This is a genomic window from Aeromonas sp. S41-2, assembly GCF_027705845.1.
GTDB classification, from domain to species: Bacteria; Pseudomonadota; Gammaproteobacteria; order Enterobacterales; family Aeromonadaceae; genus Aeromonas; species Aeromonas hydrophila.
In genome coordinates this window covers 1-41628 of the sequence record NZ_JAPDCG010000017.1, presented here as the reverse complement: position 1 = coordinate 41628, position 41628 = coordinate 1, and the positions used below count along the sequence as shown (strand labels likewise).

Sequence of the window (41628 nt, the reverse complement as noted above, 5' to 3'; positions counted from 1 at the left end):
AAGGCCATCCGCAAGTACTTCCCGAAAGCCTGGATCCTGGCCATCACCACCAACAAGAAGACCGCTGCCCAGCTGGTACTGACCAAGGGTGTGGTTGCTCACGTGGTTGACAGCATCGCCTCCACCGACGATTTCTATCGCATCGGCAAAGAAGCAGCGCTGGCCAGCGGCATGGGTCTGAAGGGTGACGTGGTTGTCATGGTCTCCGGTGCCCTGGTACCGAGCGGCACCACCAACACCGCTTCTGTTCACGTTCTTTAATCGGAACTGAACAAGCTGAAAACGGCGCCTGCGGGCGCCGTTTTTTTTATCTGCCCCCCTGCTGCCCATTCTTGCCCGGTGTTAGAATCCACGCGGATTTAATCCAAGTGGGAAATCTCCCAAATATCGCGTAATAACCCGGAAGTTTTATGCTCTCAACACGCTTCAAAAGAGCCTCGGCCACCCTGTTGCCGCTGCTCTGCTTACTCGTCAGCCTCTGCGCCCCGCAGGCCATGGCGCAGGATGTGCCCTCACGTGCCAGTGTGCAGCGGGCACTCGATGCCCTTGGCAAGTCTGATACCCTCACCGTCAGCCAGCAGGCCGACCAGAAATTCCTGACCGACACCCTCACCCTGCTCGACAGCATCGAGAAGGAGAAGAGCAAGGCCAAGAGCCAGAGCGAGCGCATCCGCTCCCTGCCGGCCGAGCTCAGGGACATCAGCGCCAAGCTCGATGCCCTGACCCAGAACAAGAGTGCCGAGCAGATCAAGAGTGAATACGCCAGCATGAGCCTGAGCGAGCTGGAGAGTCGCCAGCCCGACGTCATGGCCAACATGCAGGATGCCCAGGAAGCCCTCGGCACCATCGGCAGCCAGATCACCAGCCTGCAAACCCTGCCGGAGCGGGCCCAGGCCCTGATGAGCCGCGCCTATCAGCGCAGCCAGGAGATCCGTACCCGCCTCAACGCCGGTGACGGGGTGAGCGGCGCCGAGAAGATGAAGCTGGGCGCCGAGCTGGCCTTGCAGGAGCTGCAACTGGCCAACCTGCAACAGCAGCTGGACAACCGCACCAGCATGCAGGATCTCGCCGTCAAGCAGCGCGACTACCAGAGCGCCCGCCTCGCGAGCGAAGAGCAGAAACTGCAGTTGCTGCAAGAGCAGAGCAGTGCCAAGCGCCTCGGTGACACCGAAAAGACCGCCGAGCAGACCGGCGAGCTGGTCGCCGCGGATGACAACCCGCTGGTACAAAAAGAGCAGGAGCTCAACCATCAGCTCAGCCAGCAACTGGTCAGCGCCACCACCAACCTCAACTCGCTGGTGCAGAAGAACCTGCAGGCCAAGAGCTGGCTGGAGCGCGGCACCCAGACCGAGCGCAACCTCAACGAACAGGTGCAGATGCTCAAGGGCAACCTGCTGCTGTCACGCATTCTCTACCAGCTCTACCAGCAGCTGGAGTCGTCGCCCTCCACGCTGGTGAAGAACCTGGAAGAGCAGATCGCCGATCTGCACCTGGCCCAGTTCGAGCTGAGCCAGCAGCGCGACCAGCTGTTCCAGAAGACCCAGTATCTGGACAACCTGATCGCCAGCAGCAGCGAGCCGGTGAGCGAGGAGGACAAAGCCAGCCTCTCCAAGCTGCTCGACACCCGCATCAGCCTGCTCGACCAGCTCAACCGCCAGCTGGATGCCCAGCTGACCAACGCCATCAGCCTGCAGCTGACCCAGCAGCAGCTGGCGCGGATCTACTCCTCCATCGAATTTACCCTGCAGCAGCACATCTTCTGGGTGAGCAGCAACAAGCCCATCGACGGCAAGTGGTTCATCAGCTGGCCGGCCCAGGCCTACAAGCAGGCCTCCGACTGGGTGCTGAAACCGGACTGGAGCGGCTGGGGTGAAACCTTGCTACCCATCACCCTGCTCGCCTTCCCGCTGCTGCTGGTGGGCGGTCTGCTGATCTGGAAGCGCCCGGCGCTGGTGGAGCGGCAGAAGAAGATCACCAAGGATCTGGGACGTTTTCGCCAGGACAGCCAGTGGCACACCCCGCGTGCCCTGCTGTTTACCGTGCTGCAGCGCCTGCCGGGCAGCCTGTTCATCCTGGCTGCCGGCCTGCTGCTGACTGACTGTGGTCTGCTCAGCTCCAGGCTGATTTTCCAGATCACCCTCAACCTGGCGCTCGGTTACCTGGTGTTCAGCGTCTATCTGGCGGTGATGCGGCCGGGCGGCATTGCCGAGACCCATTTCCGCATGCCGAAAGCCGAGCTGCAGGCCAAGCGCACCAGCATGCGCTACCTGTGGGTGCCCTTGCTGCCACTCATCATGCTGTCGACCAAGGCGGTAGTAGAACCCTCGTCGCTGGGCAATGACGTGGTGGGTCAGGCGCTGACCCTGGCCCTGCTGGGGCTGGCCGCCTACCTGGTGTTCCCCATCTCCCGCGCCCGCATCAAGGGCGAGGCGAGCATGCAGCAGTCCATCACCGCCATCGCCCTGGCGCTGGCACCGGTGGCGCTGATAGTGCTGGTGGGACTGGGCTACTACTACACCGCCCTCAAGCTGACCGGCCGGCTGATCGAATCCTTCTACCTCATCATCATCTGGAGCCTGGTCTACCGTACCGCCCTGCGCGGGCTGGAGCTGGCGGCCCGCCGTCTGGCCTATCGCCGTGCGGTGGCAAAGCGCGAACACAAAGCCCAGGAGGATGCGGAAGGGGGTGAGTCCATCGAAGAGCAGCCCATGGATCTGGAGGATGTCAGCCAGCAGTCCCTGCGTCTGACCCGCACCGTGCTGCTGCTGGTGTTCGGTGTCGCCTTCTACTGGCTCTGGTCCGATCTGGTGGCGGTATTCTCCTACCTCGACAGCATGGTGCTCTGGCACCGCACTGAAGGGACAGGGGCCAATGCCGTGCTCTTCCCGATCAGCCTGAGCGACGTGCTGATAGGCTTCCTGCTGCTAGGCGGCGCCTGGTCGCTGGCCCGCAACCTGCCGGGTCTGCTGGAGGTGCTGGTGCTCTCCAAGCTGAACCTGGCCCAGGGCACGGCCTACGCCATCACCACCATGCTCAACTATGTGCTGATCGGGGTCGGCTCGCTGACTGCCCTCTCCATGATGGGGGTGCAGTGGGACAAGCTGCAGTGGGTCGCCGGTGGTCTGTCGGTCGGTATCGGTTTCGGCATGAAGGAGATCCTCTCCAACTTCGTCTCCGGCATCATCATCCTGTTCGAGCGTCCGGTGCGGATCGGTGACACCGTCACCATAGGTTCCTTCTCCGGCACCGTCTCGCGGATCCGTATTCGCGCCACCACCCTGACCGACTTCGACCGCAAGGAGGTGATCATCCCCAACCAGCAGCTGATGACCGAGCGGCTGATCAACTGGTCGCTGAGCGACACCGTCACCCGCGTCATCGTGCGGGTAGGGGTGGCCTACGGTTCGGATCTGGAGCTGACCCGTACCCTGCTGAAACAGGCGGCGGACGACAACAGCCGCGTCTTGAAAGACCCGGCCCCCATCGTCTACTTCCTCACCTTCGGCCCCAGCACCCTGGATCACGAGCTGCGTTTCTTCGTGAGCGAGCTCGGCGATCGCAACCCGGCGGTGGACGAGCTGAACCGCAAGATAGACCAGCTGTTCCGCGAAAACGGCATCGAGATCGCGTTCAACCAGATGGACGTCTACATCAAAAACATGAAGGATGAAGAGCAGAAGGTGGAGTCCGACTCCGCCCAGCCTCCCGCCCTGCCGGGTGCCCAGCCCGTCTAAGGCAGCACGCCATGCCAATAGAAGGCCCCGCAAGGGGCCTTTTTTATGGTCGGCCGCCGGCCACCCAATCTGGTTTTGTGACGTGTCGGCCAGAATGGGACACCGTTTGCCGCTAGCCTGAAGCGCTTACCTCCCCCAGTGAGGGGTCTGCCCATCCGGGCCGGCCGCGATACACTGAGGGGCCCCCCCCACATTTGCCAAGGTGCGCCAATGAGTTCCCAACCCTCTCTGCTCTCTTTTCTCGGCTCTCCCCTGCTCGGGGTGGCCGCCACCTATGTCGACCCCGCCAGCAAGGAGACCGGCGTCTACATCTGCGGGGTCGAGATCCAGGCCGGCGACGAACTGCTGCTGAGCTTTTCCAAGGGGCATCAGCTGGCGGTGGGGGAGAAGATCACCCTGCATCTGGACAACCGCACCGGGGTCGACGAGTACGATGCCTCCTTGAGCGTCCATCGAGTCTCATACAAGGGGGTGATAACGCGCACCGCCCCGGACAAGGTGCAGGTCACCCCGCTGCAGTTCGAGCTCTGGTACGGCAACCGGGTGGTCTATGGCTTCGCCCGGCCGGACTATCAGCATCCCGCCGATGAACGCCCCGCCCGCGAGCTGCCGGTCACCCCGCTCACCGGCCTGCCGGTGCCTGACCTGCGCGAAGTGGAGAACAAGATCGGGGTGCTGGTGACCCGGGCCCAGTCCCAGCCGCACACCACAGTGCTGGCGTTTCTCTCCTCCGATGAGGACGACATCTTCTTCATCACCTTCCCCGAGACCTTCAAGTCACAATTGCTCAAGCGCGACGGGCGCTGCCACTTCGCCATCGACTCGCGGGCGGTGTTCACCTACACCCGCGCAATCGAGTGGAACTACACCATCATCGCCGCCGATGCCTACCAGATCCCGCAGGATCACCCGCTGTTCGAGCCCATCCGCGCCGCCTTCGTGCAGAAGAATCCGTGGGAAGTGGGCTTCTTCAGCCACCCGCAGGTGGAGCTCTACCACCTCAAGGCCCGTCAGGTGGTCTGCCCGGGGCGGGCAAAAGAGTAGGCCAGAACGGGCCCGAAAGAGGATAAGATGACCGCCGTTGCCCATGACAAGGAGTAGAGAGCAGATGCAGCAGGTCGTTTATGTGGCGAGCCCCGCCAGCCAGCAGATCCACGTGTTCGCCCTGGCCGGGAGCGGGGACCTCGCGTTATTGCAGGTGGTCGACACCCCGGGCCAGGTCCAGCCGCTGGTGATCAGCCCGGACGGGCACTGGCTCCATGCCGCCGTGCGGCCCGATTTTGCGCTCATCAGCTACCGGATTGGCGTGGATGGCCGGCTCAGCGAGCCGAGCTCGGCGCCGCTGGCGGGCAGCGCCTCCCACACCGCCATCTCGGCCGACGGCCGCTTCCTGCTGGCGGCCTCCTATGCCTTCAATCATGTCACCGTCTCCGCCATCGGTAGCGCCGGTCGGGCAGCGCCACCCCACCAGCAGCTCGACGGCTTGCAGGCCGCCCACTCGGTCACCCTGCTGGCCACCGATGGCCAGGGCGAGCAGGAGGTGCTGGTCGCCTGCCTCAAGGAGGACCGTATCCGCCGCTTTGTGCTCTGCCGGGAGGGTCGGCTGCGCCCCCATCCGCTGGGGGATCTGCAAACCGCCAGCGGCGCCGGTCCGCGCCATCTGGCGCTGCACCCAAGCAATGGCGATCTCTATTGCCTGAACGAGCTCGACTGCACCATCAACCGCTACCGGCGCAGCGCCGACGGCGAAATCAGACTCTGCCAGAGCCTGGAGATGCTGCCCGCCGGTTATCAGGGGGAGTACTGGGGCGCGGATCTGCACGTGACGCCGGATGGGCGCTTTCTCTACAGCAGCGAGCGGGCCAGCAGCCTGCTGACCCAGTTCGCGATTGCGCCGGATGGCGAGCTCGGGGTGGTCGGCCACTTCCCCACCGAAACCATGCCGCGCGGCTTTGCCATCGACGGGCAGGGCCGCTGGCTGCTGGCGGCAGGGCAAGCCTCCCACCAGCTGGCGCTGCACCGCATCGATCCGGCCAGCGGCGCCCTGACCCTGCAGGCACGCCAGCCGGTGGGCGAAGGGGCCATGTGGGTGCGGATATTGACGTTGGCGCCCTGAGTCCTTAGCACTCGCATCCACAAAACAGAGAGGCCACCCTGGGGTGGCCTCTCTTTAATCCTCTCAATGCAAATCAACGCAGGCACTTAATCCTTGGCGCTCTCCATGGCACCCTCTTCGGAGTGCTGGGGCAGGATGAGGTTGAGCAGGATGGCGGCCACCGAGGCCAGACCCACACCCGCCAGGGCGAAGTCACCGATCTTCATCTCCAGCGCACCGACACCCACGGTCAGGGTCACAGCCACGATGGCGATGTTGCGCGACAGCCCCAGATCCACCTTGGACTCCACCAGGGTCTTGAGACCGATGGCGGCGATGGATCCGAACAGCAGCAGCATGATACCGCCCATCACCGGCATCGGGATGGAGGTGAGCAGGGCGTTGAACTTGCCGAAGAAGGCCAGAATGATGGCGAACACCGCGGCCCAGGTCATGGTGACCGGGTTGAAGTTGCGAGTGATCATCACGGCGCCGGTCACTTCGGCATAGGTGGTGACGGGGGGGCCACCGATGAAGCCGGCGAAGCAGACGCCGATGCCGTCACCGGCCAGGGTACGGTGCAGACCCGGGTTCTTGGTGTAATCCTTGCCCGTCACACCCCCGATGGCCAGCACGCCGCCGATGTGTTCGATACAGGGGGCGATGGCCACCGGCAGCATGAACAGCGCCGCTGCCCAGTTGATCTCGGGGGTCACGAAGTGGGGCAGCGCCAACCAGGGGGCATTCACCATGCCATCGAAGCTCACCTGCCCCATCAGCACGGCGGCCACATAACCGGCGATGACGCCAGAGAGGATGGGGATGAGCTTGATCCAGCCCTTGCAGAACACCGCCGCAATCAGGGTCACCGCCAGCGAGATGCCGGCCAGGGTCAGCGCAACCGAGGCTGGCACGACCTGCTCACCGCCGGCACGGCCCATCGCCATGTTGCAGGCTACCTGGGCGACCGACAGACCGATCACCATGATCACCGGACCAATCACCACCGGCGGCAGCAGCTTGTGCACGAAACCCATCCCACGCACGCGAATGAGCGCGGCCAGGATGAAGTACATGAAACCGGCGGCAAACAGGCCGAACATGGTGGAGGGCAGGCCCCAGGTCTGGGTGGCGTAAATGATGGGGGCGATGAAGGCAAAGCTGGAACCGAGGAAAATCGGGACCTGGCGGCGGGTGCAGAGCTGGAACAGCAGGGTGCCCACACCGGCGCCAAGCAGGGCCATGGAGGGGTTCAGTCCGGTGAGCAGGGGCACCAGAACCATGGCACCGAAGGCGACAAACAGGATTTGCAGCCCGGCGACACTTTGCTTGACTAAGGAAAACATGGATGTCCTTAATTTTTTGATAACTGACAGGGATATTTGACACTTTTCAGTTATCACAAGACTTTTTCAAGGCACTGAATGAGCCATTCGGCGTCATTTGTTGCCTCTTACTGCTTGGGGAGGGCATGAAACTGGCTTTTTAGGCGGGATTCGTTGCTACAAGCATCGAGGAAGCGATTTTACGCACTTTTATCGCCGGCGCCAATCGTTTTTCCACGCTGTTTTGTTGTCAGGTGTTGCCCCTGCCCCGCCACCGGCCCCCTCTATACTTGATGGCGTGAACCCAGCCGGACAAGGAGTCCCCCATGTCACTGCCCGCTTTCAAGCCCAGCCAGCGTCGACTGCTGGTGGGCTCGGCCATCGCCCTGGCCCTGTTTGCCACCCCGCTCAACTATGACTTCAGCCACCATCAATGGCAGCTGAATCAGGCCTATGCCAAGTCCTGTTTCGTGGCAGGCACCTGCATCCTGATGGCCGACGGGGAGGAGCGCCCTATCGAGACCCTGCAGATCGGTGAACGGGTGCGGGATCAATATGGCCACAGCAACCGGATCCTGGCGATCGAGAGGGTGCTGCTGGGAGAGCGCCGGCTGTACGGGCTCAACCGGCTGGCCCCCTTCTTCACCGCCGAACACCCCTTGCTGACCACCCGCGGCTGGGCAGCCATCGCCCCGGCCATGACCCGCACCGAAAACCCGACCCTCGCCGTGCTGCCGCTCTTTACCGGCATGCATCTGCTGGGTTGGTCGGAGCACGGCAGCGCAGGCAACCTGGCGCTGGCCCCTCACCCCACCCCGCTACTGGTGGAGTCCCTCTGCTGGCTGGATGCCCCGCCCACCACCGCACTGTTCAACCTGATCCTGGATGGCAGCCACAGCTATGTCGCCAATGGGCTGATCGTTCACAACAAGGATGGCGATGGCAGTGGCGGCGGCAGTGGAAACGGTGGAGGAGGAAGCAGCGGCGGTAGCGGTAGTGGAGGTGGAGGTGGAGGTGGAGGTGGAGGCAGCGACAGCGATGGCGGCGGCAGCAGCGGTAGCGGCAGTGACAGCGATGGCGGCGGCAGCAGCGGTAGCGGCAGTGACAGCGATGGCGGCGGCAGCAGTGGTGGAGGCAGTGACAACGATGGCGGTGGAAGCAGCCACGATGGCGGCAGCGACAGCAGCCATGGTGGTGACGACCACGGCGGTGGGGAACATGCCGGCGGCGAGCAGCATGCCGGTGGTGAGCAGCATGGCGGAGGGGACCGCCACGCCGGCGGCGATCGTCATGGTGGCGGGCGTGGCCTCGGCAACGGCCTCGATGACAACGGGGTAGATGCCGTCGACGCCAATGGCAACGAGATCAGGGGCGACGGCACGATAGACGATCGCGGCCAGACCCTGACCGATGCGCAGGAGCAAGCGCTGATCCAGCAAGGGTTCAACAGCAAGGTGCAACCATGAGCCGTTATCTGCTGATCTGCCTGGCGCTGTGGTTGTCCGCCTGTGCCACCCAGCCAGCCGCCCCGCTCTATCACCAGATGGACAAGCAGGACGTGGCGCTGGCCAATCAGGCACTGGCCGAGGCGCTGCAAACCCGCCCCAAGGGCCAGAGCCTCACCTGGTTCAACCCAGCCAACCGCCACTCGGGCAGCGTCACGCCACTGCGCACCTTCCGCCACCCCAACGGCCTCTGGTGCCGCGACTACCGCGAGCAGCTCTATATAGGCCAGGCCAGTCAGCAGTGGCAGGACACCGCCTGCCGCAGCAAGGCGGGCCACTGGCTGCCGCTGCGCAGCTGACAGCTCAGGTAACAAAAAAGGAGGGTGGCCATGGCCACCCTTCTTCTATTGCAACTGCAAGCTTGCAGCCATCATACCCGGCGATAGGGCAGATAGACCGGCTCCCACATGTGGTTGAGGATGTGCTGCTGCAGATCCTGACCGATCAGCGGATGGGAAGGATCCCGCCGCACTATGTCCTTGAGCACCGCCGTCGCCACGTGCACCGAGATGTTGCGCAGCTCGCGAATGCGCGGATAGACGGCCCCCTTGGCCAGGTCCACCTCGCTCACGCACTCCGCCAGCGCAAAGGCGGCAGTGGTGAAGATGTCCGGCGTGATCTCGCGGATCTGGCTGACGATGGCCGCCAGACCCACCCCCGGGAAGATGAAGACGTTGTTGCCCTGACCGACCCGGAACTCCTGCCCCTCGTAGTGCACATCCTTGAACGGACTGCCGGTGGCGACGATGGCCTTGCCCTTGCTCCAGCGATAGATGTCCTCCGGCAGCGCCTCGCAGTTGGCGGTCGGGTTGGAGAGCGGGAACACCATGGGGCGCGCGCAGTGTTTTTGCATCAGCTGCACGTGCTCCTCCTTGAAGGCGCCACCCGAGCCGCTGGTGCCGAGCAGCACGGTTATCGGCACGTGGCGCAGCACGTCGGTCAGGTTGGCCTTGCCGGGCACCTCGGTGTCCCAGCCGGCCAGCAGCAGGCCCGGCTTGGCGTAGCGGCGCTTGTACTCGTCGAGCCCCTCGCGGTTGTCACACACCAGCCCCTGGGTATCCAGGATGTAGATGCGATCGCGGGCCGCCTGCGGATCCAGCCCTTCGCGGATCATGCCCGCGCAGATCTGATCCGCCACCCCCACCCCGCCGGCACCGGCGCCATAGACCAGGTAGTTCTGCTGGCCCAGGGTCTCGCCCTTGACCTTGACCGCCCCTATGATGCCCGCCAGCACCACGGCACCTGTGCCCTGGATGTCGTCGTTGAACGACGGCAGGGACTGCTGATAGCGGGAGAGGTTGTTGAAGGCGTTGGACTTGCTGAAATCCTCCCACTGCAGCACGGCGTTCGGGAAGTGGCGCTTGACCCCGGCCACGAACTTGTCGATGAAGTCGTCGTACTCCTTGCCGCGAATGCGCTTGTGGGGCTGACCCAGGTACATGGGATCATCCAGCAGCGCCTGATTGTCGGTGCCCACATCCAGCGCGATGGGCAGGCAGCAGGCGGGGTGAATGCCCGCGGCCAGGGTATAGAGGGAGAGCTTGCCGATGGGAATGCCCATGCCGCCCACCCCCTGGTCACCGATCCCCAGGATCCCCTGGCTGTCGGTCACGACGATGATGCGCACCGATTTGGCATCCAGCTGACGGGCCAGGGAGCCCATGTCATCGACGTTCTTCGGGGTGATGTAGAGGCCGCGTGCCTTCTGGTAGCGGTGGCTGAACTCCTGACACGCCTTGCCCACGGTCGGGGTGTAGATGATGGGGGTCATCTCCTCCACATGGCGCGCCAGCAGGGCGTAGAACAGGGTCTCGTTGCGATCCTGCAATGCCCGCAGGTTCTGATACTTCTCGATGTCGCTGCAGGCGCTCAGAAAGCCCTGATAGACCCGATCCAGCTGGGCTTCGAAGGTTTGCACCTGGGGAGGCAACAGGCCGTCGAGCTCGAAGTCGGCGCGCTCCTGTTCGGTAAAGGCGGTGCCCTTGTTGAGATTGCGATCGTTGAGCAGATCGGTGCCAGTCAGTGCAACGGGGCGAAAATCTTGTCCCTGTGCATCTTTCCACAGCAGATATTGTCCGGTAGCCATAGTCATTCTCTTTGATTTACGTGAAATTGCCGTTCGGCAGGAGAGCAAGACTCATAATGAAATCAATCATATGACGTTTGCCTGTTTAGTTTTGTGAGCTTGGGCATACCCTGCGGCCAAAATCCGCGCCGAGGCGGATGATGGTCTCATACCGGCCACGCGCCACAGAGAGTGGCCAACTATGCTCAACAGCAGGCCACCGGCAGGGAGAGGTTCCCGGGGGCAGGAGAGAACACACAGATGAGTGAAATCCTGATCGTCGATGACATGGCATCCAACCGCTACATCTTGCGCAGTCTGCTGGAAGAGGCGGGTTACCGGGTGCGGGAGGCCACCGACGGCCTGCAGGCGGTGGATGCCGCCACCGAGTTTCCCCCCGATCTGGTGCTGATGGACATCAACATGCCGGTGATGGACGGTTACGAGGCGTGCCGCCGCATCAAGCAGCTGCCGGGCCAGTGGTGCCTGCCGGTGCTCTTCATCAGCACCAACAGCGGGATCGGGGCGCTCGAGCAGGCCTTTCAGGCCGGCGGCTGCGACTATGTCTCCAAGCCGTTCCACCAGCTCGAGGTGCTGGCCCGGGTGCAGAACCAGCTGCGCCTCAAGGAGCTGGGGCGCCAGCAGGCCAAGGTGCAGCTCTACCAGAGCCTGTTTCAGCTCACCGCCGGCATCGCCCACGAGATCAACACCCCCATCGGCATCGGCATCACCGCCTCCAGCCTCATTCATGGCGCCGGCGATCTGCTGGCCAGCGCGGTGCAAAACGGCATGCTGGGGCAGCGCCTGCTCCAGCAGCAGCTCACCGACATCAAGGAGGGCACCGAGCTGGTGGAGTCCAGCCTGCGCCGGGTCGCCCTGCTGGTGACCCGCTTCAAGGAGCTGACCCGGGATCAGACCGAGCTACCCGCCACCCCCTTCGCCGTGCAGAAGAGCCTGCGCAAGCTGCTGCAGGCCTTCACCCCCGAGTTTCTCATCGCCAGGGTCAACGCCGAGCTGGGCGGCGAGGAGGCCACCCTGACCGCCCCCGAGTCGCTGTTTCTCGACCTGGTGCAGGAGCTCATCAAGAACAGCATGGAGCACGCCTTCCAGGGGCCGGGGGAGCACCGCCTCTCCCTGCAGGTGGAACGCGCCGGCAGCGAGCTGCTGCTGATCTACCGGGACAACGGCCCCGGCATGGCGCCCGAACAGCTGGCCCACCTGTTCGAGCCCTTCTTCACCACCCTGCGCGGTGACGCCCGCCACTGCGGGCTGAGTGCCTGTCGCATCCACAACCTGGTGGAGAACAACCTGCACGGTCAGCTTGCCGTCACCAGCCCGCCCGGCGAGGGGCTCTGCTACCGCATCCGGCTGCCGCTGCAGCCGCCGCTCTGAGCGGCAGACACAACAAAGGGGCGCCGCAGCGCCCCTTCTCTTTCATCCTGATGTCGCGGTCAGCCTCAGCCTGACTTGCCTGCCTTGGGCTCGTCGAGCTGGTACTTCACCTCTTCATACCAGAGATCGTGGTGCTCCTTGGCCCAGGTCTCGTCCACCTCGCCGCTGATCATCCCCTCCAGCGCCCCTTCCAGCTGGAACAGGCCCATGTAGATATGGAAGATGAAGCCGCAGATGAGGATGAGGGCGCCGACGATATGGATGAAGCTGGCCCACTCCATCTGGCGGCGCAGCTGGCCGAAGATGGGGAAGTCCAGAAACAGCCCGGTCGCCACCACGATGCCGCCAAACCAGATCAGCAGCCAGAAGATCGCCTTCTCGCCACCGTTGGAGAAGCCCGCCGAGGGGTGACTCCCCTTGTGGGGCCCCAGCATGCCGCCAGCCTTCATAAACCACTGCACATCCACCATGTTGACGATGTTGTGGCGAAACCACTTGATGAGCACGCCCATCAGGCAGAGGAAGAAGAGCGGCCCCACGTAGTTGTGGAACACCTTGGCGAACCAGATCCAGTTCTCCCACACCCCGATGCTCACCACCGGCTTGATGAAGTGCTTGCCGTAGATGATGGCCAGCCCCGACCCGGACAGGGTCAGGAACATGCCCGCCGTGGTCCAGTGCAGCGCCCGATCCAGCCGGCTCCAGCGCTTGAGCTTGCGCCCGGTGCGCGGTTTGGAGAGCTTGGTCGGCCCCACCGCCCAGTACATCAGGCCACACATGGCGAGCGACCCGAAGATGGCGATGGCACCGAGCGGCGACACCCACTTGGTCTTCACCTCGAACCAGAGCTGGCCCGGCACCGAGATGAGCACCCCGTGCTCCGGCGAGCGGGAGGTGGTCACCCCCTCCTGCCCGTCCTTCACCGCCCGCCAGTAGTCGGCGCCGGCAAAGCCGACCGCCTCTTTCTCGGCGTCGGCGAAGCTGGCGGTACTCACCAGCAGCAGGGCGGCAAACAGGGCCATTAGCCAGGTTTTCATGCCGCCCCTCCCTTGCCCGCCTTGCTGGCGTCGTAAAACAGCTCTTCACCGCTACCCCAGCCCGCTTCCTTGGCGCCGCGATAGGCGACCCGCTCGCGGAAGATGTCGGAGATGACCTGCGCGTCCCCCGCCAGCAGCGCCTTGGTGGAGCAGAGCTCGGCACACATGGGCAGCTTGCCCTCGGCGATGCGGTTGGCACCATACTTCTGGCGCTCCGCCTCGCTGTGATCCTCTTCCGGGCCGCCGGCACAGAAGGTGCACTTGTCCATCTTGCCCCGATCGCCAAAGGCGGCGGTCTTCGGGAACTGGGGCGCCCCGAACGGGCAGGCAAACAGGCAGTAGCCGCAACCGATGCAGAGATCCTTGTTGTGCAGCACGATGCCGTCGTCGGTGTGATAGAAGCAGTCGGCCGGGCAGACCGCCATGCAGGGGGCGTCGGTGCAGTGCATGCAGGCGACCGAGATGGAGGTCTCCCCCGGCAGGCCGTCGTTGAGGGTCACCACCCGGCGGCGCTGGATGCCCCACTCGAGGGCATCGTCGTTCTCGTTCTTGCACGCCGTCACACAGCCGTTGCACTCGATGCAGCGCTTGGTGTCACACATGAATTTCATTCTGGCCATGAGATCAGGCTCCTACTTGGCGAAAACGGCACAGGGTGACCTTGGTCTCCTGCATCTGGGTAACCGGGTCATAGCCATAGGTGGTGACTATGTTGACCGACTCTCCCAGCACATAGGGGTCTGACCCTTCCGGATATTTGGCGCGCAGATCCTGGCCCTCGAAGTGACCGCCGAAGTGGAACGGCATAAAGGCGAGCCCAGGTTTGACCCGCGGGGTCACCAGCGCCTTCACTTTCACTCTGCCTCCTTCCGGCCCCTCCACCCACACGTCCTGACCGTCGCGCACGCCGACGTCGTTGGCATCCGCCGGGTTCATCTCGACGAACATCTCCTGCTGCAGCTCGGCCAGCCAGGGGTTGGAGCGGGTCTCGTCACCTCCCCCCTCGTACTCCACCAGACGGCCGGAGGTGAGGATGATCGGGAACTCCTTGCTGACGTCCTTCTCCTGTACCGAGGCGTACTGGGTCGGCAGGCGCCACAGGCTCTTGGCGTCCGGCCAGGTGGCGTAGTCGGCCAGCAGATCCCGGCGCGGGGTGTAGAGCGGTTCGCGGTGCTTGGGCACCTGATCCGGGAAGGTCCACACCACGCAGCGCGCCTTGGCGTTGCCGTAGGGGACGAAGCCATGCTTGATGGCCACCCGCTGGATGCCGCCGGAGAGATCGGTCTTCCAGTTCTTGCCCTCGGCCTCTTTCTTCTCGGCTTCGGTCAGCTCATCCCACCAGCCGAGCTGTTTCAGCAGGTCGGCAGTGATCTCGGGATAGCCGTCTTCCACTTCGCTTCCCTTCGGCCAGGAGTCTTCGGCCAGCAGCGAGACGCCCTGATACTCGATGCCGAAGCGGGCGCGGAAACCGCCGCCCCCTTCCGACACCGGAATGCTGGTGTCATAGAGGATATGGCTGCCGGGGTGCTTCATCTCCGGGGTGCCCCAGCAGGGCCAGGGCAGACCGTACACTTCGCCGCTGACCGGGCCGCCCTCGGCCTTGAGGTTGGTCTTGTGGAAGGTGTGCCAGTTCTGCTGGTGCGCCTTGAGCCGCTCCGGGCTCTGGCCGGTGTAGCCCACGCTCCACATGCCGCGGTTGTATTCGCGGGTGATGTCTTCCAAGAGCGGCTCGTTGTTCTCCACCTTGATGTGCTTGAACAACTCATCGGCAAAGCCGAGCTTCTTGCTCAAGAGATACATGATCTCGTGGTCCACCTTGGATTCGAACAGCGGCTCGACCACCTTGTCGCGCCACTGCATGGAGCGGTTGGTGGCGGTGACGGAACCATAGGTCTCGAACTGGGTGGTGGCCGGCAGCAGGTAGACGCCGTCGGTGCGATCGTTCATGACGGCGGCGACCGTGGGGTACGGGTCGACAATCACCATCATGTCGAGCTTTTGCATCGCCTTCTTCATCTCGGGGCCGCGGGTCTGGGAGTTGACCGCATGGCCCCAGTAGAACATGGCGCGAATATTGGAGCCCTGCTCGATGAGATCGGCGTTCTCCAGCACCCCGTCCACCCAGCGGGAGACCGGAATGCCGTTGTTGTTCATCGGCAGCTTGCCGTTGTAGGCCTTGTTGTCAAAACGCGCCTTGATCCACTCGTAATCGACGTCCCACACACGGGCCCAGTGCTTCCAGGAGCCCTCTTCCAGCCCGTAGTAGCCGGGCAGAGAGTCGGAGGTGACGCCAAAGTCGGTGGCGCCCTGCACGTTGTCGTGACCACGGAAGATGTTGGTGCCCGCCCCGCTCTTGCCCACGTTGCCGAGGGCCAGTTCGAGGATGCAGTAAGCGCGGGTATTGTTGTTGCCGGTGGTGTGCTGGGTACCGCCCATGCACCAGACCACGCAGCCGGGGCGGTTGTCGGCCAGCAGCTTGGCGGCGCCATGAACCTGCTGTTCGTTGAGGCCGGTCACCCGCTCCACTTCGGCCGGGGTCCAGCGTGCCACCTCTTTTTGCACCTCGTCCATGCCGTAGACGCGGGTGCGGATGAACTCCTTGTCTTCCCAGCCGTTCTTGAAGATGTGCCAGAGCATGCCCCAGATAAAGGCGACGTCGGTGCCCGGACGCAGGGAGAGGTACATGTCTGCCTTGGCGGCGGTGCGGGTACGACGCGGGTCGACCACCAGGATCTTGCAGCCGTTGCGCTCTTTCGCCAGCAGGATGTGCTGCATGGCGACCGGGTGGGCCTCTGCCGGGTTGGAGCCGATGAACATGATCGACTTGCTGTTGTGCATGTCGTTCAGGCTGTTGGTCATGGCGCCGTAGCCCCAGGTGTTGGCGACCCCGGCCACCGTGGTGGAGTGGCAGATCCGCGCCTGGTGATCCACGTTGTTGGTGCCCCACAGGGACGCCATCTTGCGAAACAGGTAGGCCTGCTCGTTGGAGTGCTTGGCAGAGCCGAGCCAGTAGACGCTGTCGGGGCCGGACTCCTTGCGAAGGCGCAGCACTTCATTGCCCACCTCTTCGATGGCCTGATCCCAGCTGATGCGCTGCCACTTGCCACCCACCAGCTTCATCGGGTACTTGAGGCGACGCTCGCCGTGACCGTGCTCACGCAGGGCCGCCCCCTTGGCGCAGTGACCGCCGAGGTTGAAGGGGTGATCAAACGCCGGCTCCTGACCGGTCCAGACGCCGTTCTGTACCTCGGCATAGACGCCGCAGCCCACCGAGCAGTGGGAGCAGATGGTGCGCTTCACTTCGACCGGCACGTCGGCCGCCACGGTTTTGGCCTCGGCCCGCTGCATCATGGCAGGGGCCAGCCAGCCGGCGGCCACGGCGCCACCGGCCACCAGACCCGAGTTGACCATAAAGGCGCGACGGGTCAGCCCCTGACCGCGAGCGGCCCCATTGCTTTGCAAGCTGCCCTGCTCGCCCGCCTGGGGCTGCTCGGCACGTTTCGTCAGTTTCATGAGTTCTCCTTCACTGAGTCGGCTCAGTCGGTGCCGCGCAGGGTGCGATAAAAGTCGTGAACGTGGGGGGTCTCCCGATAGCCCTTGTCGGGCTCGGTGTCGTGGGTCAGTACCTCCTTGCCCACCACCCGGCCAGTGGCACCGGCCAGCACGCCTATGGTGGCAACCACCCCCACCCCCTTGATCAGATTGCGGCGGGACGGGTCTTTCAGCTGTTCATCGCTCATCTTTCTGTGACCTCTGTTGTTATGGTCGGCTGCGGTGAGCCGGTTTTGCTATGAGTGGGTGGCGCAGCGTCATGGCTGCGTCACCACCGGGCTGCCAAAGGGCAGGCGCAATTCGTTTTCCAGCTTGAAGAAATCTTCGGCAAGGGCCCCGACCGCCCGGTAGAAGCAGCCCCCTTTCGCCTGTTGCTGATCACGGCAGCAGGCCAGTACCCAGGGGGCAAGGTGGCGTTCATAGAAGCGGTTGCGATCCGGGTGCTGCTCGGCAATCAATACCGCCATCACCTCGCACAGGGCGGCCAGGTGATCTTCCGGCTCGCACACCCCGCTCTGGCGCTCGAAGCCGAGCGACTGCAGATCTGCGCGCAGTACCGCCAGTGGCAGCTCCATCAGGGAGCCGGTGAGATACCAGGAGGCAAACGGCACGATCTCCCCGCGCCCCAGCCCGATAAAGAGATCCTGATACTCCTCGGCAAGCTCAGTCTCGTGGTGGCTGCTGGCCGCCAGCTGCACCAGCCCCAACCCTCTGGCAAAGGGGCCGGGCATGGCTTGCAGGCCTTGCAGCCAGGCGAGCTGTTCGCCACGGGGGGCGGCGCGCCAGAGACTCGCCAGCAGGGCGTACATGTCGGCGCTATTGCGATCCAGGTCGGTCATTGCCGGCGCCTCCGGGTAGTCATTGCGTTGTTCAGTCATCACTGGCCCCTCACACCTTGAGCTGGGAGACGGGATCCGCCGCCAGCGCCGCAAACACATCCTTGACCCGGCAGTCCTCGCACATCAGCAGCCGCTGGGCGGCTTCATTCTGAAAGTGGGAGTGACCGGCCAGTTTTTGCTGGATGCGGCGAATAAGGGAGGCCGGCGCAAACGGCTTGCCACAGCGAATGCAGCAGGCGGCCTCTTCAGCTTTGAGGCTCTGCACGGCGCGGCGCGCCTCGGGCACGGGTTGCAGGCGGGGCGCAAGCACGATGGCCTGCTCGGGGCACGCCTTTTCACACATGCCGCACTGGATGCAATCCTGCTCGATAAAGTTGAGGCCGGGCGTGTGGCCCACCGCATGCAGGGCGCGGCTCGGGCAGACCGCTACGCAGCCCATGCAGAGGGTGCAGTCAGCGTCTTTGAGCTCCACGCTGCCGTAAGGGGCGCCGTGGGGCACCGTCAGCGGCTCGCGGCCGCCATTGTTGGCTTGCCAAAGCGCATCGAAGGCGGCGAACAGGTTCTCCCGCTTGTCTCCTTTGAGCGGCTTCTCCAGCAGGGCTGCGGCTGGCTCACCGGAGATCGGCTTATCTTGTTCGGCATCCGGGTTAAACAGGGCGATGCGATCTGCTGTGAGACCTGCGCCGGCCAGCAGCACGGCGGCGCTCGCCAGCTCCCGCTCGACCAGCGCGCGGACGTTTGTGGGGGCATCGTCACCGAGCGCAATGCGCACCGCACTGGCGCCATAGGCAAGGGCAGCGAACCAGCTCTCGATACCCAAGCTCGCGCTCTCCTCCACCCAGACCGGCAGCCAGTTGGCGGGCAAACGGGTAAGTTCCGTTTCCACCCATTCCCGCTCGCTTTCACCGGCGATCAGCAGTTGCGGCGCGTCGCCCCCCGCCTCCCGGTAGTGCTTGAGCAGACGCAGCAGATAGTCGCCGCTGGTATTGGCATCGGGCTGGTGATAGGCAATCGCCCCGGTCGGGCAAGCCGAGGCGCAGCTACCAAAGCCCTGACAGAGATGGGGATCGATCTGGATGCGACCATTGACGGGCTTGAGGGCATCGGTCGGGCAGACATCGAGGCAGCGGCTGCAACCGGGTACGCCGCGGGCGGTAAAGGCACAGGCCTCGGGGTCGAGGCGAAAATAGCGCGGCTTGTCGAAGATGCCGGTCAGCGCACAAAGTTCGGCGAGCCGTTCGGCCAGGTCAGCGTCATCAAAGAGATGCAGATATCCCACCGGCGGACGCTCCAGCGCAAAGAGCGGGGCGCGGCCCAGATCGGCCACCAGATCAAAACGCGGTTCGCTACCCACCGTCGCTTGTTGTGGAAAACAGAGCGCAGCCAGATTAACCCGATCCCCCTGCCCGTTGAGGCCGGTAAGCTGGAACTGCCCCAGATACCCTGTCAGGCTCGGCTCGCGCAGGGTCAGGGCCGCGAGGGATGCGGTGGCATCGAAAATGGCTTCGAGATCCGCCGCCTCGGCGTCATGGACCGCTTCGGTCACCAGTAGAGTCGGCTTCACCCCGGCGGGCAGCAGGCTGGCGGCGCGGCGAATGCGATCTTCCGGGCCGACCAGCAGCAGGCGCCCCTGACTCTGGTAAGAGACAGTGGCCGGGATCAGGTTGTCGGTCTTGACCGTATGCTGCAGGGCATAGGCGCGAGCGCGCGCGTTATGCTCGGCCGCCCCCGCCCCGTGGGCCAGATTTGGGCTCAGATTTGGCAATGTTTGTTCAGTGCTCACATACACTCCTGCGCGCGCCACCTCATGGGATGGGCGCTTGTTGGTAAGCCGAGAGAGCAAGAGGCGAGCCAACTCCCCCGGAAAAAAAGTGACTGACAGGGAGTCAGGATCCTGAAGGTTCCATTCCATCACCTTTGGTTGGGACATTTTGTCCATCAGAGGAAACCAAAATGTCCCGAACATCGGTGTGGGTTTGAGAATGGTTATCAGCCAGCGCGGGCGGCTCGGCGGCAGGTTCGCTGACAAGCGCCACCGGTTCAGCGGATCCGCTGGCCGGATTGACCGATTCGCTGTCCGGGGCGGTAACCTGATCCACCAGCCAGTTGCGCAGGCCGGCGGTCAGGGCCGCGGGCAGCAATTCGGGCTGGCTGAAATCTTGGGTGTAGTCGTCGAGCCCATCCGGCTTGTGGCTGCGAAACATGGCCCGCAGCGCCTCCCTGTCGGGGAGTTTGGCCTTGCCCGGCTGGGCCGTTTTCAGCAGCGGTTCGCCACTCTCGGCCCCTTCAACGGCAAGGGGTTCACAGCTCCCCTTGTCAGTGCTGACTACGGGGCTATCTAGCGCAGTATCTGGAGTTTCAGCTTCGCCACTGCCTTCGATGGGGGTCGCAAGCGCCTCAGGAGTGACCTCTTCTCGTGGCTGCAATGCCTGATGCTTGCGCGCCTCACTCTTGCGAGACGACCAGCGTTTGAGGAACTCACTCATGGGCGCTGTTTCCGCTATCGCTGCCACGCTCGCGGCCATCGGGGCCGGTGGCTTTAACGGCGCCACAGCTGGCTTGATCTACCGTATCGACACCGAGCTGATCCTGCGCCCGTCCCTTGCCCTTCTTGCCCTTGCGGCGGGCCTCCAGCAGCTCGCCGTGACGACCGATAAAGGCCTCCACCCAGGCTTGCAGCGCTTCGGGCAGCGGGCAGGAGAGCACCTGCCGATCGCCATCCATATAGGCGGCGGCCACGGTCTGACTCAGGGTGAGGCCATCGGCCACAAAGCCATTGTCCACGCGGCTTCCGGTGACAAAGAGGCGGGGCGAGCCGGAGCTCAGATTGAAGCGATAATCCCCCCGCTCATCGCGAAACAGGGTAAGGGGCAAGGCGCCGGCAGCCTCGGGCTCGGCGGGATGGAGCGCCGCAATCTCGAAACGGCGGCTCTGCCAGCGGCCAACCTGGCTGTCGATGGCCTTTAACTCCAGCTGCAGCCAGCGCTGCGGGGAGAGAATATTGGTTGTGTCTTGCACTTGTCGCGGCTCCCATCAGAAGGTCTCTGCCGGGCTGCCCTCCCCCGTGATCCACCCCGGTCGGGTCGGATCAGAGCAGGAGATTCATGGCAGCCACGGCCATCAATGGGATAAGACTTAGCAAGAGTGGGGCCAAGGCCGGTCTGGTGGCCACTTGGGGCTTTAATGCTAGTTGGGGCATCGTGCGGGATATGGGTAGACGCGGGCGTAGGCTGGTGCAGAGCGCAGCGAAGCCCAACAGACGGCGTAAAACCCATCAACCAGTGCTGAAGAGAGAGGCTGGCAATAATCAAATAACGCCTAATTATCCGATTATTGCCTTAATAAGAATGTTTGCGGTAAACGTTGGGCTTCACTTCGTTCAGCACCAACCTACGATTTAGTCCGACATAATAAATTAAAGATTACTATTAATATCCGGGTCATAATCTTTATTGCTGATTATCCGTGAGTATATTGCATCCTGAACAGCTTTCCCTGCACCATCAGCACTAGGATAAATCGTCGCCGCATTAATACCAACTTTCAAGCAGAGGCGATATAAACTCAAAGCTTCGGTTACCGGCAGAGTTAACTTTAATAGTGGTGTTTTTGGTAACCTTGAAAATTCATATTCAAGGCCAGATATTTCGAAATCACCACCTCGATGACCAGAATGAGGATGAACAGTAAACAAACCTGACTGAGCGGACACGTGATTTGACGTGCTACCAGGAACTTGCACCACCTTAACATTCTGATAATGGCCTACTCTTTCCGTATTAAATACCCATATAGCTAGTTTGCTATTATCTTTCCAATTTACATGATTAGCCATGGCACTAGAAACAGCGAAATATACTGCTACATATGGTTGTTTTGTCCAATCAAGCAAACGAGTTGGAACCCCGTGATGCTGTGCTAAAGCCATTAATTCTATGAGTTCATGATTTGGCCAAAGTTCGGGCCTAATATAGTATCGGTCTTGTACTTGAGAACTTAAAATTTCACGACGAAATTTCATAGAATCATTCGGGATGCGAACTCCAATGCTATCACAGTATTTAGAAAATTCCTCTAGCAGACAAATCTCTGTAAACACCAATTCATCAGCTGTACATCTTCTACCCATAAACTTCAATAATGGATTTAGATTTTCATTACGCAACAATGATGGAATAAGAGACCATTCGGCATCAGCTTGACCACGATAAACAATATTTGATGGTTCATCGAAAAATGATTTGGTCGGGCTCAAGGCTTCCCATAGGTCACTTGCAGTAAAATAATTAATTTCTTCGAATGCGGGGAACGACATCAATTTATCCTGTATCATGATAGCTTCATGTTTTATAGACTGACTCACCACTACTAACCAAAGAAACATGAGTATATGAGCCATCCATATACTCATGCGCTTACAATAATTTGTCCAGCCAAGTTTATACACTCAACCAATAAAATCTATTATGTCGCCAGCCTTCAATCAAACCCTTGTAGGGTAAGATTATGCCTGCAGTAGAAAGAGAGTACTGCCTAAATATTTTTTGGAACAAAACTTGCTGTATCCCTCCCCTTAGATCCCGGCAACCGGTCGCGAGGGGCCCATGACACCGACCTTTATCAAAAGCAATGCAGCAGCCCAGCTCACCATGGCCGTCGAGGTGATGGATGAGCAGGGCACGCTGCAAACCCGCCAAATCGCCTGTGAGCGGCCACTGACGGTCTACCTCAACTGGAAGGAAATCGTAACCCTGATGACGCTGGGGGCTCGCCCCGAGGCGCTGGTACTGGGTTATCTCAAAAATCAGGGCTTTATCGAGGATATTGCGGCCATCGAGTCGGTAATCGTCGACTGGGAGAGCGAGGCCGCCGCCGTGGTAAGCAGCCAGCAGGCCGCCGATCTCGACAAATCCTTGGAGAAGAAGACGGTCACCTCCGGCTGCGGTCAGGGCACCATGTATGGCAGCGTGATGAAGAAGCTCGAAGGGGTGGTCTTGGCAGCACCTGAGCTTAAACAGAGCACCCTCTACGCCCTGCTCAAGGCGCTGTCGGCCCATAACGAAACCTACAAGATGGCGGGTGCCGTGCATGGCTGCGCCATCTGTCGCGGCAGCGAAATCCTCTCCTTTGTCGAGGATGTGGGGCGCCACAATGCGGTGGATACCCTGGCGGGCGAGCTCTGGATGCGCGGCGAGTGTGGCAGCGACAAGATCTTCTACACCACCGGGCGACTCACCTCGGAGATGGTGATCAAGGTGGCGCAGATGGGCATTCCGGTGCTGCTGTCGCGCTCCGGCGTCACCCAGATGGGGCTGGATCTCGCCCGTCAGCTCGGCATCACCATGATTGCTCGCGCCAAGGGGCGCCACTTCGAGGTATTCAGCGGCCACGACCAGCTGGTGCTGGACGAGAAGCCGCCAGTGCTGGCACCCAGTTCGGCCGGTCGCGGGATGCGGGATTAAGCCATGAACGAGTTGATGAGTACCCAGCAGATCGCGCTGTATCTCGATCAGACCAGCCAGAGGGTCAAACGCAAGCCATGAACGAGTTTATGAACGTGAAACAGGTGGCGGAATACCTCGATCTCAACGAGAAGAAGGTCTACCAGCTCGCCAACGAGGCGCGCATCCCCGCCACCAAGGCGACCGGCAAGTGGCTGTTTCCCCGCTCCCTGCTCGATCGCTGGCTGCTCGGCAGTTGCCACGAGGGGGTGATGAACGATCGCCTGCTGCTGGCGGGCTCAGACGACGTGCTGCTCCACTACGCCAGCAGCCGGCTAGCCCAGCAGCTCGGCACCCAGGCTCTGGTGGGCTACACCCCGTGCGGCACAAGGCAGGGGCTGGCGATGCTGGCGCGCGGCCATGTGGATTTGTGCGCCATCCACTGGGGGCAGGCCGAGGAGGCCCACCTGCGCCATCCGGCGCTGGTGCAGCAATATCAGGGCCACCGGCAATGGGTGATCGTTCATGGATTTCGGCGGGTGCAGGGGCTGGTGCTGCGCCGGGGCTTGCAACCGAAAGAGGCGAGACAGGCGCTCGACTGGCGCTGGGCCATGCGCCAGGAGGGGGCCGGCAGCCAGCGCGCCCTGCAGGAGTGGCTGCAAACCCAGGGGGAGTCGCTGACCCGGCTGGAGCGCACTATCGAGGTCAACAGCGAGCGGGAGCTGGCCGCCGCCATCAGCCGCGGCGATGCCGATGTCGGGCCCGGCGCCCAGAGCACCGCCACCGAGTTCGGCCTCGATTTCATGCCGCTCTCCCAGGAGTGCTTCGATCTGGTGATGCCGCAGGGGGTCTTCTTTCGCACCCTGCTGCAGCAGCTGATCGGCTGGCTGCAATCCCCCGAGGGGCGCGAGCTGGCGGCCCGCCTCGGCGGCTATGACCTGACCCAGAGCGGCAAGCTGGTGTGGAGTCCGCAGTAAGTATCCCCTCACTCGCCCGTAAAAAAGCCCGCCAGTATTGGCGGGCTTTTTTGTGCCTCACTCTGAAGCTCGACAGTTACCCCTCCCCATTGAGGGCATTGCGCCCCCTTCAAGTTCGACGGGCTTTTTTGTGGCTGGCGTGGTTAAGACGGGTGGTCGCCACCAGCATCACGCCCCTCGGCATTGAGGGCGATGCGCCACCCCTCCAGCCGGTCGCGCTCGCCGCCGCTGGCCAGCCGGGCGTGGCTGCGCAGGCGGATGGTAAAGCAGCTGCCCTGCCCCAGGGTGGAGTCTACCAGCAGCTCCCCGCCCCAGCGGCTGATGATGCGGTGGCTCAGGGCCAGCCCCAGCCCGGTGCCGGTGGCGCGGGTAGTGAAGAAGGGGTCGAAGATCTTGTCGATGATGGCCGCCTCGATGCCGCTGCCGTTGTCGATGACCCGCACCTCGGCCCCCTGCAGGGCCCCGGCGTCATCCAGCCAGTCGCGGCTCTCGACCCGGATCTCCCCCTGCTCCCCCAGTGCATGGCTGGCGTTGACCAGCAAGTTGATCAGCACCTGCAGCAGCTGCTGGCGATCCGCCTCGATGGGCTGCTGGGCCCTGAGATCGGCCACCAGGTTCACCTGCTGCTGGCGCAGGGCGGAGCGCACCAGGGTCAGGCTCTCCTCGATGATGGGGGTGAGGTGCTGCCACACCGGCGCCGTCTCGTAGTCACCGGGACGGGAATATTGCAGCAGGCTGCGGGTGATGGCGCGAATGCGCTCGATCTGGGCCAGCACCAGCGCCAGCTCTTCGCTCACCGGCGCGGCCGCCTCCCCCAGCTCCAGCTTCATCAACTCCACATTGCCGAGGATCACCGCCAGCGGGTTGTTGATCTCGTGGGCCACCCCGGCGCAGAGCTCGCCGAGGGCCGCCAGCTTCTCGCTGATCAGCAGCTGCTGGCGGGCCTGGGTCAGCATATGGATGTGGTGCTCGAGCTCGGCGGTCTTCTGCTCAAGGCTCCGGGTACGCTCGGCCACCTTCTGCTCCAGCTCGTCGGCGCTGCGGGCCAGCTGCTGCTGGTGCGCCGCCTGCTGATCCAGCATGGCGTCGAACTGGCGACCGAGTTGGGCCAGCTCGTGGTCGGGGTCGAGGGCCAGCACGCCGATGCGGGCCGGTTGACCCGCCTGCACCTGGCGCACCACCTTGTGCATCCGCTCGATGGGGGTGAACAAGTCCCGCGCGCCGCGATAGACCAGCAGGCCGGAGAGCAGCAGCAACACCACCACGCCGGAGCCCAGCTCCAGCAGGTTGGTGAGGTAGGTGCGGATGATGGGCCACTCGAGAAAACCGACGTAGAGCATGCCAATGCGCTCGCCATTGGCGCCCAAGAGCGGCTCGTAGCCCGACACATACCAGGCGTCGTGCACGAAGGCGCGATCAATCCAGGGCTCGCCGCGCCCCAGTACCTGCTCGCGCACCGGCGCCGAGACCCGGGTGCCCACCGCCCGCCCCAGCTGGCGACTGCTGCTGGCGGGCACGTTGGTGCTCACCCGCAGATCGCCGAGAAACAGGGTGACGGTGCCGATGCTGCCGGCCGGCAGGGTGTTCTTGGCGAACACCTGGCCCTTGAGCTCGTCCACCAGCCGGGTGCTGCCGTTGATGAGCTCGCCTCCCTCCAGCACACCCCAGAGGCTGCCGTCCCGCCCCATCACCGGGGTCAGCGAGAGGCTGACCAGGCCGCGGGTCTCCTGCCCCGCCACCGGATCATACTCCCGCTCCAGCACGGCGCGGCTGGCCAGTGCCGGCGAGAGCGCCAGCAGTTGCTCCCGCGACCAGACCACGAAGTGGCTGATGCTGCGCCCGGCGGCGAGGGCCGCGCGATCCTGCGCCGGCAGCAGATCCAGCTCGCTGCCGCTGCGCAGGCGCAAAAAATCGAGGCCATAGTTGGCGGCCAGCGGCATCACCCATTGGCGCAAACGGGCGGGGGATTCGCGCAGCTGCAACTGAAAGGCCCAGGCATCGCGCAGGTGTTCGAGGTGCTCGGCCTGGCGCTGCTGCTGCACGCTCACCGCATGGTGGGCCACACCCAGGTCGCTGCGCACCGTGGTGAGCAGGTTCTGCCAGCTGTAGGTGAGGGTCCAGTAGAGGGTGAGCCCGATCATGCCGGCCAGAGTCAGCATGATGGGCACCGAGGTAAGCAGCAGCAGACGCCAGCGCACCTTGGTTCTGAGCAACCCCGGGATCTGCGCCAGCCTCATGACTCACTCCGGCGGCAAGGGGCGAGCCGGCTCATTCGATGGCCCACTCCTTGAACTTGCGCTCCAGGGTCTTGCGCGCCACCCCGAGCACCCGGGAGGCGGCCGACTTGTTGCCATCATGGCTCGCCACCACCTGCAGGATGTGAGCCTTCTCCACCTCGGCCAGCGCCCACTCCAGCGGATAGCCCTCCTCGCTCCGTGCCGACTCGGCCGGCTTGGCGCTCTGCCAGTACTCGGCGGGCGGCTTGCCCAGCAGCAGGCAGCGCTCGATGAGGTTGCGCAGCTCGCGCACGTTGCCGGGCCAGGGGTAGGCCTGCATGGCCACCACGTCCTCGTGGGTCCAGTGCAGGGCGCCCATGCCCATCTCGGCGGTGAGCTGGCGGGTGAAGTGGTGCACCAGGGCGGGGATGTCGTCGATGCGCTCGCGCAGGGGGGCCACCGGCAGCGCCACCACGTTGAGGCGGTAGAAGAGGTCTTCACGAAACCGGCCCGCCTCCACCTCCGCCTTCAGGTTGCGGTTGGTGGCGGCGACGATGCGCACGTCCACCGAAAGCTCGCGCTCGGCCCCCACCGGACGGATGGCCTTCTGCTCCAGCGCCCGCAGCAGGGAGGCCTGCATGGCAAGCGGCATCTCGCCGATCTCGTCCAGAAAGAGCGTGCCCTGATGGGCGACCCGGAACAGGCCGTCGCGCCCCTTGCGGGCGCCGGTAAAGGCCCCCTGCACGTGGCCGAACAGCTCGCTTTCAAGCAGCTCGGGGGCGATGGAGGCGCAGTTGAGCGGCACGAAGGCCCCCATCCGGCCGGAGAGCTGGTGCAGGGCGCGGGCCACCAGCTCCTTGCCGGTGCCGGACTCCCCCTCCACCAGCACGGCGGCGTTGGAGGGGGCGACCCGGGCGATCAGCGTCTTGAGCTCGCGGGTCTTGGCGCTGTCGCCGATCAGGGTGGGCGGGAACAGCTTGCTCACCTCCCGGCGCAGCAGCAGGTTCTCCCGCTCCATCTGGCGGCGCTCGATGACCCGGTCCACCGCCTGCACCATCTGATCCAGGTTGAAGGGTTTGAGAATGAAGTCGCTGGCGCCGAGCCGCAGCGCCTTGAGGGCGGTCTCCATGTCGCCAAAACCGGTCATGAAGATGATGTCGCTGCGCCGGGTGGCGGGATCGATGGCCTCGTGCCACTCGATGCCGGAGCGCCCCGGCAGGCGGATGTCGGCGATGATGAGATCAAAATGCAGGCGGCAGCGCAGGGCTTCGGCCTCCTCCACGCTGGCGGCCGTCTCTATCTGGGCGAAGCGGCGGGCCAGCGCCTTGGCGAGGAAGCTGCGCATGCCGGGTTCGTCGTCGACGATGAGCAGGGAGAGGGCGGACCAGCGGCTGGCGGGTGCAGTCATGAAAAAAGTACCTCAGATTCGACAAGGTTCCGGGATTGTCCCACCGACCTTATAAACTGTGGGACATTTTGTCGCTAACCGGCCCCAAGTGCCAACTCCGTTTATTAAAAGCGACGGTGCCATCACGCAATTAGTGCGCTTAACCGACTGTTTTCACATTAAAAACCGGGTCGAACAAGGCATACGGTCAGCTTGGCACCCTGCTTGCTTAGTCCTGCCCTCTCTCCATCACCGGGTACCCTGACATCATGATCACAGCCACAGTGCGCAAACGCCTCGCCCTTGCCCTCTCCTCCGCCCTGCTGCTCAGCCTGCCGCTCTGGAGCGCTGCCAGCCATGCCGAGACCAAGGCGCCCATCCGCCTCGCCACCACCACCAGCACCGAACAGTCCGGCCTGCTGGGCTGGCTGCTGCCCCAGTTCACCAAGGAGACCGGCTACCCGGTGCAGGTGATGGCGGCCGGTACCGGCCAGAGCCTGAAAATGGGCGAGAACGGCGACGCGGATCTGGTGATGACCCACGCCCCCTCTGCCGAGAAGGCCTTCGTCGAGGCGGGCTTTGGCATCGAGCCTGAGCACCTGATGTACAACGACTTCGTCATCGTCGGCCCGGCGAAAGACCCGGCCGGTCTTGGCAAGCTGCACGACGCCGCCAAGGCGCTGGAGGCCATCAAGGACAAGGGGCAGACCTTTATCTCCCGCGGGGACGAGTCCGGCACCCACATCAAGGAGAAGACCCTGTGGCAGGCGGCCGACGTCAAGCCTGAGTTCGCCGGCTACAAGTCCATCGGCCAGGGCATGGGGCCGACCCTGACCATGGCTTCGGAGCTCGGTGCCTACACCCTCACCGACCGCGGCACCTGGCTTGCCTACCAGAGCAAGCTGGATCTCGCCGTGCTGCTGGAGGGGGACAAGCGGTTGTTCAACCCCTACCAGGTGATCCTGGTCAACCCCAAGCGCTACCCGGATCTCAACACTGAAGGGGCCCGCACCCTGAAGAACTGGCTGGTCTCCCAGCATGGCCAGCAGCTTATCGGTGACTTCAAGGTGGCCGGCCAGCCGCTGTTCGTGGCCGACGCCAAGCCGCAGTGATGCCAAGACCGACCCTGTTCGATCTGTCCCTGGCGCCCCTCGCCACCTTGAGTGACGGAGGCGCCCGGTGCCGACCCTGATCGAAACCACACTGGCGGCGCTGGCACTGCTGTTCAGCGGTGATGCCGAGCTGTGGCAGGTGGTGGGGGTCTCCTTCTCGGTATCGGGCCTCGCACTCGGGCTGGTGCTGCTGCCGGCCCTGCTGCTCGGCTTCGCGCTGGCCTATCTGCCGATCCCGGCGCGCTGGCTCTGGCTCTCCTGCATCAATACCCTGCAGTCGGTGCCGACCGTGGTGATTGGCCTGCTGCTCTACATGCTGCTGTCGCGGGCCGGCCCCTTCGGCGACTGGAAGATGCTGTTCACCCAGCAGGCCATGGTGGTGGGGCAGATGTTGATCGCCTTTCCGGTGATCGCCACCATGGCTCACGCCGCATTCGTGCAAAGCGACCGGCGCGCCTGGGAGACCGCCCGTACCCTGGGGCTCTCCTGGCCGAGGGCGCTGCTCGGGCTGATGCGCGAGTGCCGCTTCGGCCTGTTGGCGGCGGTGATCGGCGCCTTCAGCCGCATCGTCACCGAGGTGGGCTGCTCCATGATGGTGGGGGGCAACATTTTGCACTTCACTCGCAACATCCCCACCGCCATCGCGCTGGAGACCCAGAAAGGGGCCTTCACCCAGGGGGTGGCGCTCGGCATAGTGCTGCTGGCCCTGGCCCTGCTGCTCAACCTGTTGCTGACCGCGTGCCGTGGTCACAGCTATCTGAAGAACTGACCATGGCACAGCGCACGATTATCCATAACCAAATGCTGCTAACCCCACCGCTGTCGCGGTCACGGTTATGTGAAGAAGTGACCATGCCCCCACCGTCCATCCACCGGAGTACGCCATGGCCCTGACCGCCCACCAGCTGATGATGCGCTTTGGCGAGCGCGACCTGTTCCAGATTGAGCAGCTCTCCATCGCGGCCGGCGACGCCATCTGGCTGCGCGGCGCGAACGGGGTGGGCAAGACAACCCTGCTCAAGATCCTGGCCGGCCTGCTCACCCCGACCCGGGGCCACACCAACCTCCCCTCTGGCTGGCGCGGCAAGCTTGGCCAGTGGCTCAAACGCGATCCGGGGCCTGGCCGGGTCACCTACCTGCACCAGACCCCCTACCTGTTTGATCGCAGCGTGCACGACAACGTGGCCTGGGCCCTCGGCCATCGCGCCGCCGACGAGGTGCGGGTGTTCGAGGCGCTGCGCCGGGTCGAACTGGAGAGCCTGGCGCGCGAGCACATCAGCATTTTGTCTGGCGGCGAGCGTCAGCGGCTGGCCATGGCCCGCGCCTGGGCACTGCAGCCCGCCTTTCTGCTGATGGACGAGCCCACCGCCAATCTGGATGCACATTCGGTTGCCCTGATGGCCGCCATGGCGCAAGATCTGCGGGAACAGGGCAGCGGCCTGGTCATCATCAGCCACCAGAGCAACGATCTGACCGACCTGTGCGAGCGGCAATGGACCCTCGCCCGGGGCCGGCTGCACGAACCCACTCCTTTGAAAATCATCGAGCGACATGACCTCAAACAGCGAACCTCGTACTGACCGCTTTCCCGTCTCCGCCGTGGTGCTGGCCGGCGGCCGTGCCACCCGCATGGGGGGCGCCGACAAGGGCTGGGTCGAGTTGGCGGGCCGCCCGCTCATCGACCACGTGCTTGACCGACTGCGCCCCCAGGTGGACGAGATCCTGATCAACGCCAACCGCAGCCAGGCTCGCTACCAGGCACTGGCCCCGGTCATCGGCGACGACAACCCCAACTATCTCGGCCCGCTGGCGGGCATGCTGGCCGGCCTTGCCGCCGCCCGCCATGACTGGGTACTGTTCGTGCCCTGCGACGGCCCCGCCCTGCCCCGCGATCTGATGGCACGCTTTCGCGCCGCCCTGACCCCGGCGACCGAGCTGGTGGTGGCCCATGACGGCGACTGGCTGCAACCCGTGGTGGCCCTGCTGCACAAATCCCTGCTCCCCTCCCTGTCCGCCGCGCTGGCCGAGGGAGAGCGCAAAATCGATATCTGGTTTGCCCGCCACCAGATGGCGGTGGTGAGCTTTGCCGGCCAGCCGGATGCCTTCATCAATCTCAACAGCCCGGACGAGCTGGCCGCCTACGAGGCGCGCCTGCCAGACTCCGCGACCGGACAAGGAGCCACCTCATGACCCCGGCCCCCACCCTGCCCCTGCTCGGCTTTGCCGCCTGGAGCGGCACCGGCAAGACCACTCTGCTCGAGCAGCTCATCCCCCTGCTGGTGAGCCGCGGCCTGCGCCTCGGGGTGCTCAAGCACGCCCACCACGACTTTGACATCGACCAGCCGGGCAAAGACAGCCACCGCCTGCGCCAGGCCGGCGCCAGCCAGATGATGGTGGCCTCCCGCCGCCGTCACGCCCGCATCATCGAAACCGATCTGGGTGAGGCCGATTTTCGCGAGCTGCTGGCCAGCTTCGATCAGCGCAGCCTCGACCTGCTGCTGGTGGAAGGGTTCAAGCACGAGCACTTCCCGAAAATCGAGCTGCACCGCGCCGCCATCGGCAAGCCGCTGCTGTTCCCGATGGATCGCGACATCATCGCCGTGGCCAGCGATCAGCCCCAGCAGACCACCCTGCCCCGGCTCGACATCAATGATCTGGACGCCATCGCCGACTTCGTCTGCGCCTACCTGGCGCAGAGCCGGCAGCAGGAGCAGGCGCCGGGGGCAGGTTTCCTGTCGGTCGAGGGGGCGCGCCAGGCCATTCTTGATGCACTCACCCCCTCTACCCGCAGCATCGACCTGCCGCTCGCCCGCTGCCACGGCGCCGTGCTGGCAAGCGACCTGGTGAGCCCCATCAATGTGCCGCCCCACGCCAACTCGGCGATGGACGGCATTGGCCTGCGCAGCGACGATCTCGCCGCCGGCCGCTGGCAGCTGGTGGGGGAAGTGCTGGCGGGCCAACCGCGCAGCGAGCCGGTACTGGCGGGACAGGCGGTGCAGATCATGACCGGCGCCCCGCTGCCCCCCGGCGTCGACACCGTGGTGATGCGCGAAGAGACCCAGCTTGACGGTGAATGGGTCAGCGTCAGCGCCCCCATCAAGGCGGGGCAGAACGTGCGTCAGGCCGGGGAAGATCTGGCGCTGGGCGCGGTCGCCATCACAGCCGGTACCCGCCTCGGCGCCCCTCAGCTCGGGCTTGCGGCTTCTCTGGGGCAGGCAACCCTGACGGTACGCGCGCCGCTCAAGGTGGCGCTGTTCAGCACCGGCGACGAGGTGCAGGCACCGGGCGAGACGCTCGCCCCCGGTCACATCTTCGACAGCAACCGCTTCACCCTGATGGCGCTCATCGCCGGGGCCGGCTGCGAGGTGATGGACCTTGGCATCATCCCCGATGACCCCGCCATCCTGCGCCAGCAGCTGACACAGGCCGCAGCCGACGCCGACCTGGTGCTGAGCTCGGGTGGGGTCTCGGTGGGCAATGCCGACTTCATCAAGCAGGTGCTGGCCGAGCTTGGCCAGATCGCCTTCTGGCGCATCCAGATGCGGCCGGGCCGCCCGCTCGCCTTCGGCAAGCTGGGGCAGACCCCCTTCTTCGGCCTGCCCGGCAACCCGGTGGCCGCCATGATCTGCTTCCTGCAATTCGTCGAGCCCGCCATCGCCCGCCTGCAGGGCCGGGTTTGGCAGCCGCTGCGCCTATCGGCGCTGGCCGAACAGCAGATGAAGAGCCGGCCGGGGCGTACCGAGTTCCTGCGCGGCATCTTCCATCAGGATACCAGCGGCGTGCTGCGGGTACGCACCACCGGGCCGCAAGGCTCCGGCATCCTCAGCTCCATGAGCGATGCCAACTGCCTGATTGAAATCGTCCCCGCCCAGCCGGCCATCGCGGTCGGCGAGCGGGTCTGGATCCACCCACTCCAGGGACGAGTGGCCTGATACCGGTCTCCACCCCGCCGGGCGTGGCGGGGTGGCTGCCCCCATGAATCCGAGGCTTGTCCCTTGCGCCTGAATGCCCCCCTCTCCCGACTCGATCTGCTGATCTACGGCCACTACCGCATCGTCCACGGCCTGCGCATCGCGCTCGCCTTCATGCTCACCTTTCTGCTGACCCGCGAGCTCAAGCTGCCGGAAAGCACCTGGCCCCTCATCACCCTGGTGGTGGTGATGGGCCCCATCTCGTTCTGGGGCAATGTGCTGTCGCGCGCGCTGCAGCGGGTGGTCGGCACCATCTTCGGCGCCAGCTGCGGGGTGGTGGCGCTCTATCTCGAGCTCTACTCCCTGCCGCTGATGCTGCTGTGGTGCGGCTGCATCATGTTTCTGTGCGGCTATCTGGCGCTCGGCAAGCGCCCCTACGTGGGGCTGCTCATCGGCATCACCCTCGGCGTCACCATGGGGGCCATGCCCGGCGACATCGAGACCGCCCTGTGGCGCAGTGCCGACGTGATCCTGGGCTCATTGCTGGCGCTGCTGTTTTGCAGCATCTATCCCCAGCGCGCCTACAGCCACTGGCGACTGCAGATGCACGACACCCTGCAGCAGGCCCAGCGGCTCTATCACACCCACCTCTCCCCCAACGTGCTGGAGCGGCCGCGCCTCGCCCACAGCCACGCCAGATTGCTCTCCAAGATGGTGAGTCTGCGCCCCCTGCTGACCCCGGCCGTCAAGGAGACCCGCCTTGGCAGCGCCCTGTTCGAAGCGATCCAGACCACCATGCGCAACACCCTCTGCACCCTGGAGATGCTGGCCAACACCTACTGGCGCGATCGCCAGAGCCACTTTCTGATGCAGAGCACCCCGGAGCTGCGCGCCTGCCAGCAGGCGACCGAGGCACTGATGAGCGAGCTGGCGCTGATGCTCAAAAGCGGCGAGCTGCAGGGCTCGGAACTGGCCATCAGCCGTCTGCAGGAGGCGGCCGGTAGAGTGCGGATCGACGCCGGCGGCGAGGCCGCCATCAGCGGCTATCTGTGGCTCAACCTGCAGCTCACCGAGCAGCTCACCCACCTGCGCCGGCTGCTGGGCCTAGTGATGCACCCGCCCCGCAGCCAGAGCCACCCATAGCAAAACGCCCCGCAAAGCGGGGCGTTGTCGTTAAAAGGCCAATGACTTGAGGCCTGATATGGCGCCGCCATTAACTGGCGTTTGCCAGCGGCTGCTCAAGCGGGAGGTAGAGGGAAAAATCCTGGATCCCCGCCTGCAGGGCAGCAAAGCAGTCCGGATCAATCGCTGACCCCAACGTCTCGGCCATCATCTCCAGCGCCTGGGGCACCGGGATAGCACCGCGATAGGGCCTTTTGGCAGTGATGGCATCAAAAATGTCGGCCGTGGTGATGATGCGGGTCTCCAAGGCTATCTCGTCCCCTTTCAATCCTTTGGGGTAACCCTTGCCATCGAGTCGCTCATGATGGGCACCCGCCACTTGCGCCAGCTCCTCGAACGCCCCGATGCGACTCAGGATCTCCTCGGTATAGGCAGCATGCATCTGCACGGCGGCCCACTCCTGCGCATCCAGCTTGCCCGGCTTGTCGAGAATGGCGTTGCTTACCCCCAACTTGCCCACGTCGTGGAGCAAAGCGCCGCGCTTGAGCCAGCGTCTTCGCTGCTCGGACAGGCCCATCTGGGTGGCGAGGATGTCGGTATAGAGCGCCACCCGGCCACTATGACCGGCGGTGTAGGGACTTTTGGAGTCCACCACCTGGCCGAACGCCGCCGCGATCTCGTCCAGATAATCTTCATCCAGAGCGACTTCACCCTGCCCGGCCGGGTGAACGAACACCCACTCGGCCAAACCGGGGTCCGCCAGTCCTTGCCAGAAGTCGTCATCCGCCAACGCTTCAAACTCGCTAACCAATTGAGGATCAAACCAGCTGCCGCTGCGCTCACGCAGCTCTTTGAGGGCTGCATCTGGACCAGCTGCGGCGTGAAACACATCCACCACCTGGCAGAGCAGGGCAATACGGGAGAAGAGCGGAATCGCGTCACCGGCCAGTTGCAACGGTCGACCTTTGCCGTTCCAGTGCTCGTCCAGAGAGAGGATGCCGGCGGCAACCTCTTCACTGAACCGCAACTGGCGAGCAATGTCCGCCCCCCGATGACAACGGGTCTGGATCAGTTCGTTGGCAATCTGATCGCCGTTGCGAAAGATATGGAACAGGCTGCGAAAACGCCCCAGCAGATCCGCCTGCAAGCCGGTGTGGCCCAGCACGAAGTTGACCACCTCGGAGAGGGAGCCATCCACCAGCTTGAAGTCGCGTTTGAAGTGAAGATCGTCGGTGAGATAAAGCTCGCAGATACGGGCCGCATTGCTGCTGCACCCCAGATCCTTGAGCAGCAGCATGTAATAGAGATCATGGCGCTGCCGGGCATCCAGCGCCAACCGCTCGGCCAGCCGGGAACCTATCCAGCAACAGCGAATGCAGTGCCCTCTTGGTTGCCCCTCGGTCATGTCGAGTGCATGACTGAGGGAACCAATCAACTCTGCCAACCGCAATCCATTCACCGTCATAGCCTGCTCCCTTGGACATCATGGCGATCTTGCCTGCTGACTAGATATACCTTATCCAGAGAGGAATAGATCTGGATTCAGATGAATTTACGCCTCGGCACTGTTAGTCCGGGCTTTTTCCTCCAGCTGGGCCGGGGTCAGGGTCGACACCAACCGGCCGTCGAAGTAGATGTCCAGCAGCTCGCCGCGCTTCTCGCCACGCATCAGGCTGCTGCGCCCGTCCAGGTAGTGCACCTCCATCTGGGCGGTGCGCTCGTCCGGGTAGCTCACCTCCACCTCGCGCACCCCTTGCGGCAGCATGGCCAGCGGCACCTTGTTGAGGGACGGATCCAGGTGCTGATTGACCTTGATCAGGGCGTCCAGCTTCTGATCCACCAGCGCCGGCGACTTGCCGGTGATGGGGTTCTTGCCAGACCAGAATTCGATGGTGTTGAACACGAACAGATCGGCGGTGGCCGCCAGGCCGTAGACCGGCGAGAGCAGGACGAAGACCCCGGCCCGGCCGTAACGGTTGTCCACCACGCTGAGGTTGCCCTTGGTCACCATGGAGGAGAGCCCCATCTGCCCCATGCAGCCGCTCAGCCCCACGCTTGCCACCATGCCCGCCAGCAGCGCCAGTGCCCTGCCCTTTCTTCTCGTTGCCATCGTCTTCGCTTGCTCCAGAAATAATGAGGCGGCAAGCCTAAACAGGCCGCCGCCAACGGGCAATTCACAAGCAGGGAGCGATACAGCAGGGGTTCAGACTGGGACATCGACTGCTCGCCATTCATACAGCCTGTCGAAATAACGGTCAGGGTGACAGCCCGCCTCTGGCGAGACAGGCCCCCTGACCGGCATCAGATGGAGAGGCTGGAGACGGTCGCCGAGACGTTGTTGGCCTCCTCCCGGATCTCCGCCATCACCTCGTTGACCTTGTCGATCTGCTGCTTGCCGAGCTCGGCGCTGCCGGCCACCCTGGCCATGTCGTCGGTCACTTTGGCGGTCAGCTCGCGGTTTTTCTGCACCACCTTGGCAATCTCGTCGGTGGAGAGGGACGTGCGTGCCGCCAGCTGGCGCACCTCATCGGCTACCACTGCGAAACCGCGCCCCTGATCCCCGGCCCGGGCCGCCTCGATGGCCGCATTGAGGGCCAGCAGATTGGTCTGATCGGCGATGCTGCTGATGGTGGAGACAATGGCCTCGATGCTTTTGGACTGCTCGTTAAGCTGGTTGATGAGCAGGATGGTCTTGTCAACCTGCTCGCTGATGAGCGACGAGGTGTCCACCACAGAGCGCAGCAGATCCGCCCCCTGCTCGGCACTGCGCAGGGTCTCCTGCGCCGTGGCATGAGCCACCTGGGCTGCATCGCGCACCGCATGGCTCTTGGTGACCCGCTCGGTGATGTCGCTGGCAAACTTGATGACCCGGCTCACCTTGCCGCTCTCGTCCCGGATCGGGTTGTAGGTTGCCTCCAGCCAGATCGCCTCGCCATGGCTGTTGCGCCGCAAGAAGAGTCCGGACTTGAACTGGCCCTGAGCCAGCTCCTCCCAGAAGCGGGGGTGCTCCTCATAGAAGGCGTCATCGCAGAACATCCGGTGATTGCGTCCCTTGAGATCGCTCAAGGTATATCCGACACAGCTCAGGAAGTTAGCGTTGGCCGAGATGATGTCACCATTGGGGGTGAACTCGATCATCGCCAGCGAACGTTCCAGCGCCTTGGTGATCGCTTCCTGACGCAGCAATTGCTGATGCTTGGCGGTGACGTCGCTGGCGATCTTGATCACCTGAGTCACCCGTCCCTGCGACTTGACCGGGAAGTAGCTCGCCTCCAGCCAGAGCACCTCGCCCCGCTTGTTGAGGCGCGAGAAGATGCCGGACTTGACCCGGCCCTGCTTGAGCTGGGCCCAGAACTGCTGGTAATCGGCAGAACGGGTCAGCTCCTGGCTGCAAAACATCCGGTGGTGCTGCCCCTGCAACTCCATCGCGCTGTAACCCATCAGGTTCAAGAATGGCTGGTTGGCCTCCAGGATCTCGCCATCCGGGGTGAACATGATGGTCGCGATCCCTTCCTTGACCGCCTCCACGAAGCCCTGGGATTCGGCCAGCTGTGCCTGGCAGGCCTGCAACTGCGCCTTCAGCTTGTTGTTGAACATGGATGTCATACCTCTGTACTGACAAGGTGGATACGGGCACAAGACTCGGCGCTAGGGTGAACCGGCACAAGCCTGTTGAGGCTGATCTTAGTTGAGCACTGTGGTGCGATCAGAATTCGGCCGAGATTTTGCCACAGCCGACGAGGGGCTCGCAGTGCAACCTGCGCCTGATACGTGCAAGGCCCGGCGAGGGATCACCCGGGCTGCCACTCCAGATAGGCGGGATTGGCCACAAAACCGATCCGCTCATAGAGCGGGCGCCCCTCGTCGCTGGCATGCAGCCAGACCCGGCCCAGCTGCTGCGCCCTGGCATAGTCCGCCATCTGATCCAGCAGGGCGCCGGCCAGCCCCTGCCGGCGGTAGGGCGGCAGGGTATACATGTTGAGCAGATAGCCCTCCCTCCCCGTCAGGTTGCCGGGATAGGGCGGGCGCACAAAGAAGGCCAGGGTCGCACTCGCCACCACCTCGCCATCCACTTCCGCCACCCAGGAGCGGGCGCTCTCCTCAGCCTGCGCCGTGCTGAAGTAGTGGCTGGTCGCCTGCCAGAGATCCAGGTCAGCCAGCGGTTCACGCAGCTCTCCCACCTCGCAAAACAGCGCCATGCGCAGGGTCACCAGTGCGGGAATGTCTGCCTGCGTTGCCTGACGGATGATCATCGGCGCTTCTCCTTGTGACGCTCGTTGAGGTGAACAGGCTCCCCGCGGGCGCCTGATCAAAGCGCCAGTGTGGATACATCACGCCCGCCTGGCAAGGCGCCACTGGTCCCAGGCCAGCGGCCCCGCGCCCCAGACGACCAGGGTCAGCAGCATCCAGCCCCACAGCTGGTGATCGTAAAAGCCGCCGGCCCAGAGGGTGGGATAGGAGATCACCGCCACCATGTTGAAGGCAAACAGCAGGGCGGCGACCGGTCGGGTAAAGAGCCCGACCAGCAGCAGCACCGGCAGCAGCAGCTCGGTGGCCGTGCCAAGCCAGGCCGCCCACTGCCAGGGCAGCAGGGGCACCTGATACTCGAACTCGAACAGATAGAGGGTGCTGTCCCAGGCGCTCAGCTTGAGCCAGCCGGAACGAAAGAAGGCCACCGCCACCCAGCACCTGGCCAGCAGCAACAGGGCGCCGCTCAGCCACCAGGGAACGGCGGGGCCCACCGGTTGCATCAGTGTCCACTTGTGATTTGTCATCGAATTTACTCCAGCGTTGAGGTCACATCGACCAGCAGGCCCAGGGTGACGAGGCGAGTCAGAGACTCTGCAGCCTGCGAGTCCCGTGCCAGCAGGGCCGACAGGGCAATGCCCCGGCGGCAGCCATCCAGCAGGCGCCACTCTCCTTCGCTCAGGCTGAGCGGCAATACCCGACAGTCGGGCTGTTTCTTGAGAGCGAGCCAGGCGGGAGCGGCCAGATCCTGCACCGTCTCGCCCTCGTGCAGGGCCATCTGCCAGAGGGCATCCACCGGGCGCGGACTGTCGAACAGAGACAGATCGCAGGCCGGGATCAGCACCAGCGCCTGCCAGGCCGCTGGTGACAGGGCGGCCACCCGCTCGGCCGGCCAGTGGCGCTTCTCGGGGGCCAGCAAACTGGTGCGCTCCAGTGCCCACTCGAAGCGGGCCAGCTCCCCCAGCCAGGGCAGTTCAGCGGTGGTCGGCAGCCGGGCAAGCCAGTCGCCAAAGCTGGCGCCGTAGTGCATCACGCTCCCTTCGCAGAGCGGCTCTGCCAGCACGAAGCCGCGCGTCGCGGCGTCGAAAAACACCTCCCCTACCATGGCTTTGACGGCCGGGTAGCTACCCGCCAGCACCTCGCCAAGGCTCAGGATGAAGTGGTTGCGATAGACCTGCAGCACGGCATCCGCCGTAAAGAGACGGGAGTGGATATGGGGCAGGATGGCCTCGCTCTGGCCAAGCAACCCCTCGGCAAACTGCTGCTGCCGGCGAGCCAGCTCAGACATGGGCGGCCTCCGGCACAAGATGGGTGGCCATGGCGGCGTCCAGCATGGCGCTCGCGCGCTCGGCCTCTGCCAACAGCACGGGAAGCGGCGGTATCTCAAGGTCCCACTCGATCAGGGTGGGGATGGCGCGCTGGCGGCAGATCTCCTCATAGAGGGCCCACACCGGTTCGCTCACCGGCGCGCTGTGGGTATCGATATAGAGGTGCCCCTGCGGCAGGGACTGATCGGTAAAACCGGCCAGGTGAATTTCGCCCACCGTAGCGATGTCGATGGCAGCCAGATAGTCGCTGCACGCAAAGCCGTGGTTGAAGGCACTGACATAGAGGTTGTTGAGATCGAGCAGGATGGCGCAGTCGCTGCGTCGCTGCAGCTCCGCCAGAAACTCCCACTCCGGCATCTCCCCCGCCAGTTGCAGGTATGAAGAGGGGTTCTCGATCAGCAGCCGGCAGCCGAGCGCCTCCTGTACCTGCCTGATCTTGTCGCTCATGTTGAGCAGGCTCTCCCGGGTATAGGGGACTGGCAGCAGATCGTTGAAGTGGCGCCCCCCAATGCTGCCCCAGCTGAGGTGTTCCGAGATGCGCACCGGTTTGATGGCGCGGGCCAGCGCCGAGAGGCTGGCGAGGTGATCAAGGTCGAGTGCATCGGCCGAGCCCAGCGACATGCCGACGCCGTGCAGGCTGACGGGATAGTGCCGGGCCAGCTCGCTCAGCACCTGAAAACCCCGGCTGTGACGTTCAAAGTAATTTTCGCTGTGCACCTCCAGCCAGCCAACCGCCGGCAGGGTGCGCAATATCTCGTCGTAATGGGGCGTGCGCAATCCAATACCAATCAAGGGGTTCATCGCAAAGCCTCGCTGCAAACCAGCCAAAAGAAGGCCACGGTGCCCCTGAGGCAACACCGTGGCACCCAGCCTTACTTGGGTTGCAGCGAGCCGCCTGCCAGCTTCTCGCACAGCCCCTTTGGCACCACCACGAAGGCGTCACCCTGGGCATCCATCTTGGCGGTACCGGCACAGGAGCTGGTCTTGGTCGCGCAGTCGTTCTTGCTCGCCTTCACCACCCCGTAGCACTTCTCCTTCTCATCGGCCGCCATGGCCGGTGCGGCGACGAACTGGGCGCCGAGGGCCAGCAAACCGGTCATGGCGGAAGCGATGGCAGTGCTCTTTTTAACGTTCATTCTCTGTTCCTTCTGATTGTGTGTGGTGTGCCCGATCGGTCACGACCGGATGCCCTCCATAGAACCGGAGCGCCGGCGAATTGATTTCAAAAAAAATGCAAAATCGGCACATCTATAAAAAACACAATTGGCAACAGACTGTTTTTAAAGGGTTATTCCATTCACCTTTCAAATACCCTTTCACCATGAAGATGTGTTCTGCACCACCCTGCCGCCGCCAATCCCAGGGATGCAGGCAATAAAAAACCCCGCCAGAGGGCGGGGTCTGATTGGCACGATACAACCGTGCGGGCATCGGCGGCCGGTACTTAATGACAAAAAAGACAGCCGCAGCTGTCTTTTTCAATTGAAACCTGACTTAGTAGAAGATCCGCTCGCCACGCTCGCTCATCTTGAGCCATACCGGCTTGGTGCTGGTCTTGTTCCAGATCCGGTGCAGATAGCTGTAGAAACGGGCCCGATCGCTGCGAAACAGCATCACCGGGAAAGCCAGCATACCCACCAGCAGCACATAGATGCGACGAAGAATTATCTGAGTCAGGGAATAGGGATGAAACATGATAGAACTCCTTACTGGTAAGACCACTGAGCAAAGATTACTCCACAATTTGTAGGATTACTACACCAAGATTCCCATTTTTTTGCAAAAAGATCCCTTAAAAGCCTTAAAGTGAAATTGGGTTACATCCATTAACTTACAGGCAACAAAAGCTGGCAAAGCAGCTCCCGTCGACCAGATTTAATGAGTTGGCACTCAAGATGGAGTCGGTGCGATGAAACCCGCAGAAATGGCGATCATAGGGATACTGGGCCTGCTGCTCTGGTCGGAATGGCAGGATTGGCAGCTCAACCAGGCCGACAGCATCACGCTGGCCTACAAGGGAGCGCCCACCGTCAGCATGTGGCAATGCGGCCAGTTGAAACAGAAGATGATGGATGTGACCGAACACTCGGCCGAAGTGCAGTTTCAATACCGGGGACAGGACCTGACGCAGGTCAACCGCTATCTGGAGCGGGAGTGGCAGCAGCAAGGCTGTGAGCAGCTGTTGTTGCAGCAAGGATATTGAGCAGAGAGATCCACACAGGGCTGGTGTAATGAAAATGCGTTATGGAATGAATCAGGAAGAAGATGGAGGCACGTTCCGGAGTCGAACCGGACTAAACGGATTTGCAATCCGCTGCATAACCGCTTTGCTAACGCGCCAT

Annotated in this window: 37 protein-coding genes, 1 tRNA gene and 1 pseudogene; 16 read left to right on the top strand and 23 right to left on the bottom strand. The window is 63.5% G+C overall.

Annotated features, from left to right (window positions below; translation table 11 throughout):
- From OKC44_RS21575 to pgl, 4 genes are all read left to right on the top strand, one after another.
- On the top strand, positions 1 to 261 hold a 261-nt coding region (locus tag OKC44_RS21575), incomplete at its 5' end, for a pyruvate kinase alpha/beta domain-containing protein (protein WP_333563254.1).
- 149 nt (positions 262 to 410) lie between these two features.
- Entirely contained in the window at positions 411 to 3734 is a 3324-nt protein-coding gene (mscK, locus tag OKC44_RS21570) for a mechanosensitive channel MscK (protein WP_270815040.1), read from the top strand.
- A gap of 210 nt (positions 3735 to 3944) precedes the next feature.
- A complete protein-coding gene (locus OKC44_RS21565) occupies positions 3945 to 4778 on the top strand; it encodes a hypothetical protein (RefSeq protein ID WP_270815038.1) in 834 nt (277 codons plus the stop codon).
- A gap of 64 nt (positions 4779 to 4842) precedes the next feature.
- Positions 4843 to 5850, top strand: coding sequence for a 6-phosphogluconolactonase (gene pgl, locus OKC44_RS21560; protein WP_270815036.1), 1008 nt, complete (start codon positions 4843 to 4845; stop codon positions 5848 to 5850).
- Between the two features lie 86 nt (positions 5851 to 5936).
- Here the strand turns inward: pgl and OKC44_RS21555 are convergent, their stop codons facing one another.
- Positions 5937 to 7175: a uracil-xanthine permease family protein gene (locus OKC44_RS21555; RefSeq protein WP_016351527.1), complete on the bottom strand. Its 1239-nt coding sequence runs from the start codon at positions 7173 to 7175 to the stop codon at positions 5937 to 5939.
- Positions 7176 to 7480: 305 nt separating this feature from the next.
- On the opposite strand from OKC44_RS21555, the gene OKC44_RS21550 reads away from it, so the two are divergent.
- A complete protein-coding gene (locus OKC44_RS21550; protein WP_270815033.1) occupies positions 7481 to 8620 on the top strand; it encodes a hypothetical protein in 1140 nt (379 codons plus the stop codon).
- Complete coding sequence (locus tag OKC44_RS21545) at positions 8617 to 8958, top strand: RT0821/Lpp0805 family surface protein (protein ID WP_270815031.1); 342 nt, start codon at positions 8617 to 8619, stop codon at positions 8956 to 8958. Before OKC44_RS21550 ends, OKC44_RS21545 begins: the two co-directional genes overlap by 4 nt.
- A gap of 71 nt (positions 8959 to 9029) precedes the next feature.
- Here OKC44_RS21545 and OKC44_RS21540 read toward each other — a convergent pair whose 3' ends face one another.
- Positions 9030 to 10745 (bottom strand): NAD-dependent malic enzyme, encoded by a 1716-nt coding sequence (locus OKC44_RS21540; RefSeq protein WP_029299513.1) that lies wholly within the window; start codon positions 10743 to 10745, stop codon positions 9030 to 9032.
- A 240-nt stretch (positions 10746 to 10985) separates the two neighbouring features.
- Here OKC44_RS21540 and OKC44_RS21535 point away from each other — a divergent pair, with 240 nt between their 5' ends.
- Positions 10986 to 12116 (top strand): hybrid sensor histidine kinase/response regulator, encoded by a 1131-nt coding sequence (locus OKC44_RS21535; RefSeq protein ID WP_029299511.1) that lies wholly within the window; start codon positions 10986 to 10988, stop codon positions 12114 to 12116.
- 65 nt (positions 12117 to 12181) lie between these two features.
- On the opposite strand, the gene OKC44_RS21530 is transcribed toward OKC44_RS21535, so the two are convergent.
- The 9 genes and pseudogenes from OKC44_RS21530 to OKC44_RS21490 form a co-directional block, all read right to left on the bottom strand.
- Positions 12182 to 13153 carry a formate dehydrogenase subunit gamma gene (locus OKC44_RS21530; protein WP_270815028.1) on the bottom strand — a complete coding sequence of 324 codons (972 nt, stop codon included), beginning with the start codon at positions 13151 to 13153 and terminating at the stop codon, positions 12182 to 12184.
- Positions 13150 to 13773 carry a formate dehydrogenase FDH3 subunit beta gene (gene fdh3B / locus OKC44_RS21525; protein ID WP_011706855.1) on the bottom strand — a complete coding sequence of 208 codons (624 nt, stop codon included), beginning with the start codon at positions 13771 to 13773 and terminating at the stop codon, positions 13150 to 13152. Before fdh3B ends, OKC44_RS21530 begins: the two co-directional genes overlap by 4 nt.
- 4 nt (positions 13774 to 13777) lie before the next feature.
- Entirely contained in the window at positions 13778 to 16666 is a 2889-nt protein-coding gene (locus OKC44_RS21520) for a formate dehydrogenase subunit alpha (RefSeq protein ID WP_029299506.1), read from the bottom strand.
- A gap of 23 nt (positions 16667 to 16689) precedes the next feature.
- Positions 16690 to 16893 carry a transcriptional initiation protein Tat gene (locus OKC44_RS21515; RefSeq protein ID WP_005303194.1) on the bottom strand — a complete coding sequence of 68 codons (204 nt, stop codon included), beginning with the start codon at positions 16891 to 16893 and terminating at the stop codon, positions 16690 to 16692.
- A 69-nt stretch (positions 16894 to 16962) separates the two neighbouring features.
- Positions 16963 to 17583 carry a TorD/DmsD family molecular chaperone gene (locus tag OKC44_RS21510; protein WP_029299499.1) on the bottom strand — a complete coding sequence of 207 codons (621 nt, stop codon included), beginning with the start codon at positions 17581 to 17583 and terminating at the stop codon, positions 16963 to 16965.
- A 10-nt stretch (positions 17584 to 17593) separates the two neighbouring features.
- Positions 17594 to 19327 carry a 4Fe-4S dicluster domain-containing protein gene (locus tag OKC44_RS21505; protein WP_270815024.1) on the bottom strand — a complete coding sequence of 578 codons (1734 nt, stop codon included), beginning with the start codon at positions 19325 to 19327 and terminating at the stop codon, positions 17594 to 17596.
- A gap of 103 nt (positions 19328 to 19430) precedes the next feature.
- Positions 19431 to 20030 (bottom strand): DUF3306 domain-containing protein, encoded by a 600-nt coding sequence (locus OKC44_RS21500; RefSeq protein ID WP_270815021.1) that lies wholly within the window; start codon positions 20028 to 20030, stop codon positions 19431 to 19433.
- A pseudogene (locus tag OKC44_RS21495) lies at positions 20023 to 20578 on the bottom strand (DUF3305 domain-containing protein). Before OKC44_RS21495 ends, OKC44_RS21500 begins: the two are co-directional and overlap by 8 nt.
- Before the next feature lie 381 nt (positions 20579 to 20959).
- The gene (locus tag OKC44_RS21490) at positions 20960 to 21943 is read right to left on the bottom strand and encodes an FRG domain-containing protein (RefSeq protein ID WP_197725328.1); all 984 of its coding nucleotides are present in this window, start codon (positions 21941 to 21943) and stop codon (positions 20960 to 20962) included.
- Between the two features lie 205 nt (positions 21944 to 22148).
- Here OKC44_RS21490 and OKC44_RS21485 point away from each other — a divergent pair, with 205 nt between their 5' ends.
- Both OKC44_RS21485 and OKC44_RS21480 read left to right on the top strand, forming a co-directional pair.
- Positions 22149 to 23006 carry a formate dehydrogenase accessory sulfurtransferase FdhD gene (locus OKC44_RS21485; RefSeq protein ID WP_270815013.1) on the top strand — a complete coding sequence of 286 codons (858 nt, stop codon included), beginning with the start codon at positions 22149 to 22151 and terminating at the stop codon, positions 23004 to 23006.
- 89 nt (positions 23007 to 23095) lie between these two features.
- Positions 23096 to 23962: a helix-turn-helix transcriptional regulator gene (locus OKC44_RS21480; protein WP_024944156.1), complete on the top strand. Its 867-nt coding sequence runs from the start codon at positions 23096 to 23098 to the stop codon at positions 23960 to 23962.
- Between the two features lie 143 nt (positions 23963 to 24105).
- On the opposite strand, the gene OKC44_RS21475 is transcribed toward OKC44_RS21480, so the two are convergent.
- Both OKC44_RS21475 and OKC44_RS21470 read right to left on the bottom strand, forming a co-directional pair.
- Positions 24106 to 26199 (bottom strand): sensor histidine kinase, encoded by a 2094-nt coding sequence (locus tag OKC44_RS21475; protein ID WP_270815011.1) that lies wholly within the window; start codon positions 26197 to 26199, stop codon positions 24106 to 24108.
- A 31-nt stretch (positions 26200 to 26230) separates the two neighbouring features.
- Positions 26231 to 27586 (bottom strand): sigma-54-dependent transcriptional regulator, encoded by a 1356-nt coding sequence (locus OKC44_RS21470; RefSeq protein WP_017409121.1) that lies wholly within the window; start codon positions 27584 to 27586, stop codon positions 26231 to 26233.
- A gap of 248 nt (positions 27587 to 27834) precedes the next feature.
- On the opposite strand from OKC44_RS21470, the gene OKC44_RS21465 reads away from it, so the two are divergent.
- From OKC44_RS21465 to OKC44_RS21440, 6 genes are all read left to right on the top strand, one after another.
- On the top strand, positions 27835 to 28677 hold the full coding sequence (locus OKC44_RS21465) for a substrate-binding domain-containing protein (protein ID WP_171281360.1): 843 nt from the start codon (positions 27835 to 27837) through the stop codon (positions 28675 to 28677).
- Between the two features lie 67 nt (positions 28678 to 28744).
- Positions 28745 to 29446 (top strand): ABC transporter permease, encoded by a 702-nt coding sequence (locus OKC44_RS21460; RefSeq protein WP_016351543.1) that lies wholly within the window; start codon positions 28745 to 28747, stop codon positions 29444 to 29446.
- A gap of 115 nt (positions 29447 to 29561) precedes the next feature.
- The gene (locus OKC44_RS21455) at positions 29562 to 30257 is read left to right on the top strand and encodes an energy-coupling factor ABC transporter ATP-binding protein (RefSeq protein ID WP_005303221.1); all 696 of its coding nucleotides are present in this window, start codon (positions 29562 to 29564) and stop codon (positions 30255 to 30257) included.
- Positions 30229 to 30867, top strand: a complete 639-nt coding sequence (gene mobA / locus OKC44_RS21450) for a molybdenum cofactor guanylyltransferase MobA (protein ID WP_270815009.1) — start codon at positions 30229 to 30231, stop codon at positions 30865 to 30867. Before OKC44_RS21455 ends, mobA begins: the two co-directional genes overlap by 29 nt.
- Positions 30864 to 32609, top strand: a complete 1746-nt coding sequence (locus tag OKC44_RS21445) for a bifunctional molybdopterin-guanine dinucleotide biosynthesis adaptor protein MobB/molybdopterin molybdotransferase MoeA (RefSeq protein WP_270815007.1) — start codon at positions 30864 to 30866, stop codon at positions 32607 to 32609. Before mobA ends, OKC44_RS21445 begins: the two co-directional genes overlap by 4 nt.
- 63 nt (positions 32610 to 32672) lie before the next feature.
- Positions 32673 to 33731 carry an FUSC family protein gene (locus OKC44_RS21440; protein WP_017409127.1) on the top strand — a complete coding sequence of 353 codons (1059 nt, stop codon included), beginning with the start codon at positions 32673 to 32675 and terminating at the stop codon, positions 33729 to 33731.
- A gap of 70 nt (positions 33732 to 33801) precedes the next feature.
- On the opposite strand, the gene OKC44_RS21435 is transcribed toward OKC44_RS21440, so the two are convergent.
- From OKC44_RS21435 to OKC44_RS21395, 9 genes are all read right to left on the bottom strand, one after another.
- A complete protein-coding gene (locus OKC44_RS21435) occupies positions 33802 to 35175 on the bottom strand; it encodes an HD-GYP domain-containing protein (protein ID WP_011706871.1) in 1374 nt (457 codons plus the stop codon).
- A gap of 87 nt (positions 35176 to 35262) precedes the next feature.
- On the bottom strand, positions 35263 to 35883 hold the full coding sequence (locus OKC44_RS21430) for a DUF3332 domain-containing protein (protein WP_270815005.1): 621 nt from the start codon (positions 35881 to 35883) through the stop codon (positions 35263 to 35265).
- Between the two features lie 128 nt (positions 35884 to 36011).
- Positions 36012 to 37307, bottom strand: a complete 1296-nt coding sequence (locus OKC44_RS21425) for a methyl-accepting chemotaxis protein (protein WP_270815004.1) — start codon at positions 37305 to 37307, stop codon at positions 36012 to 36014.
- A gap of 194 nt (positions 37308 to 37501) precedes the next feature.
- The gene (locus tag OKC44_RS21420; protein WP_270815001.1) at positions 37502 to 37963 is read right to left on the bottom strand and encodes a GNAT family N-acetyltransferase; all 462 of its coding nucleotides are present in this window, start codon (positions 37961 to 37963) and stop codon (positions 37502 to 37504) included.
- A 78-nt stretch (positions 37964 to 38041) separates the two neighbouring features.
- Entirely contained in the window at positions 38042 to 38485 is a 444-nt protein-coding gene (locus tag OKC44_RS21415; RefSeq protein ID WP_029299474.1) for a DoxX family protein, read from the bottom strand.
- A 5-nt stretch (positions 38486 to 38490) separates the two neighbouring features.
- Positions 38491 to 39246: an HvfC/BufC N-terminal domain-containing protein gene (locus OKC44_RS21410; RefSeq protein ID WP_270814999.1), complete on the bottom strand. Its 756-nt coding sequence runs from the start codon at positions 39244 to 39246 to the stop codon at positions 38491 to 38493.
- Positions 39239 to 40087, bottom strand: coding sequence for an MNIO family bufferin maturase (gene bufB, locus OKC44_RS21405; RefSeq protein ID WP_252475788.1), 849 nt, complete (start codon positions 40085 to 40087; stop codon positions 39239 to 39241). The genes OKC44_RS21410 and bufB overlap by 8 nt, the downstream gene beginning before the upstream one ends.
- Positions 40088 to 40158: 71 nt before the next feature.
- Positions 40159 to 40422 (bottom strand): BufA1 family periplasmic bufferin-type metallophore, encoded by a 264-nt coding sequence (locus tag OKC44_RS21400; protein ID WP_016351554.1) that lies wholly within the window; start codon positions 40420 to 40422, stop codon positions 40159 to 40161.
- A 358-nt stretch (positions 40423 to 40780) separates the two neighbouring features.
- Positions 40781 to 40981 (bottom strand): YbfA family protein, encoded by a 201-nt coding sequence (locus OKC44_RS21395; RefSeq protein ID WP_011706879.1) that lies wholly within the window; start codon positions 40979 to 40981, stop codon positions 40781 to 40783.
- Between the two features lie 214 nt (positions 40982 to 41195).
- Here OKC44_RS21395 and OKC44_RS21390 point away from each other — a divergent pair, with 214 nt between their 5' ends.
- Positions 41196 to 41489 carry a hypothetical protein gene (locus OKC44_RS21390; protein ID WP_011706880.1) on the top strand — a complete coding sequence of 98 codons (294 nt, stop codon included), beginning with the start codon at positions 41196 to 41198 and terminating at the stop codon, positions 41487 to 41489.
- Between the two features lie 63 nt (positions 41490 to 41552).
- Here the strand turns inward: OKC44_RS21390 and OKC44_RS21385 are convergent.
- Positions 41553 to 41626: transfer RNA gene (locus OKC44_RS21385), tRNA-Cys, on the bottom strand.
- Positions 41627 to 41628 lie beyond the last annotated feature (2 nt).

What these genes read in the sequence shown, in the direction of transcription:
- OKC44_RS21475 (WP_270815011.1), bottom strand. Translation starts at nt 26,199, where the DNA reads ATGAGGCTGGCGCAGATCCCGGGGTTGCTCAGAACCAAGGTGCGCTGG.
- bufB (WP_252475788.1), bottom strand. Translation starts at nt 40,087, where the DNA reads ATGAACCCCTTGATTGGTATTGGATTGCGCACGCCCCATTACGACGAG.
- OKC44_RS21395 (WP_011706879.1), bottom strand. Translation starts at nt 40,981, where the DNA reads ATGTTTCATCCCTATTCCCTGACTCAGATAATTCTTCGTCGCATCTAT.
- OKC44_RS21425 (WP_270815004.1), bottom strand. Translation starts at nt 37,307, where the DNA reads ATGTTCAACAACAAGCTGAAGGCGCAGTTGCAGGCCTGCCAGGCACAG.
- OKC44_RS21485 (WP_270815013.1), top strand. Translation starts at nt 22,149, where the DNA reads ATGACACCGACCTTTATCAAAAGCAATGCAGCAGCCCAGCTCACCATG.
- OKC44_RS21490 (WP_197725328.1), bottom strand. Translation starts at nt 21,943, where the DNA reads ATGGCTCATATACTCATGTTTCTTTGGTTAGTAGTGGTGAGTCAGTCT.
- OKC44_RS21510 (WP_029299499.1), bottom strand. Translation starts at nt 17,583, where the DNA reads ATGACTGAACAACGCAATGACTACCCGGAGGCGCCGGCAATGACCGAC.
- OKC44_RS21435 (WP_011706871.1), bottom strand. Translation starts at nt 35,175, where the DNA reads ATGACGGTGAATGGATTGCGGTTGGCAGAGTTGATTGGTTCCCTCAGT.
- OKC44_RS21420 (WP_270815001.1), bottom strand. Translation starts at nt 37,963, where the DNA reads ATGATCATCCGTCAGGCAACGCAGGCAGACATTCCCGCACTGGTGACC.
- OKC44_RS21515 (WP_005303194.1), bottom strand. Translation starts at nt 16,893, where the DNA reads ATGAGCGATGAACAGCTGAAAGACCCGTCCCGCCGCAATCTGATCAAG.
- OKC44_RS21565 (WP_270815038.1), top strand. Translation starts at nt 3,945, where the DNA reads ATGAGTTCCCAACCCTCTCTGCTCTCTTTTCTCGGCTCTCCCCTGCTC.
- OKC44_RS21465 (WP_171281360.1), top strand. Translation starts at nt 27,835, where the DNA reads ATGATCACAGCCACAGTGCGCAAACGCCTCGCCCTTGCCCTCTCCTCC.
- fdh3B (WP_011706855.1), bottom strand. Translation starts at nt 13,773, where the DNA reads ATGGCCAGAATGAAATTCATGTGTGACACCAAGCGCTGCATCGAGTGC.
- OKC44_RS21390 (WP_011706880.1), top strand. Translation starts at nt 41,196, where the DNA reads ATGAAACCCGCAGAAATGGCGATCATAGGGATACTGGGCCTGCTGCTC.
- OKC44_RS21410 (WP_270814999.1), bottom strand. Translation starts at nt 39,246, where the DNA reads ATGTCTGAGCTGGCTCGCCGGCAGCAGCAGTTTGCCGAGGGGTTGCTT.
- OKC44_RS21550 (WP_270815033.1), top strand. Translation starts at nt 7,481, where the DNA reads ATGTCACTGCCCGCTTTCAAGCCCAGCCAGCGTCGACTGCTGGTGGGC.
- OKC44_RS21500 (WP_270815021.1), bottom strand. Translation starts at nt 20,030, where the DNA reads ATGAGTGAGTTCCTCAAACGCTGGTCGTCTCGCAAGAGTGAGGCGCGC.
- OKC44_RS21545 (WP_270815031.1), top strand. Translation starts at nt 8,617, where the DNA reads ATGAGCCGTTATCTGCTGATCTGCCTGGCGCTGTGGTTGTCCGCCTGT.
- OKC44_RS21470 (WP_017409121.1), bottom strand. Translation starts at nt 27,586, where the DNA reads ATGACTGCACCCGCCAGCCGCTGGTCCGCCCTCTCCCTGCTCATCGTC.
- OKC44_RS21520 (WP_029299506.1), bottom strand. Translation starts at nt 16,666, where the DNA reads ATGAAACTGACGAAACGTGCCGAGCAGCCCCAGGCGGGCGAGCAGGGC.
- OKC44_RS21535 (WP_029299511.1), top strand. Translation starts at nt 10,986, where the DNA reads ATGAGTGAAATCCTGATCGTCGATGACATGGCATCCAACCGCTACATC.
- OKC44_RS21480 (WP_024944156.1), top strand. Translation starts at nt 23,096, where the DNA reads ATGAACGTGAAACAGGTGGCGGAATACCTCGATCTCAACGAGAAGAAG.
- OKC44_RS21445 (WP_270815007.1), top strand. Translation starts at nt 30,864, where the DNA reads ATGACCCCGGCCCCCACCCTGCCCCTGCTCGGCTTTGCCGCCTGGAGC.
- OKC44_RS21455 (WP_005303221.1), top strand. Translation starts at nt 29,562, where the DNA reads ATGGCCCTGACCGCCCACCAGCTGATGATGCGCTTTGGCGAGCGCGAC.
- pgl (WP_270815036.1), top strand. Translation starts at nt 4,843, where the DNA reads ATGCAGCAGGTCGTTTATGTGGCGAGCCCCGCCAGCCAGCAGATCCAC.
- mobA (WP_270815009.1), top strand. Translation starts at nt 30,229, where the DNA reads ATGACCTCAAACAGCGAACCTCGTACTGACCGCTTTCCCGTCTCCGCC.
- OKC44_RS21415 (WP_029299474.1), bottom strand. Translation starts at nt 38,485, where the DNA reads ATGACAAATCACAAGTGGACACTGATGCAACCGGTGGGCCCCGCCGTT.
- OKC44_RS21540 (WP_029299513.1), bottom strand. Translation starts at nt 10,745, where the DNA reads ATGGCTACCGGACAATATCTGCTGTGGAAAGATGCACAGGGACAAGAT.
- OKC44_RS21400 (WP_016351554.1), bottom strand. Translation starts at nt 40,422, where the DNA reads ATGAACGTTAAAAAGAGCACTGCCATCGCTTCCGCCATGACCGGTTTG.
- mscK (WP_270815040.1), top strand. Translation starts at nt 411, where the DNA reads ATGCTCTCAACACGCTTCAAAAGAGCCTCGGCCACCCTGTTGCCGCTG.
- OKC44_RS21530 (WP_270815028.1), bottom strand. Translation starts at nt 13,153, where the DNA reads ATGAAAACCTGGCTAATGGCCCTGTTTGCCGCCCTGCTGCTGGTGAGT.
- OKC44_RS21555 (WP_016351527.1), bottom strand. Translation starts at nt 7,175, where the DNA reads ATGTTTTCCTTAGTCAAGCAAAGTGTCGCCGGGCTGCAAATCCTGTTT.